At 61.4% G+C, this 57,671-nt stretch carries 48 protein-coding genes and 1 pseudogene (1 of these 49 running past the window's edge); 30 read left to right on the forward strand and 19 right to left on the reverse strand.

The window, feature by feature from the left end; all coding sequences use genetic code 11:
- The 4 genes from M9955_22210 to M9955_22225 all read right to left on the reverse strand — a co-directional run.
- Window positions 1-760, reverse strand: a 760-nt coding sequence (locus M9955_22210) for an enoyl-CoA hydratase-related protein (GenBank protein ID MCO5084357.1), incomplete at its 3' end; no start/stop codon positions are given.
- 11 nt (window positions 761-771) lie between these two features.
- Window positions 772-1,545 (reverse strand): SDR family oxidoreductase, encoded by a 774-nt coding sequence (locus M9955_22215; GenBank protein ID MCO5084358.1) that lies wholly within the window; start codon window positions 1,543-1,545, stop codon window positions 772-774.
- A gap of 9 nt (window positions 1,546-1,554) precedes the next feature.
- Entirely contained in the window at window positions 1,555-2,334 is a 780-nt protein-coding gene (locus M9955_22220) for an enoyl-CoA hydratase/isomerase family protein (GenBank protein ID MCO5084359.1), read from the reverse strand.
- On the reverse strand, window positions 2,335-3,525 hold the full coding sequence (locus M9955_22225; protein MCO5084360.1) for a CoA transferase: 1,191 nt from the start codon (window positions 3,523-3,525) through the stop codon (window positions 2,335-2,337).
- A 315-nt stretch (window positions 3,526-3,840) separates the two neighbouring features.
- Here M9955_22225 and M9955_22230 point away from each other — a divergent pair, with 315 nt between their 5' ends.
- The 14 genes from M9955_22230 to M9955_22295 all read left to right on the forward strand — a co-directional run bounded on the left by M9955_22230 (window position 3,841) and on the right by M9955_22295 (window position 19,357).
- Window positions 3,841-5,274 carry an aldehyde dehydrogenase family protein gene (locus M9955_22230; GenBank protein ID MCO5084361.1) on the forward strand — a complete coding sequence of 478 codons (1,434 nt, stop codon included), beginning with the start codon at window positions 3,841-3,843 and terminating at the stop codon, window positions 5,272-5,274.
- Window positions 5,275-5,311: 37 nt separating this feature from the next.
- On the forward strand, window positions 5,312-6,070 hold the full coding sequence (locus M9955_22235; protein MCO5084362.1) for an SDR family oxidoreductase: 759 nt from the start codon (window positions 5,312-5,314) through the stop codon (window positions 6,068-6,070).
- 88 nt (window positions 6,071-6,158) lie between these two features.
- Window positions 6,159-7,013 (forward strand): ABC transporter ATP-binding protein, encoded by an 855-nt coding sequence (locus M9955_22240; GenBank protein ID MCO5084363.1) that lies wholly within the window; start codon window positions 6,159-6,161, stop codon window positions 7,011-7,013.
- Complete coding sequence (locus M9955_22245) at window positions 7,010-7,783, forward strand: ABC transporter ATP-binding protein (protein MCO5084364.1); 774 nt, start codon at window positions 7,010-7,012, stop codon at window positions 7,781-7,783. The genes M9955_22240 and M9955_22245 overlap by 4 nt, the downstream gene beginning before the upstream one ends.
- Window positions 7,780-9,654 (forward strand): AMP-binding protein, encoded by a 1,875-nt coding sequence (locus tag M9955_22250; protein MCO5084365.1) that lies wholly within the window; start codon window positions 7,780-7,782, stop codon window positions 9,652-9,654. Before M9955_22245 ends, M9955_22250 begins: the two co-directional genes overlap by 4 nt.
- Window positions 9,651-10,523 (forward strand): branched-chain amino acid ABC transporter permease, encoded by an 873-nt coding sequence (locus M9955_22255; GenBank protein ID MCO5084366.1) that lies wholly within the window; start codon window positions 9,651-9,653, stop codon window positions 10,521-10,523. Before M9955_22250 ends, M9955_22255 begins: the two co-directional genes overlap by 4 nt.
- Window positions 10,523-11,578, forward strand: a complete 1,056-nt coding sequence (locus tag M9955_22260; protein MCO5084367.1) for a branched-chain amino acid ABC transporter permease — start codon at window positions 10,523-10,525, stop codon at window positions 11,576-11,578. The genes M9955_22255 and M9955_22260 overlap by 1 nt, the downstream gene beginning before the upstream one ends.
- Window positions 11,579-11,661: 83 nt before the next feature.
- On the forward strand, window positions 11,662-12,780 hold the full coding sequence (locus tag M9955_22265; GenBank protein MCO5084368.1) for an ABC transporter substrate-binding protein: 1,119 nt from the start codon (window positions 11,662-11,664) through the stop codon (window positions 12,778-12,780).
- On the forward strand, window positions 12,737-13,966 hold the full coding sequence (locus tag M9955_22270; GenBank protein MCO5084369.1) for an ABC transporter substrate-binding protein: 1,230 nt from the start codon (window positions 12,737-12,739) through the stop codon (window positions 13,964-13,966). The genes M9955_22265 and M9955_22270 overlap by 44 nt, the downstream gene beginning before the upstream one ends.
- 206 nt (window positions 13,967-14,172) lie before the next feature.
- Entirely contained in the window at window positions 14,173-15,363 is a 1,191-nt protein-coding gene (locus M9955_22275) for a cytochrome P450 (GenBank protein MCO5084370.1), read from the forward strand.
- A gap of 65 nt (window positions 15,364-15,428) precedes the next feature.
- On the forward strand, window positions 15,429-16,388 hold the full coding sequence (locus tag M9955_22280; GenBank protein MCO5084371.1) for a PDR/VanB family oxidoreductase: 960 nt from the start codon (window positions 15,429-15,431) through the stop codon (window positions 16,386-16,388).
- On the forward strand, window positions 16,385-17,467 hold the full coding sequence (locus tag M9955_22285; protein ID MCO5084372.1) for an MBL fold metallo-hydrolase: 1,083 nt from the start codon (window positions 16,385-16,387) through the stop codon (window positions 17,465-17,467). The genes M9955_22280 and M9955_22285 overlap by 4 nt, the downstream gene beginning before the upstream one ends.
- Before the next feature lie 39 nt (window positions 17,468-17,506).
- On the forward strand, window positions 17,507-18,382 hold the full coding sequence (locus M9955_22290) for a hypothetical protein (GenBank protein ID MCO5084373.1): 876 nt from the start codon (window positions 17,507-17,509) through the stop codon (window positions 18,380-18,382).
- Between the two features lie 228 nt (window positions 18,383-18,610).
- Window positions 18,611-19,357: a GntR family transcriptional regulator gene (locus M9955_22295; GenBank protein ID MCO5084374.1), complete on the forward strand. Its 747-nt coding sequence runs from the start codon at window positions 18,611-18,613 to the stop codon at window positions 19,355-19,357.
- 7 nt (window positions 19,358-19,364) lie between these two features.
- Here M9955_22295 and M9955_22300 read toward each other — a convergent pair whose 3' ends face one another.
- Window positions 19,365-20,300: an MBL fold metallo-hydrolase gene (locus tag M9955_22300; GenBank protein MCO5084375.1), complete on the reverse strand. Its 936-nt coding sequence runs from the start codon at window positions 20,298-20,300 to the stop codon at window positions 19,365-19,367.
- Window positions 20,301-20,550: 250 nt separating this feature from the next.
- Here M9955_22300 and M9955_22305 point away from each other — a divergent pair, with 250 nt between their 5' ends.
- From M9955_22305 to M9955_22350, 10 genes are all read left to right on the forward strand, one after another.
- Window positions 20,551-21,726: a MaoC family dehydratase N-terminal domain-containing protein gene (locus tag M9955_22305; GenBank protein ID MCO5084376.1), complete on the forward strand. Its 1,176-nt coding sequence runs from the start codon at window positions 20,551-20,553 to the stop codon at window positions 21,724-21,726.
- The gene (locus M9955_22310) at window positions 21,723-22,946 is read left to right on the forward strand and encodes a CoA transferase (GenBank protein ID MCO5084377.1); all 1,224 of its coding nucleotides are present in this window, start codon (window positions 21,723-21,725) and stop codon (window positions 22,944-22,946) included. Before M9955_22305 ends, M9955_22310 begins: the two co-directional genes overlap by 4 nt.
- A 614-nt stretch (window positions 22,947-23,560) precedes the next feature.
- Window positions 23,561-24,481, forward strand: a complete 921-nt coding sequence (dctP, locus tag M9955_22315; GenBank protein MCO5084378.1) for a TRAP transporter substrate-binding protein DctP — start codon at window positions 23,561-23,563, stop codon at window positions 24,479-24,481.
- Window positions 24,482-24,546: 65 nt separating this feature from the next.
- Window positions 24,547-26,259: a dihydroxy-acid dehydratase gene (locus M9955_22320; protein MCO5084379.1), complete on the forward strand. Its 1,713-nt coding sequence runs from the start codon at window positions 24,547-24,549 to the stop codon at window positions 26,257-26,259.
- A 66-nt stretch (window positions 26,260-26,325) separates the two neighbouring features.
- Window positions 26,326-27,225 carry a 2-hydroxyacid dehydrogenase gene (locus M9955_22325; protein ID MCO5084380.1) on the forward strand — a complete coding sequence of 300 codons (900 nt, stop codon included), beginning with the start codon at window positions 26,326-26,328 and terminating at the stop codon, window positions 27,223-27,225.
- Window positions 27,226-27,294: 69 nt separating this feature from the next.
- Window positions 27,295-30,849: an indolepyruvate ferredoxin oxidoreductase family protein gene (locus M9955_22330; GenBank protein MCO5084381.1), complete on the forward strand. Its 3,555-nt coding sequence runs from the start codon at window positions 27,295-27,297 to the stop codon at window positions 30,847-30,849.
- A gap of 94 nt (window positions 30,850-30,943) precedes the next feature.
- Window positions 30,944-31,528, forward strand: a complete 585-nt coding sequence (locus M9955_22335) for a TRAP transporter small permease subunit (protein MCO5084382.1) — start codon at window positions 30,944-30,946, stop codon at window positions 31,526-31,528.
- The gene (locus tag M9955_22340) at window positions 31,525-33,159 is read left to right on the forward strand and encodes a TRAP transporter large permease subunit (protein ID MCO5084383.1); all 1,635 of its coding nucleotides are present in this window, start codon (window positions 31,525-31,527) and stop codon (window positions 33,157-33,159) included. Before M9955_22335 ends, M9955_22340 begins: the two co-directional genes overlap by 4 nt.
- A gap of 115 nt (window positions 33,160-33,274) precedes the next feature.
- Complete coding sequence (locus tag M9955_22345; protein ID MCO5084384.1) at window positions 33,275-35,359, forward strand: acetate--CoA ligase family protein; 2,085 nt, start codon at window positions 33,275-33,277, stop codon at window positions 35,357-35,359.
- Window positions 35,360-35,374: 15 nt separating this feature from the next.
- Window positions 35,375-36,754, forward strand: coding sequence for an MmgE/PrpD family protein (locus M9955_22350; GenBank protein MCO5084385.1), 1,380 nt, complete (start codon window positions 35,375-35,377; stop codon window positions 36,752-36,754).
- A gap of 11 nt (window positions 36,755-36,765) precedes the next feature.
- Here M9955_22350 and M9955_22355 read toward each other — a convergent pair whose 3' ends face one another.
- From M9955_22355 to M9955_22370, 4 genes are read right to left on the reverse strand one after another with little or no spacing between them, the layout of a single operon-like run.
- Window positions 36,766-37,662, reverse strand: coding sequence for a hydroxymethylglutaryl-CoA lyase (locus M9955_22355; protein MCO5084386.1), 897 nt, complete (start codon window positions 37,660-37,662; stop codon window positions 36,766-36,768).
- Window positions 37,659-39,656: an acetyl-CoA carboxylase biotin carboxylase subunit gene (locus tag M9955_22360; protein MCO5084387.1), complete on the reverse strand. Its 1,998-nt coding sequence runs from the start codon at window positions 39,654-39,656 to the stop codon at window positions 37,659-37,661. The genes M9955_22355 and M9955_22360 overlap by 4 nt, the downstream gene beginning before the upstream one ends.
- Window positions 39,656-40,447, reverse strand: a complete 792-nt coding sequence (locus tag M9955_22365; protein ID MCO5084388.1) for an enoyl-CoA hydratase-related protein — start codon at window positions 40,445-40,447, stop codon at window positions 39,656-39,658. The genes M9955_22360 and M9955_22365 overlap by 1 nt, the downstream gene beginning before the upstream one ends.
- A gap of 5 nt (window positions 40,448-40,452) precedes the next feature.
- Window positions 40,453-42,060: a methylcrotonoyl-CoA carboxylase gene (locus M9955_22370; protein MCO5084389.1), complete on the reverse strand. Its 1,608-nt coding sequence runs from the start codon at window positions 42,058-42,060 to the stop codon at window positions 40,453-40,455.
- A 161-nt stretch (window positions 42,061-42,221) separates the two neighbouring features.
- Here M9955_22370 and M9955_22375 point away from each other — a divergent pair, with 161 nt between their 5' ends.
- The 5 genes from M9955_22375 to M9955_22395 all read left to right on the forward strand — a co-directional run bounded on the left by M9955_22375 (window position 42,222) and on the right by M9955_22395 (window position 47,406).
- The gene (locus tag M9955_22375; GenBank protein MCO5084390.1) at window positions 42,222-42,818 is read left to right on the forward strand and encodes a TetR/AcrR family transcriptional regulator; all 597 of its coding nucleotides are present in this window, start codon (window positions 42,222-42,224) and stop codon (window positions 42,816-42,818) included.
- 378 nt (window positions 42,819-43,196) lie between these two features.
- The gene (locus M9955_22380; GenBank protein MCO5084391.1) at window positions 43,197-43,613 is read left to right on the forward strand and encodes a RidA family protein; all 417 of its coding nucleotides are present in this window, start codon (window positions 43,197-43,199) and stop codon (window positions 43,611-43,613) included.
- Window positions 43,614-43,619: 6 nt separating this feature from the next.
- A complete protein-coding gene (locus M9955_22385) occupies window positions 43,620-44,819 on the forward strand; it encodes an alpha-hydroxy-acid oxidizing protein (GenBank protein ID MCO5084392.1) in 1,200 nt (399 codons plus the stop codon).
- A 137-nt stretch (window positions 44,820-44,956) separates the two neighbouring features.
- Complete coding sequence (locus M9955_22390; GenBank protein ID MCO5084393.1) at window positions 44,957-45,796, forward strand: AraC family transcriptional regulator; 840 nt, start codon at window positions 44,957-44,959, stop codon at window positions 45,794-45,796.
- A 491-nt stretch (window positions 45,797-46,287) separates the two neighbouring features.
- On the forward strand, window positions 46,288-47,406 hold the full coding sequence (locus M9955_22395) for a branched-chain amino acid ABC transporter substrate-binding protein (GenBank protein MCO5084394.1): 1,119 nt from the start codon (window positions 46,288-46,290) through the stop codon (window positions 47,404-47,406).
- 448 nt (window positions 47,407-47,854) lie between these two features.
- Here the strand turns inward: M9955_22395 and M9955_22400 are convergent, their stop codons facing one another.
- Window positions 47,855-48,868 carry a hypothetical protein gene (locus M9955_22400; protein ID MCO5084395.1) on the reverse strand — a complete coding sequence of 338 codons (1,014 nt, stop codon included), beginning with the start codon at window positions 48,866-48,868 and terminating at the stop codon, window positions 47,855-47,857.
- Between the two features lie 127 nt (window positions 48,869-48,995).
- Here M9955_22400 and M9955_22405 point away from each other — a divergent pair, with 127 nt between their 5' ends.
- Window positions 48,996-49,355 carry a helix-turn-helix domain-containing protein gene (locus M9955_22405; protein ID MCO5084396.1) on the forward strand — a complete coding sequence of 120 codons (360 nt, stop codon included), beginning with the start codon at window positions 48,996-48,998 and terminating at the stop codon, window positions 49,353-49,355.
- 67 nt (window positions 49,356-49,422) lie between these two features.
- On the opposite strand, the gene terL is transcribed toward M9955_22405, so the two are convergent.
- The 9 genes and pseudogenes from terL to M9955_22450 all read right to left on the reverse strand — a co-directional run.
- On the reverse strand, window positions 49,423-51,735 hold the full coding sequence (terL, locus tag M9955_22410) for a phage terminase large subunit (protein ID MCO5084397.1): 2,313 nt from the start codon (window positions 51,733-51,735) through the stop codon (window positions 49,423-49,425).
- Window positions 51,736-52,682: 947 nt separating this feature from the next.
- Window positions 52,683-52,907 (reverse strand): annotated as a pseudogene (locus tag M9955_22415) (recombinase family protein).
- Complete coding sequence (locus M9955_22420; GenBank protein ID MCO5084398.1) at window positions 52,904-53,383, reverse strand: DUF2924 domain-containing protein; 480 nt, start codon at window positions 53,381-53,383, stop codon at window positions 52,904-52,906. Before M9955_22420 ends, M9955_22415 begins: the two are co-directional and overlap by 4 nt.
- A 5-nt stretch (window positions 53,384-53,388) precedes the next feature.
- A complete protein-coding gene (locus tag M9955_22425) occupies window positions 53,389-53,709 on the reverse strand; it encodes a DUF3489 domain-containing protein (protein MCO5084399.1) in 321 nt (106 codons plus the stop codon).
- Window positions 53,710-53,976: 267 nt separating this feature from the next.
- Window positions 53,977-54,231: a hypothetical protein gene (locus M9955_22430; GenBank protein ID MCO5084400.1), complete on the reverse strand. Its 255-nt coding sequence runs from the start codon at window positions 54,229-54,231 to the stop codon at window positions 53,977-53,979.
- Between the two features lie 506 nt (window positions 54,232-54,737).
- Window positions 54,738-55,268 carry a TetR/AcrR family transcriptional regulator gene (locus tag M9955_22435; GenBank protein ID MCO5084401.1) on the reverse strand — a complete coding sequence of 177 codons (531 nt, stop codon included), beginning with the start codon at window positions 55,266-55,268 and terminating at the stop codon, window positions 54,738-54,740.
- A gap of 24 nt (window positions 55,269-55,292) precedes the next feature.
- Window positions 55,293-56,348, reverse strand: coding sequence for a hypothetical protein (locus tag M9955_22440; GenBank protein MCO5084402.1), 1,056 nt, complete (start codon window positions 56,346-56,348; stop codon window positions 55,293-55,295).
- Window positions 56,345-57,016, reverse strand: coding sequence for a class I SAM-dependent methyltransferase (locus tag M9955_22445; protein ID MCO5084403.1), 672 nt, complete (start codon window positions 57,014-57,016; stop codon window positions 56,345-56,347). Before M9955_22445 ends, M9955_22440 begins: the two co-directional genes overlap by 4 nt.
- A protein-coding gene (locus M9955_22450; protein MCO5084404.1) for an MFS transporter crosses the window boundary here: on the reverse strand, window positions 57,013-57,671 show its 3' portion. Its footprint extends 532 nt past the window's final position; the window shows 659 of its 1,191 coding nt (coding positions 533-1,191); the start codon falls outside the window, past its right edge; it ends in the stop codon at window positions 57,013-57,015. Before M9955_22450 ends, M9955_22445 begins: the two co-directional genes overlap by 4 nt.

Raw genomic sequence — 57,671 nt, forward strand, 5'->3', positions numbered from 1 at the left:
TGGGGGAAATCAAATGAGCGTAGCGCCGCACATCACCCGCCATCTCATCGATCTCGAGGTCGAAGACCGCCTTCAGGATGCGCACGCAGGTCGGGCTGCCGTCCAGCACGTAGTCGCACCATTTGAGAACTTCCGCCTCATGCTGGTCGAGAGGAACGACGGCATTGACCAGGCCCCATTCAAGCGCCTGCTGGGCGCTGATCCGCCTGCGGGTAAGCCACATCTCTCTGGCGCGCTTGGCGCCAATAACGCGAACGAGATAGCGCACCATGTAGCCATCGGCCGGACTCCCGTGCCGTGACCCGATCTGTCCGAACACCGCGTTGTCGGCGGCGATCGTAAGGTCGCAGGTATAGGCGAGATGGTTGCCGCCGCCGATCGCGTAGCCGCGGACAGCCGCAATCACGGGCTTCGATGAAAAGCGGACGACATGGTTCGGGGGCACGTCGAAGAACCAGTCGGCGGTGGTCCGCTCGCCTTCCCACTTCACGTCGCCGCCGCTGCAGAACGCGCGATCGCCGCTTCCCTGAAGCACGACCACGCCGACGCTCGGATCACGGTTCGCGACGTCGACCGCGATCATCAACTCCTTCATGGTGAAAGAGGTAACCGCATTCAGCACCTGCGGACGATTGATCGAGATGCGCGCGACTGAACCACCGGTGGACCGGGTGCAGCGTTCGTAGAGAACTTCCTTCAGTTCGGGCAGGCCAGCCGGTACTTCCCAATCCGACCACGTCACTTTTGCAATTTCTGCCATTTGATTCTCTCCTAGACGGTCAGAAAGCCGCCGTTTACCGCCAGTGTCTGCCCCGTGATGAACTCAGCCTGATCGCTGCAGAGAAATGCGACCGCATGCGCTATGTCGCTTCCTTTTCCTACCCGGCCGACAGGGTAGGCGCGGACGATCTTCGCCATCATCTCCGGCGGGCGGTCGCGCGCATTCTGCATGCTTTCGGCGCCGATATCCTCAGGCGACTGCGGGACGATCATGGCCGGCGTGACGGAATTCACCGTGATGCCGTACTTGCCGACCTCCTGCGACAATGTGCGAGCAAAGCTCAGGACACCGCCCTTGGCGGCCGAATAGACCGCCTGGCCCCGCTGACCGCCACGCGCGGCGTCGGACGAGATGTAGACGATGCGCCCGTATTTGCGCTCGACCATGATAGGCAGCACTAGCCGCGTGAGCGCGATCGGCACGTGAAGATTGAGCTGGAGCTCAAACACCATTTCCGCAGGCTTTTTGTCCAGAAATGGCAGGGTGTTCACCCAACCCGCATTGCTGACCAGAAGGTCTATCCCTTTGCCTCGGGCCTTCAACTCGTCGACGGCTCGTGCCAGCGCGGCTTCGTCCATGAGATCGAAAGCAATATGGGACATCCGGTCGGGATGGATCGAGGCCGTCCGGCCTGCCTGTTCGCCATCGCGGTCGAGGATGACCACTTCGGCGCCGGCCTCCGCCAGCGTGATGGAGATGGAGCGCCCGATGTTCGACGCTCCGCCCGTCACGACGGCGGTCTTGCCGCTGAGATCGATGTTCATGGCGCGCTACTATGCCCGCTTCTCGGCGAACTGGGCGACGCCCTTGTCCATGGCGTCGGAGGCGTTGCGGTAGCGATACTGCGTCCACCGCTCGAGCCAGAGACCCTCGCGAAGCGGCAGCTCCAGCCCACGACGGACCAGTTCCTTGGTCATCGCAAGCGCCTTTGCGTCGGTTTTTGCCAGGGACCGGGCCAGTTCCAGGGCCTTTTCTTCTACCTGATCGGTAGGAACGGCGGCGCAGGCGAGCCCATATTCCGCCGCTTGGCGCCCAGTCATCCTCGCCCCGCTGAGGAGGTGATAAAGGCCTCGCGCCAGCCCGATCTTGCGCGGCAGCCGCTGCGAACCGCCGCCGCCGGCGATCAGGTTGCGGCGGATGTGCTCGTCGCCCATCTCGGCGCGCTCGGAGACCACCAGCATGTCGCAGGCGAGCGCCAGTTCGAGGCCGCCGGCCAGCGCAAAGCCCTGGATGGCGCCGACGGCCACCTGTGGAGCCGCCTCGAGCGAGTTGCACAGGTCGGCCAGATCATCCTGGAAAGCCAGATGGGCATGGTGGTCAGCGAGCGTCCCCTCGTTCAGCCACTTCAAATCCGCGCCGGCGCAGAAGGCTCGACCGGTGGCCTTGACCACGATGACCTTGATCGTTTCATCGGCAGAGGTCTTGCGGACGGTGTCAAGCAGCCGCCTGGTCAGCTCGCCATCGAGGGCATTGAGCCGATCCGGCCTGTTCAGCGTCAGACACCGCACGCCGGGCGAGCTGTCGTCTACGATAAGTATATCGGAATTTGACATTCACATCTCCTGTGGGACACGGCTCATCACCGCCCGAATCATGTCAGATGAACAGTTGTGCTCACGCAGCACTTCCTCGGTATGCTCACCAAGTCGCGGGGGCAACCGGCGGATCGAGGCCGGCGAGTCGGATAGGGTCAGGGGCAGGCCCGACATGCGCAGCACACCTTCGGTCGGGTGCTCATGCAGCGTCCAGAAATTGACGCTGTTGAGATGCGGGTCGTCGACGAGATCCTTGATCGAGTTGACGAATGCGATTGGGACGTCAAGCCCGCAAAGCAGATCGAGCCATTCCCTGCTCGTCCGCTTTATGAGTTCCTCCTTCACCATGTTCCAGATGACGTCGGCATTCTCCTGCCGTCCGCGGAAAGTCGCGAAGCGCCGGTCGGTCAGAAGATCGTTCCGGCCTATGGCTGTGAGGAACCGCTCCCAGTGCGGATCGGTATGAGGGAGGAATGCGAGATAACCATCCCTCGTCCTGAACGGGCGCCGCGTGGCGTTGGCGATGGTCGGATAACCGAACCCGCCCTCGACGGGCTCGAACGAACCGCCCCAGAGGTGTTCGATGGCGTTGAAGGACGCCATCGTTTCGAACATGGGAACGTCGACGCGCTGGCCACGGCCTGTCGCGAGCTTGTGATAGAGGGCGAGGGCGACAGCATAGGCCGCATGCACGCCCGTCAGCTTGTCGGCGATGATCGCCGGTATGTATCGGGGTTCGCCGCCGATGGCCGATTGCAGCGCAGCCAATCCTGACAGGCCCTGGATGATGTCGTCATAGGCCGGCTTTCCCGCGTAGGCACCTTCGTCGGAAAAACCCTTCACATGGCAATAGACGATGTTCTCGTTGATCTTCCTGACGGAGCCGTAGTCGAGCTGCGATTTCTGCGCCGCCCTGGTGCGGATCGAGTGAATGAAGACATCCGCCCCCTGGAGTAGCTTGACCAGAGCGGCATGTCCCTCCGGCTGGCGCAGATCAAGCACCACGCTTCGCTTGTTCCGGTTGCAGGACAGGAACAGGGCGGACATCTTGTCCGAACGCCGCGGGCCTTGCACGCGGGTGACGTCGCCTTCCGGGGCCTCGACCTTTATTACCTCGGCGCCCATGTCGCCGAGATACTGGCCTGCCAACGGCCCGAGAACGATCGATGCGATCTCGACGATTTTGATGCCGGCGAGCGGACCAGTCATTTCAGAAGGACTCTCCCTGTGCGATCGAATGCGAGTGCGCATTCATATATTAAATCCTAAATTGGATGCAAAAAGATTCTTTGTCAACTTGCAATTCGCTTTCGCATAACCCTTTGATTTCAATGGCTTAGATGCGATAAAAGTTGCGATATTATCGCCATAATCGCTGCTTTTGACTGATTTTACACGCGACAGATATTTACACAAGTGCATTGTCTATGTAGAGTAATATGCATATGAAATGCAGGCCATTCGTGGGCCGCGGGTTCAGGCGGTTGCGTCGCATCCCTTGTCGGGATGTGTGGGAGGTGGTTGATGGACGGTTTGTCGACCCTGCCCGGGTTCGGGGGCGCGCGCATGACGTTCGGAGGGCGGCCCGTCAACGCGCCGACGACTTTCGGCGTCGTCAATCCCGCCACCGGCATCGAGTTCACATCCGTGCCCGACTGTTCGCCGGAGCAGTTGGAGGAGTGCATCGGCACGGCGTCGTCAGGTTTTGCGATCTGGAGCCGTCGGCCCATCGCTGAACGGCGTCACGCGCTGAGGCGCATGGCGGACATACTTGGCGAGAACGCGGATTTTCTGGCTACCCTCGTCACCCTGGAGCAAGGCAAGCCACTACCGGCCTCGGCGCGCGAGATCGCGGACACGGCCGCAAGCCTCCGGGCAGCCGCGGAAATTGAGCTAGACGATGAAATCATCCAGGACGACGACCGTTATCGCGTGCGCGTGCAATATCGTCCGCTCGGTCCGGTTGCGATCATCACGCCCTGGAATTATCCGGTATTCCTGATGGGCATGCCTCTCGGCCCAGCCTTGCTGGCAGGCAACAGCGTGATCGTGAAGCCGTCTCCCTTCACGCCGGTCGCAACGCTGGAAGCATGCCGCCTGATGTCGGCGGCGCTGCCGGAAGGCGTGCTCAACGCCGTCTCGGGCGGCAACGAACTCGGTTCGCTGATGACCTCCCATCCCGGCATCCGCAAGATCAGCTTCACAGGCTCCGTCGCGACGGGGCGCAAGGTCGCGCAGTCCGCGGTCTCCGACTTCAAGCGCTTCACACTCGAACTGGGCGGCAACGACGCGGCTATCCTGCTCGACGACGTCGATCTTTCGCTGGTTGGGAAGGGCGTCTTCTGGGGCGCGTTCACCAATTGCGGCCAGATCTGCGCCGGCATCAAGCGGCTCTTCGTGCCCGACCAGATTCATGACGCGGTCGTTGACGAACTGGTCGCGCGCGCCGCGCGCGTGAAGGTTGGCGACGGCATGGTCGCGGGCATGCATCTGGGTCCGATCAACAACGAACCCCAGTTGCGGCGCGTAACGGAACTCGTGGACGACGCGATCGATCATGGAGCGAAGGTCGTCGCCGGCGCCGGCGCGAGGAAGGGACCGGGCTATTTTTATCCGCTGACAATCCTGACGGATTGCACTGACGATATGCGTGTCGTCCGGGAAGAGCAATTTGGCCCGGTGCTGCCGATCCTTCGCTATCAGTCCGTGGATGAAGCCATCAGCCGGGCGAATGCGACCGAATTCGGCCTCAGCGGCTCCGTGTGGAGCCGGGATATAGGGCGCGCGGAAAATGTTGCCGAGCAGCTCGATTGCGGCACCGCCTATGTCAACGCGCATCTCGCCCTCGAACCCCACATCCCCTTCGGTGGGCACAAGGCCAGCGGAATTGGCGTTTCCAACGGCCGTTGGGGCCTCAAGGAATTCACGAACCTCACGGTGAGGCAGACCGCGCGCTAGCCGAGGGCTGCATCTCCACCACAATCAAGGACTCTGCATGGACATCGACGGCAAGGTTATCCTGATAACGGGAGCGGCGCGCGGGATCGGCCAGGCGTGCGCGCAGATATTCGCCGCCGCGGGCGCGAAAGTGGTTGCGGCCGACCTCAACGACTGCGCGGATACCGTCGCGCTGGGAAGAGACGCGCCAGGCAGCATCGTCGCGGCACGGATCGATGTTACCGATGCCGAGTCCACATGCGAAGCGGTCGCCCAAGCAGTCTCCCACTTCGGCCGCCTCGATGCGCTCGTCAACAATGCGGCTCTCTACGGCGGCCTGAAGAGCAGCCGGTTCGAGGACCTCAGGGAAGGGGATTGGGATGCGGCGATGACGGTCAACGTCAAAGGCATCTGGAATTGCTGCAAGGCGGCCGTTCCGGAATTGCGCAAGGCCGGCGGCGGTAGCATCGTGAACATATCCTCGATGTCGGCGACCTACGGGACGCCGTTCATGCTGCATTATGTGACATCGAAGTCCGCAGTCCTCGGCTTGACGCGTGGACTCGCGCGCGAGTTGGGCCGCGACAAGATCCGTGTAAACGCGGTGGCGCCGACTGCCGTGACGACCGAAGGCACGAAGGAATTCTTCGGCGGCAAATCCGAGCGCGCGCTCGAGCAGGTCAAAACGATCCAGGCACTGCAAGGAAATCTCGATCCGAGCGACCTCGCCGGTACGATAGGCTGGCTCATAGGCGATGGCAGCAGGTTCGTCACCGGGCAGACGGTCTCGGTGGACGGCGGAGCCGTCATGATGTGACGGCAGGAGGAGGGAGGGTGATCATGCGAGAGATTTCAATCCGGTTGGCTGTACGTCCGAGCAGCCCGCGGTTCGGTGAGGCGGTTCCATGTTGAAGGTTGGCCCTTCTTCGAGAGGGCATGAGCGTGGCGCACCTGCCGCGGCGGCGAGATCGGGCCTCGAGGTGGCCAACGCGCAGATATTCTACGACAGTTTTGTCGAGGCGGTCCGAGACATCTCATTCGCGGTTCAGCCCGGACAGATCGTATGCCTCCTAGGCTCGAACGGCGCCGGAAAGTCCACGACGCTCAAAGCCATCTCGCGTATCCTGTTTCCCGAGAAGGGCGCGCTGGTAAGCGGTTCAATCACTTATGACGACCGTCGTATCGACCGGATGGAAGCGCACGACGTCGTGCGGGCCGGCGTAGTTCTGGTGCCGGAGGGCAGACGTCTTTTCATCAATCTAACGGTGGAGGAGAACCTGCTGGTCGGGGGCATATCCCGCAGCGCCGCTGACCGACGCGCTGATCTAGAGCGTGTGTACGAGCAGTTCCCCGAACTGACACAGCATCGCTACCGCATTTCCGGCTACCTGTCCGGCGGTCAGCAGCAGATGGTCGCCATCGGCAGGGCCCTGATGTCGAACCCCAGCCTCCTGATGCTCGACGAACCCTCTCTCGGTCTCGCGCCGAAGATCGTGGACTCGATCTTCGAGGCGATCGTGCGTCTTCGCAGCAATGACATGAGCGTCCTGCTCGTTGAGCAGAATGCTAATCTTGCGCTGAGTGTCGCCGACTTCGGCTATGTGATGGAGCGCGGCCGCATCGTTTTCGATGGTCCCGCGAAGAATCTGATGGAGAGCCCGGAAATACAGGAGTTCTACCTCGGAATGAACGCCTCCAAGCAGCGGAAGTCGCTTCGCCACGTGAAGCACTACAAGCGCCGCAAGAGGTGGTTGTCGTGAGCGCTCCGCTGCTCCGCGTGGCGGGCCTGACGAAACGGTTCGGCGGGCTCGTCGCCGTCGATCAAGCCTCCTTCGACGTCGCCCCTGGCGAAATCGTCAGCGTCATCGGGCCTAACGGCGCCGGCAAGACCACGCTCTTCAACCTGATCTGCCGTCTCTATTCGCCAGATGCAGGGTCCGTCGATTTCGACGGGAAGAATCTGCTCGCATATAGGGCGGACCAGTTGGCCGGAATCGGCGTTAGCCGCACGTTTCAGAACCTGGCGTTGTTCGAACACGGCACGGTGGTCGAGAACATGCTGGTCGGCATGCATTCGCGGTTGAAGTCGGGGGTGCTCGGCGGAGCCCTCTATTTCGGCTCCTGTCGCAACGAAGAGATCGAGGCCCGCAGGGAAGTCGAGCGCATCATCGAGTTTCTCGAGATCGAGGAAATCCGCTCGCAGCCCGTCTCGATGCTTTCCTATGGATTGCGCAAGCGCGTCGAGCTCGGTCGGGCGTTGGCGACGCAACCGCGGCTGCTCCTGGTCGATGAAATGGTCTCGGGCATGAACCAAGAGGAAACCGAAGACATCGCCCGATTCATCCTCGACCTGCGCGATGAATTCGGCATCGCCGTCCTGATGATCGAACATGACATGAACGTCGTCATGGACATCTCGGACAAGGTCTATGTGTTGAACTTCGGCGTTCCGATCGCGTCGGGAACACCCGCCGAAGTCTCCTCCAACCCGGCAGTCATAGACGCCTATCTTGGAAAATCGGCAGCATGAGTGCTGAAGTCAACATAGCAACTTTCGAGACCTCATTTCCGGCACGCCTGGCCCATTGGGCGCAGACCACGCCGGATCGCGTGGCGTTCCGGGAGAAAGATCAGGGCATCTGGAAGCCGACGACGTGGCGTGAATACGAACGACGGGTGCAGCGTTTCGCCAGGGGCCTCCAGGCGCTCGGACTGAAGAAGGGCGATCGTGTCGCGATCGCGAGCGAAGACACGCCGGAATGGCTGATCAGCGACCTCGCGACCGAGGCGATAGGAGGCGTCGTCGTCGGCATATATCCGACCAATCCATCCTATGAGCTCGGCTACATCGTGCGGCATTCGGAATGCCGTCTGATCGTTTGCGGCGACCAGGAACAGGTCGACAAGGTCCTGGATCTGCCCAACGGGCCGGATGGCGTGCCGACAATCGAACATATCGTATGCGTCGATATGAAGGGGATGCGCCAGGCCACGGACCCGCGCATTATTTCTTTCGATGCCGTCTGCGAGATGGCGGACGCAGTCCCCCTGGAGGAGATGACCGCGTGGTGGCGTCGCTGCCTGAGCGAGATCTCGCCCTTCGACGTGAACGTCATTGTCTACACGTCGGGGACCACCGGCCCTCCCAAGGGAGCGCAAGGGACGCATCGCGGCGCGCTCTACACGGCCGACGTCGCCGTCGGGAAGCTCGGCCTCAACCAGAGCAACTACACCGTGCTCTGCTATCTGCCGCTTTGCCATCTGGCGGAACGGATCTTCTCCATCGCCATGCATCTCAGAACCGGCGGCGTCGTGAACTTCGCCGAGTCGATCGACACCGTCCACATTGACATTCGCGAGATCGGGCCGAGCGTTTTCCTCGGCGTGCCGAGAATCTGGGAGAAGATGCAGCAGTCGGTACTGGTCAAGTCGCAGCTTTCGCCGCCGTTGGTCCGGTGGTGCTTCGACCAGATGTTCGCCCGTGCCTATGCTCGGCTCGAGAAGCGCTATGCGCGACCGCAGGCCTCGGGTGCACCGGGCAAGATGGGGTTCTTCGAGAAGCTCGAATACTTCGCGATGTGGCTGACGTTCTTCAGGCCCGTCGCTCGCTATCTCGGCATAAGCCACACCCAGGTCAGGATGTGCGGCGCAGCACCCGTGTCCCCCGAGACGCTCAAATTCTTCCAGATCCTCGGCCTGCCGGTCCGGCAGGTCTATGGTCTGACCGAAAGCGGCGGGCTGACGTTCATGCAGGACGACAGCGCCTGCATGAACGGATGCGTCGGCATTCCGCTGCCGGGCTTTTCATTCAAGCTCGCCGAGGACGGAGAAGTATTGATCAAAGGGCCGTCCGTGTTCGCCGGGTACCTGAAGGACCCCGAGGCGACAGAACGGACCTTCGATACCGAGCAATGGCTGAGAAGCGGCGACATCGCCGAATTTGCTACCGAGAAGGAAATCCGCATCATCGACCGCAAGAAGGAAATCATCATCACGAGCGGCGGCAAGAACATCGCCCCCTCCGAGATCGAGAATGCGCTCCGCGAGTCGATCTATGTCAAGGAGGCAATCATCGTCGGCGATGGCCGGAAGTTCCTGTCGGCACTGATCGTCCTCGACATCGATACGGTCGGACACTGGGCACAGCAGAACCAGATTCCGTACACCACCTACAGGTCGCTGGCCGTCCATCCGGAAATACGCAAGCTGATCGCCAAGGACGTGGATCGCGCGAACAAACGTTTCGCGCGTGTCGAGAATATCCGCAAGTTCGAGATTCTTCAGAAGGAGCTCGATCATGACGACGGCGAACTGACCGCCACTCAAAAGGTCAAGCGGACGATCATCGAGAAGAAATTCGCCGAGGAAATCGCGCGCATATATGACGGGATCCCAGCATGAGCTACTTTTGGACTTTGCTCATCTACGGCGTGTTGGTCGGGGCGCTCTACGGGCTGGTGGCGATCGCCTTCGCCCTGATCTACAAGGTAAGCCGAGTCATCAACTTCGCCCAGGGCGAGATGATGATGCTAGTGGCCTATATCGCCTATTCGGTGGCGCTGGTCACCGACGGCAGCATATACATTCAGATCGTTACGATTGTCGCCGCGTCGATCGTGACAGGGGCTCTCATCGAGAGGGTCATCGTCAGGCCGATGCTGGGACGATCGACCTTCTCGATCGTCATGCTCACAATCGCACTTGCTGTTTTTGTGCGCGCCTTCGTAGGCTTGTTCTGGGACACGGACTCGCATCGATATCCGATTGCGGTCGGCGGAGAGATGATATCGATCTTCGGCATCACCTTCTTAGTCTCCCAACTCGTGCTGCTCGCGATCTTCTTTGCGACCTGCATCGGGCTGTGGGCATTCCTCAAATACACGATTGCCGGCATCGCCTTGCGCGCCACCGCTTCCGATCCCGCCGTCACCATGCTGATGGGCATCTCGGTCAAGCGCCTCTACTCCATCGCTTGGGTGATCTCAGCGGTCATCTCCGGCATGGCCGGCGTTCTTTATGCGGATATCTATCACCTCGGTCCGAGTATCGGATCGATCGGGACGAGGGCGTTTCCCGCAGCCATCCTCGGCGGGCTGGACTCCGTGCTCGGCGCAGGAATCGGGGGCATCATCATCGGGGTCGTAGAGAATTTGGCCGGGGGTTACATCGGCTCGGGCTACAAGGAGATCGCCGGCTTTGTCGTCGTCCTGATCGTCCTGATGTTCCGACCCTACGGTCTTTTTGGCGAACGCCAGATCGAGCGGGTGTGATGCGTACCAGAACCTTCAAGCAAACCTATGGCGAACTGACTCGCCTGCTGCCCTATTCCAGCAGTTGGACCTGGTATGCCGGATTGCTGGCCGCACTGATTGCGCTGCCCTTGGTCGGGCCGGCCTATGTCAGCACTTTCGTGCTACTGATCCTCTCTGCATCCGTAGGCGCGATCGGGCTCAATATCGTCACCGGCAGCGCCGGGCTGATCTCGCTCGGCCATGCGGGGTTCCTCGCAATCGGCGCCTATACAACGGCAATCCTCACGACCGACTACGGCCTCGACCTCGTCCCGACTCTCGTCATCGCGGGGTTGGTCTCCGCAGCTTCGAGCCTGTTGGTGGGGATCCCGTCGCTGCGGCTGAAAGGGCTCTATCTGGCGATCACCACGCTGGCGTTCTCGATCATCGTCACCCAGCTCATCGTTGAGGCGGAATGGCTGACCGGCGGTTCAATCGGCAAGGCAGTCACGCGAACCACCGTGTTCGGCTATCCGGTGCGATCCACGGTCTCGATCTACTATTTGGCGCTTGGCGTGCTGGTGCTGACTATATTCGGCGCGCTCAATCTCCTGCGCAGCAGGGTTGGCCGCGCATGGAAGGCAATCCGCGACTATGATACGGCAGCGCGGATGATGGGCATCAACCTCGTCCACTACAAGCTTTCCGCATTCGCGGTCAGCGCGTTCCTGACCGGCGTCGCCGGAGGCCTTTCTGGACTCTATGTCCGCTACATCAACATCGATGGCTTCACGCTCTTCGTCAGCGTGGAGGCTGTAGCGATGATCTTGGTCGGCGGGCTCGGGAGCGTCAGGGGCGCGATCCTTGGCGCCATTATCATAACGATTCTTCCGGATGTCAGCCGGTGGCTGATGAACACGATGTTCCGGTCGGTATTCGTGCTGCCGGCCGCGAACTCGCAGGAGATCAAAGGCATAATATACGCTGTTATGATCATCCTGTTCCTGCGCTACGAGCCGGACGGTCTCGCGGCCCGATGGGCAGTGGTCAAACGGTTCTGGTCCGAATGGCCTCTTGGCAAGGCAAGAGGTTAGCCGCGAGATAACATAATACAAATGGAGGAGAAGTCATGAATCGAATTGCATGTAAAATTGCACTATGTGTTGCATCTTCCTGGATGTTGGTTCTGTCAGCCGCGGCGGCTGATCCTGGCATCAAGGATGACGAGATTGTGGTCGGCGCCATCATGCCCTTCACCGGGCCAGCAGGCGCGCTGGGCTACGGCGCCTTCTTGGGCGAGCGCATAGCCATAGAGGAGGCGAATGCCGCAGGCGGAATCAACGGTCGCAAGATCACGGTGATCGCGGAAGACGACGAGTATGTCCCGGCCCGGACGGTGCAAGCCTTCAACAAACTGATGGAGGTCGACCAGATCTTCGCGCTGATCGCTGGTTCCGGCAGTTCGCACTGGCTGGCCATCATGCCTACCCTGGAGGGAGACGGCATTCCGAACATCAATCCGCTGCTGGCCAGCATGAAGCCGTTCGAAGCCGGGCCGTCGACCCATTTCGGCATCGGCACCAGCTACCGGGACGGGGCCAGGGAAGTCATGACGATCATGGCGAAGCGCAATTCGGATCTCAAATGGGTTTCCATCGTCCAGGAGGATGAATCGGGAATCGACCGCGAGGTCGGTTTCAACGAGGCGGCGAAGAATCTCGGCCTCGATGTCGTTGCGCAGATGCGCGTAAACCGGACACAGACCGATTTTTCGGCCGAAGTCCTGCGCATGCAGCAGGCTGGCGCGACAGGTGTCTTTATCGGCGGCTTGCCGACGGTCGATGCGGGCGTCCTGAAGGAGATCCGCAAGCTCGACATGAAGGCCAAGGTCGCGACCCTGTGGCTCAGCCACAATGAGCCAACGCTGAACCTTCTGCGCGAAGACGCGGGAGACCTCGTCCTCTACGATTTCGTGCCGTCCATGACTGATCCGAAGCTGGACAATTTCCACGCTCTCGCCAAGGCGCATCTCTCGGCGGAAGATCAGGGACGTATCAACCGCTATTCCGTGACCGGCTATGCCACGATGAAGGCATTCATCGAGGCGATGAACCGTTGCGGACGTGATCTGAGCCGTGTCTGTGCGCTCGCGGAACTCAACAAGCTGACGGACTTTGACACGGGTGTGATGGGCAAGATCACCTGGAAACCCGATGCACATCTGGCCCCGGTCGCGGGCGCGCCATTAGTAATTGACGCCAAGGCCGGGCAGTTCGTGCCGCTTGCCGCCGACTGATCGACGTCCATCTGTTCTGGAGGAATTGTCAATGAACATTACACGAGCAATCGCAGTCACAACCCTGTTGGTCGCGCTCGGCCTGCCATCCGCGTCCTTGGCCGAATCCGGGGTCACCGACACCGAGGTCGTCCTCGGCGCAAGCCTGGCGTTCACCGGCGGGCCGGGCGCGCTCGCCTATGCCGGATTGCTCGGCGAGCGTATCGCCGTAGCGGAAGCCAATGCCGCCGGCGGCATTGACGGACGGCAGATCCGCATCATCGCCGAGGACGATGAATATGTACCGGCCCGGACCGTCCAGGCGGTCAACAAGCTGATCGAGCAGGATGACGTCTTCGCAATCACGGAGGCGTCGAGCAGTTCCAATTGGCTTGCCATCCTTCCCATGCTCGAGGAGCAGGGCATACCGTCGATCAATCCGCTCATGGCCAGTCTCGAGCCTATCAAGGCCGGACCAAGGACTCATTTCTCGATTGGCATGGGTTATCGCGACGGCGCGCACGACCTCATGAAGGCCTTGATAGCGAAGTATCCCGACAGGAAATGGGCATCGATCACCCGAGAGGATGAAACGGGCATCGATCATGAGCGCGGGTTCCTGTCGGCGCTCGAAGAAGCCGGGCAAGCGCCGGTGCTCACCCAGCGTTTCCGCTCCGGCCAGACCGATTTCTCGGTGGAGGTGCTCAAGGCGAGGGAAGCGGGCGCGACAGCTCTCTTCGTGGGAGTGCTTCCGTCCGACGTGGCGACGATGATGTCAGAGGCAGACAAACTAGGCATGGACGCCATATTCGCGACACTCTGGATCAGCCACTTGAAGCCGATGCTGGGCCTCGTCGGCGCCAATGGCGACCGGCTTCATCTCTATGATTACGTGCCGTCACTGGAGGACGATTCGCTCGCGGACTTCCGGGCACTTGCCGCGAAGCATCTGCCGCAGGAAGACATTGCGAAGATGAATCGCTACTCCATCACCGGTTACGCGACGATGAAGGTGTTCATCGAAGCGATGCGTCAATGCGGCAAGGACCTCACTCGCGCGTGCGCGATCGAGAAGTTGGAAGTGATGAAAGGCTTCGAAACCGGCGTAACCGAGCCCGTCAGCTTCAGCCCGGACAATCATCTTGCGACCACCAAGGGCGCGCCGCTCATCATCCGCGACGGCAAATTCGTTCCCTTGCCAAACTAAGAGAGCACCCTCCCTGGCTGCCCGCCGGCCATTTCCGGCGGGCAGTTGCATTTTGTCTGCCTTGGGGCATGGCCTGCGAGAGTACGGAAGTCACTGAAGTCGCCCGACAAGCCGAAACCTGACTCTATATGCTACATTGTTATAGACAATGTTTTCATATTTGAGGTATGTATAGCGCAGATGCTTGATAACAAGGAAGCGGCGCAATGAGCGACAACGCCACTGAGAGCCTGGACGGGTACGACATTTTTTCAGAAGGCTATCGGAACAGACCGGCCGACTATTGGGGCGACCTTGCGCAAAGCCGCTGCCCGATCTCCCGCACTGAGAAATGGGGCGGCTCGTGGATGCTGGTCCGCTATCAAGACATCTATGACGTCATCCAGAATCCGGAGACATACTCCTCCCGCGCGGTGGAGGTAGCCGGAGAAATACCGGCGCCGGGTCGCGGCCTGATGATGCCGCCGATCACCTCTCCCGTGTCCGAGCATCCCGCGCACAGGGCGCTCATCGATCCTTTCCTTTCACCAGGAGCCGTGAAGGAACTGGAGCCTTTCATCCGTCAAACCGCGGTCCGTTTGGCGGCAAAGCTTGCCTCAAAGGGAGGAGGGGATGCCGCAAGCGAATTCGCCCGGCCGCTGGCGCTTTCTGTCTTGCACAAGATCATGAATCTGCCACCGGACATGGAGGACCAGTTTGCTGACTGGGCAACGCGCATCCTGCGCGTAGGGCCTACCGATCAGGTAGTTCGTCGCGATACTCTTCTAGAGATCATGGCATACCTAGACGAGATGATTGCCGCCCGTCGTGGGAAGGATGGCAGGGACGTCATCAGCGGAATGGCGAATGCCGTGATAGATGGCGTACCAATCGACCGCAAACATATGCTGGGAACTCTGCTCGAGTTTGTCATTGCCGGTGCTGACAGCACTTGGAGCACTATCGCCGCAAGCCTGCTTCACCTAGCATCCAATCCGCTGGATCGCGCCAAGCTTGTTGCCGATCCTGCGCTTATAAAGTCTGCGGTGGAAGAGTTTCTGCGGGTCTTTGCTCCCGTGACGGTCGCGCGCATAGCCACCACGGATGTGGAAGTTCATGGCCGGTGCGTCCACGCAAATGACCGCGTGATCCTGCCGCTTGCGGCCGCCAACCGCGATCCCGAGATATTTGACGAGCCTGACACGATCAAGATCGACAGGCGACGCAACCGTCATATCGCGTTCGGCACCGGAACCCACAGATGCGCCGGTGCGCATCTGGCTCGGGCCGAACTCAATATCGCGATCGAGGAATGGCTGAAGATCATGCCGGAATTCGAGCTCGTCGAGCCCGGCGTCGAATGGGCCCAAGGGCAGGTTCGGGGACCTGAAAGCGTTGTGTTCAAGGTTTCAGCATAGGTGCGCCGTGCAGCCAGGAAACGGAGATTCCTAGGCTTGCGTCCGGAAACGCGATTGGTGATGACATGACAGACCAGATCCGCACGAGATTGCACACGTTGGAAGACATAGCCGACGGGGTACGGCTTTTCGACCTCAGGCCCATGCCCGGCGCAACCCTGCCTGTATTTTCTCCAGGCTCACATATCGATGTCGTTCTTGGGCCGGATCTGGTGCGCAGCTACTCGCTGTGCAACCTCGACGAGAATGGAGGCCGTTATGTCATTGCCATCAGAAGGCAGGATGACGGCAAAGGCGGTTCGGTGACTGCGCATCGAACACTGCAAACCGGGGATGAGGTACAGATCCGCCCTCCGCGCAACAATTTCCAGTTGATCGAGGATGCCGACCACTCGGTGTTTGTCGCCGGAGGGATCGGAATCACGCCGATCTTCGCGATGATACAGCGACTCGAGAAGCTGAAGCGGTCGTGGGAGCTTCACTATTCTTCCCCAACGCGTCGGCGGGCAGCTTTCCTGGCGGAGCTTAAAGCATTGGAGGAGAAGGAAAGGGGACGCATCCATTTCCATTCCGACGATGAACATGACGGATTGATCATGGATCTTGGGCCTATCCTTGGCACGTATCGAGCCGGTTCTCATTATTACTGCTGTGGTCCTTCGGGCATGATCGAAGCATTCGAGTCTCTGACCGGAGGTTTTCCCGCCGACAGCGCGCATCTGGAGCGTTTTTCGAGCGATGCGCCGCTGTCGACCGCCGGCAGCTTCGAGGTGGAGTTCCGTCGCCTTGGAAAAACGGTCCAGGTGCATGAGGGCGAGACGATCCTGCAGGCGGCCATCGATGCCGGCGCCGATGTGGCGTTCTCCTGCGAAGAGGGGGTGTGCGGGTCTTGCGAGACAGTCGTGATCGAAGGCATTCCGGATCATCAGGATCTCGTGCTTTCGAGGCACGAACGGGACGCAAACAAAAAAATGATGATCTGCTGTTCCCGTTCCAAGACGCCGAAGCTGGTATTGGACCTTTGAGCAGGATAAGGCGCTACAGGGCGGGCCGGGACCTTGGCGAAATCGAGCCGCCCGCCAGCCTTGAACCTGTCGAAATCCTGCCCGGCATCCTGTGGTTGCGGGTCGATCAGCCATTCGCGCTGGACCACGTCAATTGCTATCTCGTTGAGGATTACGGGGGATGGACTCTCGTCGACACGGGCGTCGGCAGCGAGATCGGATCTCAGCAATGGCATGCATTGCTCAACGGACCGCTGCGTGGAACCAGGATCACCCGCATCCTGACGACCCACGCCCACCCTGACCATATTGGCGCTGCGGGCTGGCTCTCCAGGCGTTTCGACGCGGTTACCTACTCGAACGCGGGCGAGCTCAACAGGCTACGTCACATGTTGAGATCATTCGACCCGGCCGAGGCAAGCCGCAACGCCGCGTTCTATCGCTTGCATGGACTGGCGGGCGAGGCAGCAGATGCCTTGTCCATGCAGGACCACCGGTATGCCGGCTTTGTGGATGAATTGCCCGCAGACATCCGGCATTTGGCCTCGTCCGGGGTAGTCGACATAGGCGGGCGCCAGTTCGCCGTCATCATCGGACGCGGGCATTCGCCATGCGGCATGCTTTATCTCGCACTGGACGGGACAGTCTGCTTCAGCGGCGACCAAATTCTGAGCAGCATCACGCCGCTGATCGGCGTATGGGCGGAGAACGCCGACGAAAACCCGCTCGATGACTATCTGTCCTTCCTCGCGTCGGTTCCGGTTCAGATTTCGGACGCGACTCTGGTTCTGGGCGGACATCAGATGCCCTTCAAAGATGCTGCCGCGCGCGCCCTGTCGATCCGTCGGCATCACGAGGAAAGATGCACGGTCATAAAAAGCTTCTGCGGCGATGAAGGCAGAAGCGTCGGCGACATCATCCCGGTTCTTTTCCCTTGGGCGAAGGGCCAAATGTCCGTTGGATTTGCCTTTGGCGAGGTCCTCGCGCATATGCACTATCTGGCTGCACACGGGGAACTCGACACCAGACGCACAGGGGATAGTGCCATACAATTCGCGCGGACCAATTCCCTGAACCCAAGTGCCATTTCCATGCACTGACACAGGGCGGCGGCGCATTTCGGCTCGGGGAAGGTTTTGATGGCTGTTGCGGGAGAGATTCGGGAAGAGAGCGACGAAGAAGGGACCCCGGCCACGTCGGCCACGTCGGTCAGCGCGAAGGCATTGCTCTTCACGATTTTGGGCGAATATGTCTTTCCCGAACAGCGCCCGGTATGGACAGCGACAATCCTCGAGGCACTGACTGCCCTCGACGTATCCGAAAAAGCGGGGCGGCAGGCGATCAATCGCGCCAACGCTTCCGGCTGGATCGAGGGGCATCGCGAAGGCCGCCGCGTCGCCTGGCAGCTGACGGGGCGGATCCAACAATCCATGAACGAAGGATTGGAGCGCGTGAAGTCAATCGGGCAGGAACCTCAGCCTTGGGACGAGCGCTGGATGGTCTTGTATCTGAGCCTGCCCGAATCGCATCGCGGGGTGCGATCCAAGCTCTACAAGGCGCTGAGATGGGCAGGATTCGGAACACCGACGCCCGGTCTGTGGATCAACCCTCACTCGCGGCGCGTGGACGAGACGAGGCGGATACTCGAACGATTTGGAATCAGCGATCGCGCTTATGTTTTCTCCTCCCATTCGCTCAAGGCGGGCCAGGATCTGGAGACTATCGTACGATCCGCCTGGGATCACGACGAAATCCTCGCTATCTATGATCGCCTGCTGGAACGCTTCGGGAGAATAGATCCCGGCACCGACCGCGAAATGTTTGCCGCTCATTTCGCGCTTGTGCATGAATGGCAGCAAATTCCATTTATCGATCCAGCTCTGCCGAAGGAGCTTCTTTTCGATGATCGGCGGGCGCAGCAGGCCGCCCGCGAATTGGAAGCGCTAAAAGAAAGCAGTGGCAGGCAAGCGCGTCGATACTGGAGAAACCTGATGCTGACGGTCGAGTCCCGATAGAGGGCTATCTCAAAGGCATATGTCCGTCGGCGGCATCAGCCTCGATCGCTCGTCTGCGCTTCCTCCCTCCTCCAAACCCCTCGCGGTGCAGCGCGCAATCGCCCGTTATTCGTTGCGGAGGCGGCGATAGGCCAATGATTTTGGGGACTGTACGCGCATATTGGATTGCCTTTTTCATGCAGTTTGCACCAACTAGCACTGAACGCCTGCGAAGAATCGGAGCAGCACATGCCCAAGGGCGCCCGAAGATCAGTAAATGGACGTTCGCCGAAGGCGAGCAACCTGGCAGCGCCCTCGGTCTATGACCAACTCAAGGCTGAGATTCTGGACAGGCACTTGAAGCCTGGCGTCAAGCTAACTCACCAAGGGCTAGCTGAGATGCTGGGCGTGTCGCGCACGCCCGTCCGTGAGGCGCTAGAGCGATTGTTCCAGGAGGGGTACGTCGTCCGGATTCCCCGGCGCGGCTTCTTCGTCGCGGAAATCGGTCTGGATGAGGTGATACATCTGTATCAGACCCGCGAAGCACTTGAAGTCTACCAGATTGAGCACCTTGTCGAGAGGGGGTTGAGCAAGCGGGAACTCGCCGTGCTGAAAGCAACCAACGCACACTACGGCAAGCTCATCGATGCCAATCTGACGTATGAGCGGCTACGCGTCGATCGCGACTTCCATGTGCAGTTGGCATCGCTGACCGGCAACGCCTACCTAGTTGCATCGCTCGAAGCCATTTTCGAAAAAGTCATCCTCAAACGCCGTCTGGAAGGTGTCTCCGATCCGACGGGAAGGGGACCGTACGAGGATCATCTCACGCTGCTTGACGCCCTGGAGAAGGGCGACAAGGCCGCCGTCTCGATATTGCAGGCTCACATTCGCGGCGCCTGCGACAGGCTGATCCAGCACCTGCAAAGCTTCGAGATCTCGGGTGGACGCAGGGATGCCGGCCTGTCGCCGGGAAAGCGCGCCTCGGCGCGGTGACAAGAGGTCAAACGAGACGATAGAAACGCGGTCCCTCGGCTGCCGCCTCGTAGGTCGCCTCTCCAAGAGTGACGAGGTGGTTGAGATGGGCGAGGGTCTCGCCCAGCGCCAACCGCTCCTGTCCTTTGCCTCGCGCGGTCGGAAAAAGGAGGTTCGAGATTTCGAATGCCGTGGCCGGGACTCGCATCAACTCCAACGTCGCCGCGAGACGCCTCTGATGGTGCTCGACCATGGCATGGATTCGATGATGCAGCCCGTAAAACGGACTGCCATGCCCCGGAAGAACCAGCAGATCGTCGGGTAACGCCAGCAGATGCTGGAGCGACGCCAGGAAATCGCCCAACGGGTTTTCCTCCGGTGCCCAGTGGAACACTGAAACAAGAGGCGTGATACTCGGCAGCACCTGGTCGCCGGCTATGATAATCCGCCGCGCCTCATTGTAGAAGCAAGCATGCTCTTCGGCATGGCCCCGCGTCACGATCACCCGCCATTCCTCTCCGTCGAGAGTGATGCTCTGGCCGTCTCGAATGCGCCGGATCGCGCCCGGGAGGCGTCCCAGATAGCGCGCCACTCTTGTCCTCTCGGCCGCGAATGCTTCTTCCATTTCAGGGCCACAACCCCCGATGCGCAGGAATCGAGCGAGTTCGGCCGGACGCTCGTTGTGATTGCCGAGGCGAAGACAGGCCGATTGCCACTCGACGAGGGTGGAGGTGAAGCCCGCCTGGAAGGCGTCGCACAAGAAGCCCGCCGCGCCGACATGGTCCGTGTGACCGTGCGTGGCAATGATCTGATGAACCGGAGCGTTGCCGATCACCTCTTCCGCGATTCGGTTCCAGGATATTCTGGTTACGCTGTCGTTGATGCCGCAGTCGATGATGCTCCAGCCGCCGCTGTCGGCGATCAACCAGCAGTTCACGTGACTGAGGGCGAACGGCAGGGGCATCTGGACCCATCCGATTCCCTGCGCGACCTCCTGAACCTCGCCTGCCGAAGGTATTCCGGCGAACGCCGCTTGTAGTCGATTTATACTTGCACTCATCTCAATTCACACAGGCCGTCGAAGGGGCGCGACCGGCCGCCCGGTCAGTATTTTCGCTCGCGAAGGATGCGACATTAAAGCCGGGAGTGCAAGGACTTGTGTTGTGCAAATTTGCATGCAATATTGGATTGAAATCGTACATGCAGGGACCGATATGACCCATTTGCCCGCGACTCTTCTCGACAGTTCCAAGCAGGCGCCCGGCTTGTCGGACGAGCAGGTGGAAGCAGCGAGGCGGCTGATTGGAGTCTGGATGCGCCGCGATGTGCATACGCCAGCTATCTACGAGCCAATCTCCCTGCATGACATCCGGCGCTGGGCGCACTACAGCGTAGGCGACGACAATCCTCTGTTCTCCAGCGCGGACTACGCAAAGCGAACGCGGTGGGGCACGAACGTCGCGCCGCCGACTTTCCTCTACTCGATCGATTCGGGCATCGTGGCGCCGGGACTTCCGGGCGTGCAGTGGATTTTCGCCGGTGGAACCTGGGAAAACTACAAGCCCGTCAAGGTCAACGACATCATTTCGGCGCGAGCGCGCCTGGTCGACGTGAAGGAAAAATCCGGCCGCGCGGTGTCGCGTTTCGTCAGCCAGGTGGGCGAAGTCCTGTATACGAACCAGGCTGGCGAACTGGTGTCGAAGTACAATGGGGAGATATTCAGAATTCCCCGGGCGCGAAGCGGGTCAGGCTTGCGCTATACGGCGGAAAAGAACTCGACCGAGGTGCCGAGATATTCCGTCGAGCAGCTCGAGGAGATCGCGCACGCCTATCGGACGGAGTTCCGCCGCGGCAGCGACGTCCTATATTTTGAGGATGTCACAGTCGGAGAGCGGCTCCCCGTTCTGTATAAGGGGCCGCTGACGCTGGTGGACATCGTCGGATTCTATTCCGGGCGAAGGACGGTCTACAGCGTGCTCAAGCTTGCATTCGAAGAGCGCGACCGGCATCCGAACAACGTCTACTACCACCCCCAGACCAATGTTCCATGTCATCCGGCGGCGGGCCATTTCGACATCGACATAGCCCGCGAAGTGGGCATGCCGGGCGCCTACGACCAAGGCTGGCAACGGATGAACTGGGCGGGGCACCTGTTGACGAATTGGGCGGGCGACGCCGGGTTTGTCAGCCGCCTGGAAGGCCGCGTTACCAAGCCGAACCTTGTTGGCGACCTTACCAAATTGACGGGCGAAGTGACCGACCGCGAGATCGTCGGCGACGTTGCAGTGGTCAAGATCAAGTGGTGGGGAGAAAACCAAAAAGGGATTCAGAACTGCAGTGGAACGGCTGAGGTTCAGGTTCCCTCCCGCAATGTCAAGGTAACATCATGAGCTCTTCTGCATTCGGCCCTCTTGCCGGCCTCAAGGTTTTGGATTTCACCCATGGAGTCGCCGGCCCATATTGCACGATGGTGCTGGCCGACCTCGGCTGCGAGGTCATCAAGATCGAAAAACCCGACCGCGGCGATCCAACGCGCTACATGAACGTGTCGGACCGGTTCGACACGGAAATCCCGAAGGTGGGCGGCGACTATTTTCTCTCCATCAACCGGAACAAGAAAAGCGTCGGCATCGATATGAAGTCGCCGGCGGGCGTGGAGCTTTGCAAGGAGCTCGCGCAATGGGCCGATGTCGCGGTGCAGAACTTCAGGCCGGGCGTGATGAAGCGTCTCGGGCTGGGCTTCGAGCAGCTTTCCAAGATCAACCCGCGCCTGATCTACGCAAACATCTCTGCCTACAGCGACGGCCCCCTCAGCGAGAAGCCCGGTATGGATGTGGCGGTGCAGGCGCGCTCGGGCGTCATGACGATTACCGGGCAGACTGGTTCGACGGACCCATTGCGTCCGGGCGTATCCCTGGCGGATTTCGGTGGCGGCATCTACCTGGCCACTGCCGTCCTCGCGGCGCTCTACGAGCGTGAACGCTCCGGAAAGGGGCAGGAAGTATCCGTGTCGCTGCTGGACGCCACCATGAGCATGCTGGTGAACTATTCGGTCGCGGTCATGGATGGCGGAGCCGAGTTGGGGCCAATGGGATCGGGGCATCCGCAACTCGTTCCCTACCAGGCTTTTCCGACCTCGGACGGCCATGTCGTCATCAGCGCCGGCACGAACAAGATTTACCGCGAACTGTGTGCGGCCCTCGAACGTCCCGAATTGAGCGAAGATGAGCGGTTCGCCACCAATCAGTCCCGCGTGAAGAACCGCTCGACCCTGGTTCCGGAGATTTCCGCCGTCACATTCAAGAAGTCCACAGCAGAATGGATCGAGATTTTCGAGCGAGGCGGCGTGCCTTGCGCGCCGGTCAACAGTCTCGCCAGTGCCTTTGCCGAGCTTGATCGCGGCCCCGGTGGCATGGTGCAGGAAATGGTGCATCCAGGCGCGGGAAAGCTCCATCTGCTGGGTGTTCCGTTCCGCTTCAGCCGATCGCCCGGAAAGCTGGTGTCGCCGCCTCCGATGCTGGCGGAGCACACTACGGACGTGCTGCAGACAGTTCTCGGGCGGAGCGAAAGCGCCATTGACGACCTGCGGCGGCAGCGCGTCGTAGGCTAGGTTTCTCGACAATCGGATCTCGCATGCCGGTCCCGAGAAAGCAAAAGCGCCGGCCCGATCATCGCAACACACTCCAGTGTGGCTGGGGACGACGCCCTCGCAGCAGTTGCTGGCGCATGGCTGGAGATATGTTTGAAATCATGGGTCCGATCCCTGAGCCAGAATCTGCAATGCATCTCGCGAGAAATTCAGTGGGTCGTTCATCGGCCCTGCGCCAGCTCTTTGGAGCTCGCTTGCGGGGCGATCACGGTCAATCAATTCTGCTGGATCAGGCAATAAAATACCTCATATGAATTGATGATGGTGTTGATTTCGTCAAACATTAGTGCAATCGTGAAAGCCGGTTCAACCTGAGAGTCCTGCCGGCGAGGAGCTGATGTGTGTATCGCGCACAACTGCGGCGGGACAAATAAGTGGGAGGATAATCTGTGAAGATTGGGAGAGACCAAGTAACGCGCCGCGCGGCTCTGACTTCGATCGGATTGGCGGCGACGGCGGGTCTTGCCGCGCCTGCGATCGCGCAGGGCGCTCCTGCCGTGAGTTGGCGGCTTGTCGCCGCCTTTCCGAGGACACTGAAGGCGCCATTTGCCGGCGCCGACACATTTGTGTCGCGGGTGGCGGAAATCACCGACGGGCAGTTCCGGATTCAGCTTTTCGCGCCGGGAGAGATCGTCGGCGCGTTTCAGTCGCTGGATGCCGCGCAGGCCGGCACGGTAGAGGCGGCATACAGCCCGTCATTCTTCTTCGTCGGCAAGGATCCGACATTCGCAATAGGCTCCGCACTTCCTTTCGGGCTCAATGTACGTCAGCACAATGCGTGGGTGCATGAGGCGGGCGGTCTGGAACTGCTGAACGCGTTCTATGATACTTACAATGTGCACCACATTCCCTTCGGGCATACCTGCGCGCAGATGGCGGGATGGTACCGCAAGGAGATAACGCAACCCGAAGACTTCCAGGGGCTTCGGATCAGAATTTCCGGCATTGCCGGGCAGGTGCTTCAACGTCTTGGCGCGGTGCCGCAGCAAACAGCCGTGTCGGACATCTACCCGTCACTGGAACGCGGCACCATCGACGCTGCGGAGTTGTCAGGGCCGATGGACGACGAGGCTGCCGGCTTGGCCAAGGTTGCGCCCTATTACTACTATCCAGGTTGGCAGGAGCCGACTGCCGCTACTGGACTCTTCATCAATCGCCAAGCCTGGGAGTCGCTGCCGAAGACCTATCAGGCGGCGCTGCAAGCGGCGGCGGCGGAGGGCGAGCGCAGGATGATCGCCGGCTATGACGTCGGCAACGCGGCGGCGCTTGAACGCGTCGTGGCCGCGGGCGCGCAATTCAAGGCCTTTCCCAGTCCTGTCCTGAAAGCATTGTTTGAGGCGTCTGAAAACCTGATGGCCGAGATCGCCGCGTCGAACGAGAATTTCGGAAGGATATACGGCCCATGGCGTGAATACCGGACAAGCATCGCCCGATGGTTCAGTATTGCAGAGACGCCGACGGATCTCACTACCCAGAGTTTCCTGCGGCAGAAGTAGGTTCTGATTTCACCCAGTGTCGGTCCGCCTCCTAACGTGGCGGATCACAACACCAGGAAACGAACGTGCCCAAGAAAATCGATGCCCGGAGCGCGGATTGGCTTCAGGGTGACTACTTCTTTCGCGTAGCCCGAAGGGCGTTCCTTGAGCAGGGCGGCACCCCACCGCATTTGCTTGATGGTCGGCCAATTATCGGGATCTGCAACAGCGGGTCCGACCTGGTTCCCTGCAATTCGCACTTCAGGCATTTGGTCGAGCATATCAAGAGAGGCGTCTTCGAAGCGGGTGGGCTGCCGCTGGAGTTTGCGACGATGCCGCTCGGTGAGCAGTTTCTGCGGCCATCAAGCTTCCTGTACCGCAATCTCGTGAGCATGCAGGTTGAGGAAACGCTGCGCGCCAACCCGATCGACGGCGTCGTCCTGATGACCGGTTGTGACAAGACCACGCCGGCATTGCTCATGGGTGCGGCGAGCTGCGACCTTCCCACCCTCGTTTTTCCCGGCGGCCCAATGCTGAACGGGAAGTTCGACGGGCGTAACCTCGGCTGCGGAACCAGCCTTTTCGAGTATCGCGAAAAATTGAGCGCCGGAGAAATCTCGCAGCGGGAATTCGAAGAGTCGGTGACCTCGACGTTCCGGTCCGCCGGGCACTGCAACATTATGGGGACCGCATCGACGATGGCGTGCCTGGTGGAAACGCTGGGCCTGACCCTGCCCGGCGCGGCGGCTATTCCGGCGGTGGATTCGCGGCGCGCCGCCTGTGCGCATCAGACGGGGAATGCCGTCGTCGACCTCGTCAAGCGCGATGTGCGGCTATCGCAGATCGTCACGCGCGAGGCCATGATCGACGCAATCCGCGCCAACGCGGCGATCGGCGGATCCACCAATGCCGTGATCCACATGCAAGCGATTGCCGGACGGCTCGGCGTCGATTGCACGCTCGACGATTGGGACACCCACGGAAGCGACGTTCCCTGTATCGTCGATCTGATGCCGGCGGGGCGGCGGCTGATGGAGGAATTCTACTATGCCGGCGGCATGCCCGTCGTCCTCAAGGCGATGGAGGCGATGCTGCACAGGGATCGGCCGACAGTCACCGGCGAAACGGTCGGAGATCGGCTGGAGAAAGTAGTCCATGCCGATCAGACGGTGATCCGGCCTCTGGACCGTCCGATCAAGAAGAGGGCGGGCATTGCGGTTCTTCGAGGCAATCTGTGCAGCGAGGGCGCGATCATCAAGCCGGTGTCGGCGACGCGTCGCCTGCTGAAGCATAAAGGGCCCGCGATCACCTTCGAGACGATCGAGGCCTATCGCACCAGGCTCGATACAGTCGACGTCACGCCCGACCATGTGCTCGTGGTGAAGAATGCCGGCCCTCGCGGCTATCCCGGCATGCCGGAGATCGCGAACCTTCCGCTGCCCAGGAAACTGCTCGCCGCCGGCGTTACCGACATGGTCCGCATTTCCGACGCCAGGATGAGCGGGTCGGCCAGCGGCACCGTCATTCTGCATGTGTCCCCGGAGGCCGCCACCGGTGGCACGCTTGCCCTGGTAGAGGACGGAGACATGATCGAACTGGACGTCACCAGGCGTCGCCTCTCGCTGGACGTTCCCTATGACGAGTTGGACCGCCGCAGACGCCGCTGGCGATCCCCCGCTCCTGAGGAACGCGGCTTTGTCAAACACTACCTCCAGCATGTCACCAGCGCGTCCACCGGCGCCGATTTTGACTATCTGGTCGGGGGGAGCGGCAGCGGCGTGCCGCGTGAATCCCATTAGATGACGATCGTGAACCAGCAACTGAAGGACATAAATGTCCTAATGACGGCGCCATTCGATACGACCGTGGAGAACGGGCTCGCCGATCGGTTCGCTCTCATCCGTTTTTGGGAGGATGAACGGCGGCGTCCTCTCGGCGACACTCATTGGCCGGGTGTACGGGCGCTTTCCTTGTGCATCGAAACGCGGGTCGACGATTCTCTCCTGGCGCGCTTTCCGGATTTGGAGATCATTTCCACCTTTGGAGCAGGATACGACCATATCGATCTGGGCGCCACCTCAAGGTGCGGGCTGGTCGTGACCAACACGCCCGGCCTCCTCGATGAGGATGTCGCGGATCTGGCGCTCGGCCTCATGATCGCCACGGTGCGGCAGATACCCCAGGCGGAGCGTTTTCTGAGGTCGGGGCAATGGCGGCAGGCGCAGTATCCGCTGACGCCGACCTTGCGCGGTAGAAAAGTCGGAATCGCCGGGCTGGGCCGAATCGGCAGTGCGATCGCACGGCGGTTGGCGCCTTTCGTCGACGAGGTCTCTTATTGCGGCCGGAGCAGGCAGCAGGCCGTTCCCTATCCATTCTTCTCCACGATCCGCGCGCTTGCCCAATGGAGCGACGTACTCGTCTGCGCGCTTCCGGGCGGTTCGTCGACGTCCCGGATGGTTGACGCCGCTGTCCTGAAGGCGCTCGGACCGGACGGAATATTCATCAATGTCGGTCGGGGATCCGTGGTCGACCAGCCGGCGCTGATCAGCGCCCTGAAGACGGGCGAAATACTGGCGGCGGGCCTCGACGTGTACGAGGAGGAGCGGGCCGTTCCGGCAGATCTGCTGGACTGCGAGCGCGCAGTGCTCCTTCCTCATGTGGGGTCGAGCACGCACCGGGCGCGCCAGGCGATGGGCGATCTGCTGGTTCGCAATTTGTCGAACTGGTTTACCCATGGGGCGGCGCTAACACCCGTCACAACATGAAAAGCGCATCTTGCTGCATACAATATTGCATGCAATAGATCGAACGCTTGCTGAGGCTTGGAGTTTCAGATGAACGTCCCGCTACGCAACCTCGCACTCTCCTCCGTGACGTTGGAGGACAAATACGCGCAGGATACCGGAAGCTGGTACATGACGGGCAGTCAGGTGCTGGTAAAGATCCCTTTGCTGCAGAGGGCGCTGGATGTTCGCAACGGCCTCAACACGGGCGGCTTCATCAGCGGTTATCGGGGATCTCCTCTCAGCGGATATGATCAACAGCTCTGGCGTGCCGGCAAGCATCTGGCCGCGCGCAATATCCAGTTCGTACCAGGCGTGAACGAGGAACTCGCCGCGACGGCGGTCTGGGGGTCGCAGCAGGTAAACCTCCATTCCGGCGCCAAGGTCGATGGCGTTTTCGGCATCTACTACGCCAAAAAGATGGGCATCGACCGTTCCGGTGATGCCCTGCATCACGCCAACGCGAGCGGGACCAGCCCGCTGGGCGGGGTGCTCGCGTTGAGCGGCGACGACCATGCGGCGCGTTCGGCCTCTCTCGCCTGCCAGAGCGAACTGGTGTTTAGCGCCGCAATGATCCCGACGCTGAACCCGGCGACGTTGCAGGACTATCTCGAGTTTGGACTGCACGGTATAGCCATGTCCAGGTATTCCGGCGTGTGGTCGGCGATGGCTGTGCTCGCCGAGACCGTCGACGGTTCCGCGTCCGTCAATTTCGATTTCGACACGTTTTCCATCGCAACGCCGGACGACTATGAGCCACCCTCGGGCGGCCTGCACATCCGCTGGCCCGATCCCGTACTGATGCAGGAAGACCGGCTCATGCGTCACCGCATGTTCGCGGTTCAGGCCTATGCCCGGGCGAACAACCTGAACAAAGTGATCCTCGATCCTCCCAACGCCCGCTTCGGCATCGTGACGACCGGCAAATCCCATCTGGATGTCCGCAAAGCGTTGTCGCAACTCAATATCGATGAACGCGTCGCCGCCCGCATCGGGTTGCGGCTCATGAAGGTCGGCCTGATCTGGCCGCTCGAGCCGCAGGCGATGCTGCGCTTTTCCTCGGGCCTCGATGAAGTTCTCGTCGTGGAGGAGAAGCGCCCGACCATCGAGACGCAGCTCAAGGAACTCCTGTTCAACGAGACGATCCGCCCGCGCGTGATCGGAAAGACCGCGAAAGGCTCGGTCTGGTCCACCTCCGCCGACGACTGGCTGCTGCCGCCGACGTTCGAGCTCAGTGCAGATCTTATCGCCAGGACGATTGCGAACCGGTTGCTTGCGTTCGGCGTCGACGAAGAAGTCGAAGCCTTGCTGCGGAACTATCTTCGCCGCGATGAGGCCGACACGGCCGCACAGGCCGAGATCGTCGCGCTCTCTATCGACCCGGGCCGTTCGGCTTCGGACAACAAGAACGCCATTGTCACGCCGGGCGCCCGCTCGCCCTTTTACTGTTCGGGCTGCCCGCACAACACCTCTACGCGCGTGCCCGAGGGTTCCCGCGCTATTGCCGGCATCGGCTGCCATTTCATGGCCATGTGGATCTATCCCGAGCAGACCGCGACCTTCGCCCAGATGGGCGGCGAGGGAGCCACCTGGGTGGGCCAATCGGCGTTCACGGACACCAAACACGTGTTCGTCAACCTCGGCGACGGCACGTACTACCATTCGGGGTTGCTGGCCATCCGGCAGGCCATCAGCGCCAAGGTCAACATCACCTACAAGATTCTCTACAACAATGCCGTCGCGATGACCGGCGGCCAGCCGGTCGAAGGCGGATTGACCGTCGAGCAGATCGTCGGCGAATTGCTGATGGAGGGCGTCGCCAAGCTGGTGGTGGTCTCCGACGATCCCGAAAAATACAACCGCGCCATGCTGCGGGACATCGAGATATTTCATCGCGATGACCTCGACGCGGTTCAAAGGGACATACGCGACGTCGAAGGCTGCACGGTCATCGTCTACGACCAGACCTGCGCGGCCGAGAAGCGGCGCCGCCGCAAACGCAACGAATATCCCGATCCGGCAAAAAGACTGGTCATCAATCAGTCGGTCTGTGAAGGCTGCGGCGATTGCAGCGTGCAATCCAACTGTATCTCGATCGTTCCCGTCGAGACCGATCTCGGCGTGAAACGCGCCATTGACCAGAGCAGCTGCAACAAGGACTATTCCTGCGCCAAGGGCTTCTGCCCCAGCTTCGTGACCGTCACCGGCGGCGGTTTGCGAAAACGGACCGGCGTAGTCAACACGGACGACGTCAATCTTCCCGCGCCGCAATTGCCTTCCCTTGATAGTCCGCGCCGCATCCTCGTCGCGGGCATCGGCGGTACCGGCGTGATCACTATAGGGGCTCTGGTCGGTATGGCCGCGCAGATCGACGGCTCCTTCGCCTCGATCCTCGACATGACGGGGCTTGCGCAAAAGGGCGGCGCCGTCTTCTGTCACATCCAGATCGCGAAGACGCAGGACGAGGTCCATGGTGCACGGCTCAAGATAGCCGATACGCTGGTCGTGTGCGAGGTGACCACTGCGCTCGAGCCCACCGCCCTCGGCGTCCTCAGGCGGGGCGTGACCCGCGCCTTCGTCAATCCGGAGGTCGTGCAGGCCGTGGCCGCGAAGGACCAGGCTGGAGGACGTTCGGATAGCAACGCAATCGCGGAACGCCTGAAGCGCATGCTTGGAGGCGAAAGGGTCGAGCAGGTCGATGCCAGCTGGCTCGCGGTTCAGTTGCTCGGCGATACCATCTTCGCCAACTCGATCATGCTCGGCTACGTGTGGCAGCGCGGTGAGCTTCCCTTGTCACTGGAGGCGATCCTTCGCGCCATGGAACTGAATGGCGTCGCCATCGAGAAGAGCAAGGCGGCATTCGGCTGGGGACGGCGCGCCGCCCTGGACATCGAAGGGGTGATCGCCCGCGCGGAGGAGATCGGCGGGCCGCGCATCGACCGAACGCCCCCGACGACCGAAGCGAAGCTCGAGAGCTACCGCGACCATATGAGGAAGTATGGCGGCTCCCGGTTCGAGAAGCGCTTCAACCGGCTGGCCGAGCGCATCATCGCGGCAGACCTGCGCGTCAACGGCGAGATGGGGCCATTTTCGGAAGCCGGGTTCCTGGCGGCCGTGCGCTCGCTGGCGATCAAGGACGAGTTCGAAGTTGCCCGCCTGCTGACCGAACCGGCTTTCCTCAACAAGATACGCCGTGATTTCGAAGGCGACATCAAGCTGACGTTCAACCTCGCCCCGCCCGCCTTCGCGGGTGTAGATCCGAAGAGCGGCGAAGCGCGCAAGAAGGAATATTCGGAACGTATCATGCTCCCGGCGTTGCGTGCCCTTTCGGCGGCGAGACGGGTACGGGGGACGTGGCTTGATCCTTTCAGGTGGACCACGGACCGTGCCGAGCAGGTCGAGGAAGCCAACCGTTTCGAAGCCCATCTGGCCATCCTGACCGAGGGACTGTCTGGAGCGACCTATGACGACGCCGTCCGCTACCTCAAGCTGGCGGATCGGATACGCGGCTACGGGCATGTGCGGAAGCGCAACGCCGAGTCGGTTCGGCAGGAGCAGGACGCGCTGGTCAGCAAGGTCGCGAACCACAAACAGGCCGTGGCGTGAAAGCGGGCTAGGGGCGGGCGCGCCGGCGCCTCTTTCCACGAGAGGCGGACGCCGGCTGAACCGTGGCGCGGCACAGAGGACGGGAGGAGACGACGTGAAGGGATTGTTGACGCTGTCGCGGACGATCGACGCCATCAATGAATTCGTAGGCAAATGGATCGGATGGGCGATCCTGGCCTCCGTCCTTGTCAGCGCCGGCAACGCGGTCATGCGCAAGACCTTAAACATGTCGTCCAATGCCTGGCTCGAGCTCCAATGGTATCTGTTCGGCGCGGCCTTCCTGCTGGCCGCCGCCTACACGCTGAAGCAGAACGAGCATATCCGGATCGACATCGTGTACGGGCTTTGGTCCCGCCGGGCGCAGCATTGGATTGACCTGCTGGGGCACCTGTTCCTGTTGATGCCGTTCGCATTGGTGCTGCTTTACTATTTTGTGCCTTATTTCCTGCTTTCGTTCCGGGGCGGCGAGGTTTCCGCAAACCCCGGAGGCTTAATGATCTGGCCGGCCAAGCTGCTGCTTCTGGTCGGTTTCTTCCTGCTCACCATTCAGGGCGTGTCGGAGATCATCAAGAAGATCGCGGTCATCCGTGGCGACATCGAGGACCCCAACCCATTCGTCACAGCACACCAGGCGGCGGAGCTCGAAGGCAAGGCGCTGGTCGAGGAGTTCAAGCGGTGATCGAGTTCCTGGCCCAGAACATGGCACCAATCATGTTCGTTTCGATGATCATTTTCCTGCTCATCGGCTATCCGGTCGCATTCTCGCTTGCGGCAAACGGCCTGCTTTTCTTTGTCATTGGCGTCGAACTGGCGCCGCTGTCCGACGGTTCGATCACGCTCTCCTGGCCGCTGCTTTATGCCTTACCCGAGCGGTTCTGGGCCACGATGTCCAACGAGACGCTGCTGGCCATCCCCTTCTTCACCTTCATGGGCCTGGTGCTCGAACGTTCCGGCATGGCGGAGGACCTGCTCGACACGGTCGGCCAGCTCTTCGGGCCGATCCGCGGCGGCCTCGCCTATGCGGTGATCCTCGTCGGCGCCCTGCTCGCCGCCACGACGGGCGTGGTCGCAGCGTCGGTGATCGCCATGGGTCTGATCTCGCTCCCCATCATGCTGCGCTATGGTTATGACCGGCGGATCGCGACCGGAACCATCGCCGCGTCTGGAACGCTGGCGCAGATCATCCCGCCGTCGCTGGTGCTGATCGTGCTGGCGGACCAGCTTGGCCGCTCCGTCGGCGACATGTATGCGGGCGCCCTGGTCCCGGGCCTCGTGCTGACCGGCCTCTATATGCTCTTAATCTTGCTGGTGTCGATCTTCCGCCCCGGCTACGTTCCGGCGCTCCCCATGGAGGCGCGGACGCTGAACGGTGGCCTCACGTCCCTGATTGTGGCGCTCGTCGCCATAGGCGTCGCCGGCTACCTCGCGCACACCTTGCTGTATCCAACGCAGGGCGCCAACGCCGACATTCTCGGCGCAACCGTAGGTGTGCTCCTAGTCTATTTCTATGCGATGCTCGACCGGTCGATGGGCATCAATAGCATGTCGAACCTGGCGCAGAAGGTCGTCATTGTGATGATCCCGCCGCTCGCGCTGGTGTTCCTGGTGCTCGGTACGATTTATCTGGGCATAGCCACGCCCACCGAAGGCGGCGCCATGGGTGCCGTTGGCGCGCTCTTCATGGCGGCCGTCAAGGGCCGGCTCAACCTCGATGTCGTCAAGATGGCGTTGGCCACCACCACCCGCCTGTCTTCCTTCGTGATGTTCATCCTGCTCGGCGCGCGCGTCTTCTCTCTCACCTTCTATGGCGTCAACGGCCATCTGTGGGTCGAACATCTGCTGGTCTCGCTGCCGGGCGGCGAGACGGGTTTCCTGATTGCCGTGAACCTGCTGATCTTCTTCCTGGCATTCTTCCTCGACTTCTTCGAACTTGCCTTTATCGTCGTGCCGCTTCTGGCACCGGCGGCCGACCGACTCGGCATCGACCTCATCTGGTTTGGCGTATTGCTTGCCATAAACATGCAGACGAGCTTCATGCACCCGCCGTTCGGCTTCGCGCTGTTTTATCTGCGTTCCGTGGCGGCACGGGTGCCCTATCTCGATCGGATAACTGGCAAGCAGATCGCACCGGTAACGAGCGGCCAGATCTACTGGGGCGCCGTGCCATTTGTCTGCATACAGCTGATCATGGTGGTGCTGACCATCTCGTTTCCGCAGATGGTGATGCACTACAAAAGCGAGGCGACAAACCCCGGCGCTATTGAACTGATCGTCCCGGACCTGCCGGAGTTCGAAATCGAGCTGAAGTGACAGGCGCCCAGGCAAGCCAGTGCAATGTGCCCCGCCAGTCCTTAGCGGACAACCCCTATGAGTACAGATGTTGAAGAGTTCCGGCCTTACAACGAACTGGTCCGCCGAACCACATGTGTTGGATCGCCTTTTCCGCGCCCGCTCGGTCGCCCTTGTGGGCGTCTCGGCCGATCCGGCGAAACTCACGGGGGCGCCGCTACGCAACCTTTTGAAGACGGGCTATCAGGGGGCGATTTATCCCATCAATCCGCGGTACGAACGTATCGGCGACCTGCGCTGCTTCGGAAGCATCCAGGATTTGCCCGAGGCGCCAGACGCGGCGCTCATCATGCTTGGGGCCGAGCATGTTCCTCAAGCGATCGAGGACTGCGGGCGGAAGGGCACGCAGGGGGCGATTGTGCTGAGCTCCGGGTTCGAGGAGGCGACGGACGGTGCGGCTCTCGCGCGACAACTCGCGACAGCGGCTGTCAAGAATCGCGTCGCTGTCATCGGTCCCAATTGCGAAGGCATCTGGTCGGTGCGCAACCGCATGGTGTTGACGTTCGGATCGGCTGCCGACCGAGAGCACTTGCACCACGCGCCGCTTGCCGTAGTCTCGCAAAGCGGCGCCATAGCGGGGGCCATCAGCCGGCATGTGCAGGATTCCGGATTCGGCTGTTCCTATGTCGCGAGCGTGGGGAACGAGACCTGTCTCGATGCGGTGGATGTCATCGAATGGTTGCTCCGGCAGGATGACGTCAAAGTCATCGCGCTCTTTCTCGAAGGGTTGAAGCGGGGTCACAGGCTGGTCGAGGCAGCGAACCAGGCCAGGCGCCTCGGCGTGCAGATCGTGGCCCTGAAATCCGGCAACACGGCGCTGGGCAGGATCGCCGCCAGCTCGCATACCGGCAAGATCGCCTCGGCCGAGGCGATCTATCGTGACGTGTTCAGGCAGTGCGGCATCATTCAGGTCGAAGGGTTCAACGAACTTCTCGAAGCCTCGGAGATATTGACAAGCCTGCGTCGGCCTCGCTGCGCGTCAGGCGCGACTCCCGGGGTGGCCGTTTTCAGCATTCCGGGCGGCACTCGCGCACTGACCGTCGATCTTTGCGAGAAGCACAACGTGCCGCTGGCGACCTTCGATGCTGCTACGGAGAAAGGCATAGCGGACCTCCTCCCAAGCTTTTCGCAGGCCGCCAATCCGACCGACCTCACCGGCCAGGTGCTAACCCACCCAGATCTGTTCAGGAATACGCTGGCTATGGTCGCAAAAGATCCGAATTGCGAGGCTCTGCTGGTGCAGTTCGCCAATCGAGGCCTGGGAGACTTTAGCGAGAATTTCGACCGGATGGCGACCTTGGCCGCGGAGCTTCAGATACCTGTCGTGGCGTCCTTCCTGGGCGACCTGCCGCCGGCGCACGAACGTCGATCCGCCATGGACAAAGGTGTCCTGCCTGTGCGCGAGCCGGCCGACGCTATCCGTCAACTGGGATGGCTCTACGAATCGAGGCGCATCGCCGGAGCAGTTTGTCCCACGGTGACGAGAAAAGCTAAGCCGGGCCTGCCGGCGGGGTTAGCATCGCCATCCTGGCCAGCCCTGCTCAGCCTGCTCGAGGCAGCGGAAATCGACGTTCCGCGAACCGTCCTGCTCACCGGCGACGTCGAGCCCCTGGCCGTAGCGGGCCTCGTCTTTCCGCTGGTGGTCAAGGTCTTGCCCGAACACGCTGAACACAAGACCGAACTCGGCCTCGTGGAAGTCGGGTTGCATTCCTTCGAAGCGGTCGAAGAAGCGGTGAACCGAATGCGCAAGACGCTTGGAAATCCCGACGCTCCGCTCTTCATCCAGGAGATGGTAAGAGGTGTGGAAGTCGTGCTCTCGGCGATTGCCGATCCCGATTTTGGACCGGTGCTAGCGGTAGGAACCGGCGGCACCGGCGTCGAACTGTGGGGCGATGTCGCCTATCTGCCGCTGCCGACAGACGAGGCGGCCGTGATGAGTTGCCTGGAGCGCCTGAAGCTCGGCAGGCTTCTCAAGGGTTTCAGAGGCCGCCCACCGGCAGACGTCCAGGCTCTGGCAGAAGCGTCCGTCCGGCTTGGCGACCTGATGCTGTCGCTAGACGGCACGATCGCGGAGATCGAAATCAATCCGCTTTTCGCGCTGCCCGCGGGGAACGGCGTCGTCGCCGCGGATATTCTGGTTCGCCATCGTCAGCCGGACTGAGAAGAGGTGGAGGCGATGGCAAAAGCCGTCATGGACGAATTTGCGACGTTCGCTGCATCAGCCGACGACCATACGTTTCCTCTGCTTGCCCGCAGCCGTGCGATAGACGCGATCATCGACTGCATCGGCTGCATGCTGGCCGGCGTGGATGAACCGTGCGCGAAAAATCTGCGCGAGATCATGGCGTTCGGCAAGCGCGCCGCCACCTTGTCCTTCGTGCCCGGCGCTGGCTATACGGCGGCGCCGGAGGCGGCACTGTGCAACGGAACCGCCGCGCATGCTCTCGACTATGACGATACCAATCATCCGGCCTATGCGCATCCAAGCGCAGTGCTCGTTCCGGCATTGCTGGCGATATCGCCCCTGGCGGATGCCCGCGGGACCGACATCGTCTCGTCCTACATCGTTGGCTTCGACCTGATCGGAAAGCTCGGTCGTGTCTTGAATACGGGCCACTACGCCAAGGGCTGGCACAGCACGAACACCTTCGGTGCTGTCGCAGCCGCTCTCGCCTGTGCGCGCCTGCTTTGCCTGCCGGCCGAGAAGATCAGCATCGCCATGGGGATCGCGGCCTCCGGGGCCAGCGGCGTTCGCGCCAATTTCGGCACCATGGTCAAACCCCTTCACGCCGGCCTGGCCGCGCAGACGGGCGTACGTGCGGCGCTGCTGGCGCGCGCCGGCTATGATGCAGCGGAAGATGCGTTCATGGGAAAGGCGGGCTATCTGGCCGCCTTCCGCGGCGAAGGGGAGCCTCAGCCAGGCTTTCTGTCGACGCCGGGCGAACCGCTCGAAATCCTGACCGACTATGGCCTGGCACTCAAACCCTATCCGAGTTGCGGCGCAACTCACCCCGGTATCGAAGCCGGGATCCTGCTCAACCAGCAGCTTTTTCCTCGCGGCAATGCATCCGGAGACTTGAGGCGGGTGCGGATCGGCGTCGCGCGCATGGCGCTGAATCCGCTCATCCATCACGTAGCGAGAACGCCCCTGCAAGGCAAGTTCTGCCTGGAGTACTGCGTGGCCGCTGCCCTGGTGGAAGGCAGGGTCGACCTGTCGACCTTCAGTCCGGAGAAGATCACTGATCAGGCGATACAGGCTGTGGCCGGCAATACGACGATGGTCGTGGACGAGCGCGTCGCCGAAAGTCCTGAATTTTCCACGGTCGTTCTTGTGGAAACCAATGCCGGCCGTGTCGAGGAAATCCTAGTGCCGCTGGCGAAGGGAAAACCCGAGCGCTGGATGAGCAGAGCCGAGCGGCTGGAGAAATTTCAAGACTGCATCGCATATGCCCGTGGAACCACTCCGAAGGATCTTTTTGAGCAGTTTGAAACGATGGATTCAGATATTCAGGTTGAAGCGCTGATCTCGACTTTGCGTGATCATCTCACTCCTTGACCGAATAAAGCTCACGATGAAAGGCGGCTCGCCTTGTAGACATTCGAGTCTGCCGGCCGCCCGAGTTCGTCGGAGATGAAGGCAACTGCGTCCAGCAATTTCGGAAGGTTCACGTCGGTCCGCATTCCCAGACCCTCGAGCATATAGACGACGGCCTCTGTTGCGACGTTGCCGCTTGCGCCCTTTGCGTAGGGACAGCCTCCAAGACCGCCTGCCGCCGCGTCGATCGTCCGGACGCCGTCCTCGACGACGGCAAAAAGGTTGGCGAGCGCTTGGCCGTAGGTGTCGTGAAAGTGGGCGGCGATGCGCTCGATGGGCAGGAAGCCCGACACCGCGCGTACAAGATCGCGGGCCTTGTTCGGTGTCCCTGTCCCGATCGTGTCACCAAGTGAAATCTCGTAGCAGCCGAGTTCACCCAGCGCTGCCGCGACCTTCACCACCTCCTGGGGAGGCACCTGGCCCTGGTAGGGGCAGCCGAGGACGCAGGATACATAGCCTCGCATCCTTATGCCGGCGGCATGCGCTCGATCCGCGACCGGACGGAAACGGTCTATGGATTCGGCGATCGAACAGTTGATGTTTTTTCGCGAGAAGGCTTCGGAGGCCGAAGCGAAGATCGCGATCTCGCGCGTGCCGGCGGCAAGGGCGGCATCAAAACCCTTCTCGTTCGGCACGAGGACAGGGAAATTGACGCCATCGCGGATGCCGAGTGTCGTCAGCACGACGTCCGTGCCTGCCATCTGCGGCACCCATTTGGGCGATACGAAGCTGCCGACCTCGATCGTTTTCAGTCCGGCGGCGAGCAACTTCTCGACGAAGGCGATGCGGACCTGCGGCGAGACCAGAATCGCTTCATTCTGAAGTCCGTCGCGCGGCCCGACCTCGACGATCCTGACCGCTCCTGTCACAGCACGTTTCCATCGATCTCGAACTCCACGAGTTCCGCGCCTTCCTGCACGAAGTCTCCCGTGCCGCAATGCAGGGCAATCAGCGTGCCATCGGCGGGCGCATGCAATGTGTGCTCCATCTTCATCGCCTCCATGATAAGCAGCGGCTCTCCGCGCTTGAGCCGGTCGCCGGGGGCGGCCAGGATCTGGCGGACCGAGCCCGGCATGGGCGCGCGCAGATGCCCCGCATCCGCAACGACCTTGCTTTCGCCGGCGAAGGGGTCAGCGAACCCGAACCTGCGGCTCCCCCGCGCGTTGGAGATATCGACCTCGCGGCCGAACCAGACCTCGGAAACCACCTCCTTGCTGTCCCCGTAGAAGACATCCAACCGGCCATCGGGTCTCGCATTCACGTGGAACGGACGAGTTCCCGAAGCCGTCTCTAGGCTTAGGCCCGCGCGCTCGTACGTCAGCGTAACCTCGGCGTCGTCGAAGCGGAATTTGCGGCGACGGCGACCGACCATCATCCAGCCGTCCGAAATGTCCCAGGGCGACATGACGCGCCGACGTTCCGCAGCGAGTACGGCGGCCGCGGCCGCGGCCAGGTCGCGATCGTCGATCCCAGCCTCTCCATGGCCGAGAAGTCGTGGAAGCTCGCGCTCTATGAACCCGGTATCCATCTTGCCCGCGCGGACGTCCGAATGCGCGGCCAACGCCTTGAGGAAGCTGACATTGGTTTTGACGCCCGCGACCTGGAAGCCGGCGAGCGCGTCCTCCAGCCGGTCGAGCGCCTGAAGCCGGTTGGCGCCGCTGACGATAAGCTTCGCCAGCATCGGGTCGTAGTACGGGGTGACCGTATCGCCCTCGCGAAAGCCGCTGTCGATCCGGATTCCGTCGCCGACCGGCGGCTGGCGCCACCGTTCGATCCTGCCGATCGAAGGGAGGAAGCCGCTCTGCGGATCCTCGGCGTAGATTCGGACCTCGAATGCATGGCCGGACCGCTCGATCTCGTCCTGTCCCAGAGGCAATTCCTCACCGAAGGCGACGCGCAACTGCCACTCCACCAGATCAAGCCCGGTGATCGCCTCCGTCACCGGATGCTCCACTTGCAGGCGGGTGTTCATCTCGATGAAGTAGAACCCGTCTTCATTGGCGACGAACTCGACCGTCCCGGCGCCCGTATAGCCGACAGCCGCGCCGGCGGCGCGCGCCGCCGAGCAGACGCGCTCGCGCTCCTCTTCCGACAGCGACGAGGACGGCGCTTCCTCCACCACCTTCTGATGCCGACGCTGCAATGTGCACTCCCGCTCGAACAGGGACACGATGTTGCCGTGCGTATCGCCGAAGATCTGCACCTCGACGTGGCGAGGCCGTGCGATGAATTTCTCGATCAGAACATGGTCGTCGCCGAAGGCAGCCTTCGCCTCGCGCTTTGCGGCCGTGAGGGACGGTGCGAAACCGGCCGCATCTTCGGCGAGGCGCATGCCCTTGCCCCCACCGCCGGCGGAGGCCTTGACGAGCACCGGGAAGCCGATGCGCTCTGCCTCCGCGGCGAGCTTGTCCGTGTCCTGGTCCGCGCCGTGATAGCCGGGTACCAGCGGCACGCCCGATCCTTCCATCAAGACCTTGGCCGCCGACTTCGAGGCCATGGCGCGGATCGCCTCCACGGGCGGTCCGACGAAAATGATGCCCGCCTCGTGGCAGGCGACCGCAAAACTCTCGTTCTCGGAAAGGAAACCGTAGCCGGGATGGATCGCCTCGGCCCCGGTGCGCCGTGCGACTTCGATGATCCGATCGATCCTCAAGTAGCTTTCCGTCGCCGGCGCGGGACCGATCAGCACGGCCTCGTCAGCCATTGATACGTGCTGCGAATCCGCGTCGGCCTCGGAGAAGACGGCCACGGTGTGCAAGCCCATGCGTCTCGCCGTGCGAATGATGCGGCAGGCGATCTCGCCGCGGTTGGCAATCAGAAGCTTCGTGAAGCGCCGTTCGAGGCGTTGCTGTTTGGCCGGCATCACTTTTCGCCTCCGCAATCCCAGGATGCGCGGCGTCGCGAGAGGAAGGCATCCAGCCCCTCCTTCGCCTCTTCGCGCGCACGAACCGCGGAGATCCGTACCGCCGTCATCTCGATCATCGCGGCGTCGATCGGCCGGTGGCCGATATCGCTTACGAGCAGCTTGGCCTCGCGACGGGCGGCCGGCGCTCCTTTCCCGAGCGCCTCGACGATCTCCGCGACGCGGCGTTCGAGCGTGTCGGGTTCAACGGCCTCGTGAACGAGGCCGATCGCCTGTGCGGTACGTGCTCCAAAGATTTCGGCGGTCTGGAAATAGCGTCGTGCCTGTCTCGGACCGATCGCGGCGACGACATAGGGGCCTATCGCCGATGGGATCAGGCCGAACTTGACTTCGGACAGCGCGAACTTCGCCGCGGTTGAGGCGATGGCGATGTCGCAGCACGCGACGAGTCCGACACCGCCGCCGTAGGCAGGCCCCTGCACGACCGCTATCGTGGGCTTCGGGAATTCGTCGAGCGTGCGCATCAGTTCGGCCAGCTTGCGCGCGTCCTCGAGATTCTCATCCTCGCTGGCAGCGGCGGCGCGCTTCATCCATCCGAGCTCCGCTCCGGCACTGAAGCTTGGCCCTTCCGCGGCCAGGATCAGGATCTGCGCCGCCGGTTCGGCCTCAAGTTCCCGCAGTGAGGCCGTAAGATCCGCGATCAGCCGGTCGTCGAAAGCGTTGTGCTTCTCCGGACGGGTGAGCGTCACCCGCGCAACGCCCTTTTCGATGTCGATACGGAACTGGCCCATGGTGGCTACATCCTGAACAGGCCGAACCTTGTCGGCTCGATTGGAGCGTTGCGACCGGCACTGAGCGCCAGTGCGAGTATCCGCCGCGTATCGGCCGGGTCGATCACGCCGTCGTCCCAGAGCCGCGCCGTGGAGTAATAGGGGTGGCCCTGCCGTTCGTACTGGTCGCGGATTGGGGCGCGGAAAGCTTCCTCGTCCTCGGCGGTCCACACTCCACCCTTCGCCTCGATCGCTTCGCGCCGCAGCAGTGACAGCACACTGGCAGCCTGCTCTCCGCCCATGACAGAGATGCGGGCATTGGGCCACATCCAAAGGAAGCGCGGCGAATAGGCTCTGCCGCACATGCCGTAGTTGCCGGCGCCGTAGCTCCCCCCGACAACAACCGTATATTTCGGCACATTGGTGGTGGAGACGGCCGTCACCAGCTTGGCGCCGTCCTTGGCGATGCCGCCGGCCTCGTATTTCTTCCCGACCATGAAGCCGGTGATGTTCTGCAGAAAGACCAGGGGAAGCTCCCGCTGGCTGCACAGCTCGATGAAGTGGGCGCCCTTCTGCGCGCTTTCGCTGAACAGGATGCCGTTGTTAGCGACGATCCCGACCGGATAGCCCCAGATATGGGCGAAACCACACACCAGCGTCGTCCCGTAGAGCGCCTTGAACTCGTCGAACTCCGACGCGTCGACGATGCGGGCGATGATGTCACGGATATCGAAAGGCTTGCGCTGGTCCACGGGAACGATGCCGTAGAGCTCTTCCGCCGGGTACAAGGGCTCGCGCGCTGGAATGAGGCCGCGCGCCGACTTCTCCAGATGACTCACGCCCGCGACGACCCGGCGGGCGATGCCGATGGCATGAGCGTCGTCGGTCGCATAATGATCCGCGACACCCGACTGCCGCGTGTGGACATCCGCGCCGCCCAATTCCTCCGCGGTCACCACTTCGCCGGTCGCCGCTTTGACCAGGGGCGGGCCGCCCAGGAAGATCGTGCCCTGGTTGCGGACGATGATGCTCTCGTCGCACATCGCCGGCACGTAGGCCCCACCTGCCGTGCAGGAGCCCATAACGATGGCGATCTGCGGGATGCCGGCCGCCGACATCTGCGACTGGTTGTAGAAGATGCGGCCAAAATTCCGCTCGTCGGGAAAGATCTCGTCCTGCAACGGCAGGAATGCGCCCCCGGAATCCACCATGTAGATGCATGGTAACCGGTTCTGCATGGCGATATCCTGCGCCCGGAGATGCTTCTTCACCGTCAGCGGATAGTAGGAGCCACCTTTTACCGTCGCGTCGTTGGCGACGATCATGCATTCCCGGCCGCTGACCCGGCCGATGCCTGTGACGAGGCCGGCGCTCGGTACCTCGTCGCCGTAGAGGCCGAGGGCGGCCATGGCGCCTACCTCGAGGAAGGGCGAACCCGGATCGAGGAGGAGGTCGATGCGGTCGCGGGCGAGCAACTTGCCGCGCGATACGTGCTTGGTCCGGGCCTCCTCGCTGCCGCCGCGGCCGATTCCTTCGAGTCGCGAATGGAAATCCTCGACGAGCGTGCGCATTGACGCCGCGTTCGAAGAGAAGACGGGGAGGCGGGGATCCACCCCGTTCGCAAGCACTGCCATACCCATTCCTCCCGTCGGTGGCATCGCGTTCCGCCGATATCCTCGCAGCAGAAGAAGTTGCGGAGATAATGAAACGGTTGGCCGGTTCATTATCTATTGCGCGTTGAATGTCAAGCATGCAGGTCTTATGCACGAAGCGGTGAACGCTAGGAGAAGACCTGATGGTGCGACCCGTTGGTTCCGATGGAGCGCGGACGGAAGCCGCAATACGCGACGCTGCGATCCATCTGATCGCTGTCAAGGGGTTTGAGGCCGTCACCCTGCGCGGAATCGCGAAGCAGGTCGGCATCCAGGCAAGCTCGCTGTACCGCTACTACCCAAGCAAAAGCGAACTCCTCATGACGATCATCACCGCCCATATGGAGGAACTCCTCGACCAATGGGCTGAGGCGGCGCCGGTCGGCGACAGTGCTCTGGAACGTCTCGATGCCTTCATAGAATTCCATGTGCGCTATCATTCCTCAAAGCCGACGGAGGTCTTCATTGCCAATATGGAGATGCGCAGCCTTGCACCGGACGACCGGAAGACGGTCGTGGCGATGCGCAAGCGTTATGAGGACATCCTGCGCCAGATCCTGCTCGACGGCGTCGGGGAAGGGGTGTTTTCCGTGCCGGATGCGCGGGTCGCCACCTTTGCCATCCTCGCCATGCTGACTGGGCTCACCGCCTGGTATCAGGAGGGAGGGCGGCTATCGAAAGACGAATTGGTCGCCTGTTACTCCAAGCTCGTGACGACAGGCCTCAGCAGCGTCGCATAGCGCCGTCGTCGCTGCGCGGCAACGACGGACAGCAGAAAACTGGCGGCCTCTCCAGCCTCGGGGCAAGTCCCTTCTAGGCTGCGCGGTTCACAACAAGGACGCTGGCCTATCTAAAAGACGCCCCCCAATCGACCGCATCAGATAGTCGATCGAAACCCGCAGGGCTGCCGCCGCTGTCACGCATTCGAAGGGCGAACACTATGCCAGACCTGCATATTCCGGTGGATCGCTTCAGAACGATCGGCGATGCGCATACATCCGGGCGACACTTCTCGCCACAGCACACCCGTTCAAGACACTGTCGGGCCTCATGCTAGCTTCGGCGAGAACACTGTGAGAACTTTCAAGATGGCCATCGTTCGAACCGGATCAAGCCCCATGTTGAGCGAAACCGTCGCATATGGTGGAACTGTATGGGTGGCCGGCATGGTTGCACGGCCCGTCCTGGCGGAAGCCTCGATCCAACTTCAGACGGCCGATATTCTCCAGCAACTGGACGAGCGGCTTGCTGCGGTCCAAAGTGACCGAACGTGCTTGCTGTCTGTGAATGTCTGGCTGTCCGACATAGCGGATTGGGCTGAAATGAACACCGTTTGGACCGAATGGCTGAACGGCGCGCCGGCTCCTGCCCGTGCGACAGTCCAGGCCGCGATATTCCCACCCTATCGCGTGGAGATTGCCGCAGTCGCGGCCATGCCGCATGCCTCTTCCGTCGCGGTCGAATCGCCGCGCTTTTCAAGCTCTCAGCATCATGCCTCGGCTTCATCGTCGAACAGTTCGCATCAAACCGTCTAAGCCATCATGTCCCGATCGCTTGCAGACGCCATCAACATTGACGACTTGCGAACACTGGCCAAACGAAGGATGCCGAAAGCGCTTTTCGACTTCGTGGACGGCGGCGCGGAGGACGAAGTCAGCCTGCGGGAAAACAGGAGCCAGTTCGATCGATGGCGCCTCATCGCGCGCCATCCAGTCAGCGTGACGACCCGAGACCTTTCCGTGGAGATTTTCGGCGAGCGTATCGCCGCGCCCTTCATAATTTCGCCGACGGGCCTCGCGGCCCTGACAAGGGGACGGGCGGAAGTAGCTCTAGCACGCGGAGCCCAGAACGTCGGTATCCCCATGACGCTCAGCACGGCGGCCAGCATCTCGATTGAGGATCTTGCCCGCGATGCCGCGGGTGCGACGCGCTGGTTTCAACTCTATATCTTCAAGGATCGGGAATTTACTCGAAGCCTGATCGAGAGGGCAAAAAAGGCGGGATACACGGCGCTGGTCGTGTCAGTGGACTGCCCTGTGCTCGGTCAAAGAGAGCGGGATTTTCGCAATCGCATGACGATTCCACTGCGTCCTACGGTGGCAAATGTCATTGACGTCCTGCGCCGACCGAGGTGGCTGTTCGATTTTCTAGCACACGGCGTGCCAAAGCCCGAGAACTTTGCGGGACTGAGATCGAACAACGCTCAGTCGCTGATCATGCAGATGCAGGAGCAGTTCGATCCCTCCATAAGTTGGACGGATATCGCATGGGTTCGGAGCCAGTGGCAGGGACCATTGATCATCAAAGGCCTGGTCTCGGCCATCGACGCTCGTCTGGCGATCGAGCGAGGCGTTGACGGTATCGTGGTCTCCAACCAAGGGGGGCGGCAACTTGATCACGCCGTGCCCACGCTCGAGGCGCTACCCTACATAGTCGACGCCGTCGGTCAAAGAGCCACTGTATTCTGCGATGGCGGCTTTCGCCGAGGTACGGACGTCGTCAAGGCACTTGCATTGGGCGCGAAGGCTGTATTTCTTGGCCGAGCCACCCTGTTCGGCGCCGCCGCGGGAGGCGAGCCAGGCGTGGTGCGCGCGCTTAGGATTCTCTGCGACGAACTTGACCGGGCAATGGCATTGATGGGTTGCGCGAGTTTGGATCAAATCGACCACGCAACAATCTGGGACCGCTTTCACGATAGGTTCCGGCAATACCCGCGACAAACTCGCGAAGTCGATGCGTAATGCAAATGGTACGACGCAATGGGCTCTTCCCAGGGATGGCAGCGAGTACATTGCGATGGTCGCAAGATCGCTTCGAAAAAACCGAAGCCCGGAAATGAGATCGCTGACAAGTCTTTCCGGATAGGGTAAAGGCAACGATGATACCCGCCTCTTCCATGCTGCTACACGGCGAAGTTCGTGCTTGCTGGTACGAGGATACGGGTGTCTACCGAATTCTGAGCGGCAGCTCGCTCATGACGAAATGCTCGCCTCACATTCATGAAACATATACGGTGGCTTTTCTGAAGCGCGGCCCGGCGACCATCAGTATTGGCGGCAATGATCTGTTCTGGATGCCGTACACCGCCCTGCTGATCAACCCGTATGAGATCATGTCGTGCTCGCACGACAGCTGGTTCGAATATGACGTATGTTACCCTCCCAAGCAATTTATGGATGAGGTCGCGCGCCGTCTCCATTCAGACATGCCGCTGAAGTTTGCAGCCCCGCTCGTCTCCGGACCTGTTGGCAAAAAGATCGGCGATATCCTTGCAAGTTTAATTGGAGGACCGAGGGGCGCTAAATCTCTGGTGTCGGCCGAGCAGGAGTTGATGCAACTGATCATCCGCAATGCCGGCTTGCTTCTGTCGCGTGACAAAGCTCGCGCCAGCCAAGGATGCGTGGGTCAGGCTCGTGATCTGATAGAGAAACTGCTTCAGGAGGAAATTTCCGTGTCCGAACTGAGCAAATTGGTCAACCAAAGCCGATCCCATTTCACGCGCCGATTTCGCCGGGCTACAGGATTGCCGCCGAGCGACTACATCCGACAGATCCGGCTGGCCAGGGGGCTTAGTCAGATACAGAGGGGCGCGGGCCTTGCCGACACTGCCTTAGTCATGGGATTTGCCGACCAGGCCCATTTCACCCGTGAGTTCAAAAAGGTCTACGGCACGACGCCGGGCAAGCTGGTTCGCGACATAGCCAGACCGTATGGGTGAGTTTGACTGATGCGAGTTGTCTGTCCCCATTTTCCGGAGTCATGAGTTGCGATGCCTCGCCGGCAGACAAAGGGCGGACGGAACTCCGGGCTGTATGCCGTATAAGCCTCGCATGCCATCGGCGATGGGGGCTATGAAAGCGCCCAGTTCCGCGGGAAGCGCGAAGCCACGCCATTGAGCCTGCGTTCCGCCAAGCCCTGGCCGCAGATGCCCTGCGGCCAGGATCAGGCGCTCCACCGTAGAGGTGGGAACCTCTTATAATGCGGGGCCGGAGGCGCATCGCAAGCCGTTATCACGGAAGCACGCGCGCCTACTTCGCGGCAATCCGCACCGCGGTGGCCATCTTCCTCCCGCTCTAATCAATGAGTCCTGGGGCTGGTCGCCGATATCGCAGGCATGCGGTTCAAACCGAAAATGGCACAAGCGTTCAAGACGGTCGGCGTGGTCGAGTATTTATTACTTGAAAGCTCACAGAAAAATTGGGGACGTCAATGAAAAGGTCAATATTTTGCGCCGTAGCGATGTCTGGGTTGCTCGCCTTCGGCAGCGATGCCAACGCTGATGTTCTCGTTGCGGTAGGAGGGCCAATCACTGGTCCGCTTGCGGCCTTTGGAGCTCAGCTGCAAACGGGGGTCGAGCAGGCGGCGGCTGATATCAATGCCGCTGGCGGCATCAATGGCGAGCAGATCAGGATATTGGTCGGTGATGATTTCGGTGACCCGAAACAGGGCGTGTCGGTTGCCAATAAGTTTGTCGCCGACCGCGCGAATTTCGTCATTGGGCACATTAATTCGGGGATATCGATACCCGCGTCGGAAATCTATGCGGAAAACGGCATCCTGCAGATTTCCCCTGCAACGACAAATCCTGCTTACACGGAGCGTGGGCTTTGGAACACGTTCCGGATCTGCGGTCGCGACGACCAGCAGGGAAAGATCGCCGGCGAATATATCGTGGCCAATCTCAAAGGGGCGAAAGTGGCAATCATCCACGATAAGTCGCCCTATGGCCAAGGCCTGGCCGACGAGACAAAGAAGGCGCTGAATGCCGGAGGTGTTACAGAAGTTCTGTATGAAGGGATCAATCTTGGTGAAAAGGACTTCTCGGCTCTTATCGCGAAGTTGAAGGCCGCCGGCACCACGATTGTTTATTGGGGTGGGCTGCATACAGAAGCCGGGCTATTGATCCGGCAGATGGGCGATCAGGGACTAGATGCGACACTCATGGGCGGTGATGGCCTGGTGTCGAACGAATTCGCTGCGATTGCCGGAGACAGCATCGAAGGCACGCTCATGACCTTCGCCCCTGACCCGCGTAAGAATCCGGCAGCCCGGGATCTGGTCGAAAAGTTCCGTGCGAAAGGGTTCGAACCGGAGGCGTACACGCTGTATTCCTATGCTGCGCTCCAGATTATCGCTGCGGCCGCCAACAAGGTCGGTTCTTCGGATGACAGCATGAAGATCGCTGAAACGATTAAGCGGAACGGTCCGTGGAGCACCCCAATCGGCGACATAGGTTTCGATGCGAAGGGTGATATCACCCGCCCGGAGTATGTTGTCTATGTCTGGCAAAAGCAGAGCGACGGAACCGTCACCTACGTCGAACGGTGACTGCCAGCATCACTTCTTCACAGGGGCCGTGATGCTAATATCCTCAGCGGCGCGCTTGGCCCAGGTGCTTCTCGGCAACGCGGCGTCGCAAGGTGCGGTGCCCACAGCTCGAATGTGGTAGAGTTCCAACCGGGTCTTCGCACGCAACCGGTCTTCATGAGGGAGGCGGCATCGGGGTCCAAGAGATCCGAATCTCAAGGGCTGGCGTGCGAAGTCTAAAGACGTCAACGGGGCGGCTGTTGAGCTCGTCATTGGCAGAGCGGTGATGAACAGTATGCCCAAATCCCAAATCTTCAGCATCGGCGAAGGCGACGTCCGGATCGAGGATGGCAAAGTGCTGGCTCTGGCGAAGTGTCACCAGATCGAAGGCGCCGATTTCGGGCGGCCTATTGGGGCTGTCGGCTCCGACAACGTTGATGGCGAGACCGGCAGACGATTTTGCTTAGGCCTATTCCGACACGAAGCCGAACCCGTCCTTGCCGAACTTGGGCAGGAGCTCTTCCTCGCAGAACGACTGATCGCCTGCTTTGAGAACTCCCTCGGCGAGACCAAGATAGGAGGTGATTTCGGCCCTAAAATCCGCCTGATCGATGCCGTTCGCCTGAAGATGGTCGACCAGTGCGACGGCATCGAGTTTGTAGCCGCAGATTTTGGCTCCGACCATGACCAGGGCCGCATCGAGGTAGAGAGCGTCCTTGCTCTGTGGTTCGCCGTCCGCAGGCTCCGCGGCCTCTTTCGCAGCCCTCGTGATCTCGTCGAGATCTTTCTGGCCGCAGAGTTCGAGCCCGACCCGTATTGCTTGGTTCAATAGACGCGCGTTCTTCTCCAGATCGGGTTCGAGGACCGGCTGGAGTGTGCCGTCCTTCAGTACGATGCCATCTCCATCGGCATGATCGACAAACTGCCGGGCTTTGCCGTTGGCCGCAACGATGGCACCGTTCATCGCCAGGAAGACGGCGTTGTTGCCATCGGCAAAACAGATCACGTCGGCATGGTCCGCGTTGATCGTCCAGTCGTCCTTAGAGAACTCGGAGCGCTCGATGCGTGCGGTTCGCGGATCGCGGTAGGTGACGCGCTTGCCCATAGCTTTGTTATGGTGGGTGAGGGCGGAGATGGCAAAATCCTGCCGTTCGGTGTTTGCCGCTTGCTCTTCGGCTGTCGCGACGATCTCCTGCTTTGATCCGTCCTGTTCGTCGGTTGCCGCCGCCACGGATGGCGCTTCTGCGTTTGCGCCATCCGACACGACGCTCTCCGAAGTCCCGGTCGGTTCGGTCGCGAGTTGGTTCGTCTTCGTGGTCAGCCCTGCGATCACCATCATCACCAGGATGGCGAAGACCCCTCCGGGAATACCGAGCAGAAGGACGTGCAGGCGTTTTCGGAACGGGGGCAGGGGACGGATGAGCGAGACGAGCAGGTAGAGCAGGACCGCCAGGATGAAGAGAGCGAGGAAGGCCGGATGCATGAAGTGACTCCCAGGGAACGATAGGTTCGAATAGGAGCACTAGGGCGTAGTTTGGATACGAACATCAAGTTCTTTTCGTAAAGGACCTCGGTTCATCCGATCTTGATCCGACTTCAAACTACGGATCATGAACCTCAAGCAGGCGCTCGGCCGACGCATCAAAACATTGCGGGAACTGCGCAGGATGGACCAGAGCGATCTCGCTGCGGCCATCGATCGCAGTCTCGACGCCGTCTCCATGATCGAGCGCGGCGTCAACTGGCCATCATTCGTAACAATCGAGCGGCTGTGCCGGGCGCTCGACATCACATGGTCCGATCTCTTCGACGATCTTGGCCACGGAGAAAGATCGGCGCCGAACGATCCCGTTACCCTGGCTCGTCATCTTGTCGGCGAACTGGGAAAACGCGAGCTTGACGTTGCCGTGGCGACGCTCGAGGCGCTGGTCAGACAGTCTCCCCGCAGGCCGAAGGCGGCGGACGGGTAGAGGGCCATATGCGGAGGAAAGCGAGGTCGAACCTCCAATGCCGTCCGGACCAAAGGGCACGTTGGGCTCAATCACCCGTGTTCGAGGCAGGGGCCGTTCGGGGGCGCAACCGAGTGCGTTGCATTTTTCGGCGCCCCGTCTCGGGGTCCCTTTGCGGAAAGTTCTGCCGCATCCGGACAAAGCCAAGGAACTGCGTCAGGCTGTCGACCTGATCGTCGTATCTGGTCGAGGGGAAGCCGGCGATCTCCCTGATAAACGCATCTCGCCAGAGGGCCTCGGCTGGGATGAGCACACGTCCATCCTCGATCATGGCGGACACACCGGACACTCGACTTTCCTTGTCGCCCTTTGGCGAGAGACTTGGAAAGTTGGGCCTTTCTCGTCGCGCCCGGAGTGCCATAAGTAGTTCCTGTCTCAACGCTATGCCGTGGCCGGCCTGCTCGATCAGGACGATGCCCGGCCGATAGCGTTGAATGAGGTCGAGGGCGGCTTTCTTCAATTGCGGGAACTCGACGCGTCGGCGGAACACGTCGAGCAGATAATAATGCCGTCCGAAGACTGCCCATGTCGTACAGACCGAATAGTCGTTCTGCTCCTTGGCGTTCATCGCCGTGTCCCAACTTTGGACGATGGCATCCGCGGTGCCAAGAGCCGGCATCTGCGAATAGCTTACCAGCCATTCGCGCTTGATCAAATTGCCTTGAGGCGGCAGCGGGTTCTGCTGGTACTGAGCCGCAAACTGTGCCGATCCGAGGTCGCGGCGCAATTGCTCGAGATTTTCCCGGCTTTCCCGCGTCGGGTCGATCACCTCGCCCTCTTTGCGATGATAGTATTTCCGGCCCCGCAGATTGCTGACCCTGTAGCTGCGATCCTCCGGCGCGATGGCAGGGATGTCCAGCACGGTCCAGCCATGATCATCGGCGTCCGTGAGATGGCCGACGAGATCATCTTCATGCAGTCGCTGCATGACGATGACGATGGCGCCATCGCGTTTGCTGTCCAGTCTGGAAAGCAGCGTGTCGCGGAACCAGTTGTTGACAGAATTGCGCTCGGCTTCCGACATGACATCGCCGGCTTTGATCGGGTCGTCGACGAGGATCAGGTCGCCGCCACGACCGGTGAGCGTTCCCCCGACCGACGTTGCGTAGCGCAAGCCACCGGCAGTCGTCGATTGCTCTGTCTCGGTATTCTTGCCGCCAAGGCGGGCATTCGGAAACAAAGCACGATATCGGTCGGACTGCATGATGTTGCGAAGACCGGTGCCGAGCCTGGAGGCATCCCGCAGAATATCGGCGATCAACACCACTGGCTTCACGGTCGGATGAAGCGCCAGCAATTCCTTGCGATCCCGCGAAAAACTGTTGAGACCGGGGACCGACCAGACATTCGTTCGATTGCGTCCGTATCGCCCAAGCTGGATGTTGTTGGTGTGGGTCGCACCCGGCTTCTTGAACACCACGCAAAGCTCGTGCTGGCTCCTGTAGAGACTTCCCATGCCGCCGGCCGATTTTTGCCAGACGCACACGTTGACGATTTCCAGCCCGAGTTCTTCGCCGGCGAGCATTAAGCGATGCACGGATCTCCAGTCCATGAAGAGATAGAGCAGGGCACTCTCCTTGGCGCTTGCCGCCATCGCGGTGATGCAGGTGGTCAGGAATTCGGAAAATTGCGCGGGGGACATTTCGCCGGAGGCTTCGACGAATTCTCCGTGTTTGACTTTTCCGAGCCCGCTGACGTTATTCGAAATTTTCGTGTTGAACGGCGGGTCGGATGCGATGATGTCCGCCGCTTCGCCCTGCAGCAGGCGCTCATAAGAGACGGGGTCTTTGGCGTCTCCGCAGAAGAGCAGATGATCTCCGATGCGCCAAAGATCGCCAGGGCGGCTCACGGGGTCGGACGGTGGCTTGGTGCCGTCTTCATCCGCCACATCCCGTTCCGGCTCGCCGTCTAGGATGAGATCGATCTCAGCCGTCTCGAAACCGGTGAGGTCGAGATTGTCCCCGGGGTCAATTTCTAAGAGTTCCGAAAACTCCAGCTTGAGTTCCGGCAGGTTCCATTTCGCATCTTCTGCCAGTCTGTTGTGTGCAATTCGGAACTTGCGGATCTGTGTCGGCGTGAGATGCGATGCCGCTATCGTCGGCACCCGAAGGAGGCCAAGCTGGCGGGCCGCGGCAACCGTCGCGACGCCCGCTATGATCTCTTTGCTCTCGCTGACGATGACCGAGCCGATGAAGCCGTACCGACGTATGGATGCGGCGATCTTGGTAATCTGATGCGGGCTGTGCTTGCGCAATTCCCGCGGTGGGATGCGCAGGTCATCGAGATCCGTCTCGACGATCTGCTGATACCTGACCATTGGTTGAGTGTTCGCTTGGCTCATGTCGATCTCCTCGGGCCGTTGTAGGCGATGCACGTGATCCGTGCCGACGAAGATAAAGCCGAGTTGGTCAAGCCTGGGTATGGGGGGTGCCGACTAAAAGGTCGGACCTCGAAGAAGCGGTGCGTTGGCGTTGGAAACAGCAGGCTTTGCGGCGGGCCGTGTATTTGGCGAAGGTGCACGCCGTCTGTCCCGCTGCCGCAAGAAATCAGACGTCCATCACCAGAGAAAGTCCGCTCATGAGCACTAGCTGGCGTGGCCTTGTCCAAGCGGTCAGGTCGCGCTCATGTCGGTAAAGTGCAACCACCGCTGAGGCTTCGGAACGGCGCAGCGTCCGGATAGAAAACGCTCTCGGCACAGGATCAGAAAGACAGGACCCACGACTGCTCGCGGTCAACTCGGTCCACACGCTGAGCAGCCAACGGGAATGACTTCCCTTTCAAGGGTTAGCATCGCCGCATCACCAAGCTGAATTCCCGGAACTCAGCCCAAAATTCCCTGTTATCCGCCATAGGGAATTCTGTTGCAAATATCTGATTTTACGCTGAGATTTGGCGCCTGCTGGCCGGATTTGTGTGGGGAAAGGCGAAAATTCCCTGTAATTTGGCCTCTATCAGGGAATTCTCACCAGAGACTGGTTCGCAGAAGACTGCCCACACCACCATTCAGTCTCCGCATTTCCCGCGCTCAATAGCAGTCTCCAAATAGCGTCGACTTATCCGTGGGTTAGCGGGGTTGCTCCGCGAACACTTGGTGAAGAGACGGCCGTATTCGCGCGTTTGGCCCGATTTGGCCGTGAGCGTCTCTGTTGGGCAGTTTTCGTTTCCAAGTGTTTGGGAAAGAGCATCGTGGCGATGGTCGCGGATCGGTGTCTCGATGCTCGCGCGAATCGCTGGGCCTTGTGATGTGAGACGCTCAACCTCCGCCCAATGCGCATGTGCCGCGGGCGTATCCTGCAGCAGACGCCTGAGGGCAGGGCGCTCCATGGTGCCGCCCGATATGCCGCCATCGTCATAACGATCGCCGACCAGTCTCCATCCCAGCCCGGCCTGAGATGCGACGTAGGCGGCACAGGCCTCGAATTGGGCATCGAGTGAGTTGAACTCCTGATCGAGACCTTCCTCGGTCGACTTGCGCGTATAGACGGCGCAGCGCAGGCGAGGGGAGGTACTCATAGCCCGAAGAACCTCGGGCCGGACCAGTGCACCCCGGTGATGCGTTTTGCGATGGCTGTCAGCGACCGATAGGTCTTGCCGTCGAAGACAAAGCCCCTGTCCGTCACATCGACCAGATGCATTCTGCCATTCCACTCCCGCATCAGGCGCGTGCCAGACGAAGGCGAGGGTTTGGGAACAAATGCGTCTTTCCCAGGAGCTTCCCTGCCTGCCGCGCCGACCGTTCCCGCCCGGCGTCGCAGCGGCGCCCCGTCTTTCTTCGTGATCGAGGCTCGCAGTATCTGCTTTGTGAACCGCGACCATCCACCAAAACGCTTCGCCTGCAGATGCCAGGCTGCCGATCGTTCCAGCAGACCGCGTTTGACGCCCTTCGGCGGTGGCCAGCCGTGCGCGGCCTCCCAGCGTTCGACGAGCTCGTCGCGGGTGAGGTCGCAGAGCGCTGCGACCTCCTGTTCGATCTTCACTTCGATACGCATCACCGTCAGCCCGCCGCGCCGCTTTCGACAATCCGGTAGCGCCGCACTCCATCCTTGCCGACCTCGCTGGTCACGGTCAGCGCGAGCTTCTTCTTGACCACACCGGAGAAGAAGCCGCGCACCGAGTGCGACTGCCAGCCAGTCGCCGCCATGAACGCATCGACCGTCGCACCCTTCGATGTCCGCAAGAGTTTCAACACTGCCGCCGCCTTGGTCACGGGCTGCGCCGCACCCGTCTTGGCGGGCTTTAAACGTTTCGTTTGAGATTTGCTGGTGACCTCCGCCACCTGAGATTCGACGGTGAGCGCATTACCATCCGAGGCCACTTCGATTTGCGCGCCTTCCTTGCCGAAGGCATGGCAACTGCCGCATCAGCGATCTGTGTGATGGTGGCTGCCTCAGTCTGCGTGTCGAGATTGGTCATCTGTCGTCTCCATCAGTTCAGCCCGCTGGCCAATCCGGCGGCTATACTGGCTGAAGCCCGCAGTTGCGGGCTGGATAAGATCGGCTGGGTCGCTGGCCGCCTGCTTTGTGGTGATGACCAGTGCTTGCTTTGCAGGACAAGTCCAGTCCGGTTCGATAGAAACGCATGGTCAGTCAGCAGAATGGTCGAGAACCCCTTGACCTGAGCGCGCTGCTTCCCATGCGGCGTAGACACGATCGAGCGCCTCCTCGCCGAACCGCGCCAGCACATGCAGCCCCTCGGGATGGATCTCGTCCTGGCAGACGCTGATCATGGTCAGCGCCTTCAGCGTGCCGCGCAGGATGCGCAGATCATCCTCTAGGTCAGGCACAGCTGAACCCGGTGATGGCAGGGATTGCTCCACGTGGCCAGAGGATTTTGGCATGACAGGCTCCATCGGTTGTCCACTACCGACAGAAGCCGTCACCGGGTCAGCTCACCAATGCGTACAAGGAGCGCGAAGTCCAGTCGGAATCGAGTGGCGTGTCGCGGTGATGGAATTGCAAGAAGGGGCCGGAAGCTGACAGTCCGGTCAGGAGTTCCAGCCAGACGAAAGCGACCCTTCAGGTTACGACCCTAATCCCAGTCACTGATCGTTATAAATGACGCCCCTTAAAGCGGAAGCTAAGATGGCTGAAGCTGTTGCATGTTTTGGGATATTTGCGACAAGTCGCCATCCGCAGCTTTAACCCGCCTGCATTAACTATTCTGCGCCGTGATAGGAGGCCATTGGCAGCACGCAGGGTAGCGGATGAAAAGTAGTTGAAGACCGCCAAAGCACGTTCCGCATGCGCATGCACTTGGCTGGCACTGCTCGCCCAAGAGCATGCTGGCGAAGGCCCTAGATCCGGACCCGGCCGTCTGAGCGGCTTCGCCTTTCCGGCCCGCCGGTCATGCCGACAAGGTCAGCCCGTGTCTTTCCGCAACGGAGCGCAGCAGAGCGAGCCGGTCGCCCATGGAATCCTGACCCATCAGCGCGCGCAATCCCAACCCGCGCAACTCGTCCACGAACGAAAGCACATGCGGATCGCCGGGTTCCCGTCCGATTCTCGCGGCGATTTCAACGCAGAGCCCCCGCGCATGGTCGCGCAGGACCGAACCAAGCTCGGGATCGTCGCCGACCTCCAGCATGATCGACAGGAAGAAGCACATGCGCTCGGGTTCGAAGAACAACGACGCCAGCATCTCCTCCAGCGGAATCTCCGCCTTGCCCGCCTTCTGCTCCGCTCGTCGGTGGGAAGCGTCGAGAAGCGCGACATAGAGATCGGCCTTGCGTGGGAAATAGTAAGTGAGATGGGATTGGCGCAGCCTGCAAGCCTTCGCGATCCGCGGCTGCGTGAGGGCCTTCATGCCTTCGCTCTCGACGATGTCGAGCGCGGTATCGAGAATGCGCTGGCGGACGTTCTTCTGCTGGCTTGTCAAAGTCGCGCTCCTGTTCGTCTCCTTCTAGCGCACTCCGTCGTCCAATACAGGACGCCTCGGCAGTTCGATGCGTACGCCGTGTTCCCGTAACGCGGGAGCCAGAGCCTCGATGGACAGGACTTGCTCGATATGGCGGACCCCGGGCGCGAGTCCTGCATGCTGGGCATGCTTCACGACAAGCGCGGCGACGAGCGCAGTGATCTCCGCCTCTTTTCGCCCTTCGAGGACCGCGCTGGCGGTGGCGGGGCGACCGCCATGGTATCCGCTCACTGTCACCGTCAGCGCGGCGCGATCCGATCCGAAGCGCAGCCAGCGCATGGACTTTCGCACGACTGACGAAAGCATGGGGCTTGCCGCAATACGAGGCAGGACGGCAAGCAGGAGCCGGCCGAGCGCTGCGGAATCGAAGGTCAGCAGCGTCCGCGCCTCCGCCAGTCCCAGCGTACGCCGCACGACGTACTGATCGGCGAAGTCGAAGACCATTGCGGGGTGGTCCCGGGGCGGCGCGCCGAAGGCGATCGTCTCGATCCGCTCGCGCATGCGTCCAGCGGAGCGAAAGCCGGCGAGCGTCCAGTCGATCGCGGCGGCTCCGTGCTCGTCGCCGAGCCCGAGCATGATGCCGATTTGCGCGCTTTCGGCCCGATCCATCGTCTCGACGCAGGCCCTTACGAGCAGGTTCGTCAGACCGGGCGCAAGCCCTACGGAAAGGATCGCGCGGCCCCCTTTGTCGCGTGCAAGACTGTCGAGTTTCTCCACCTGCCGGAAGAAGCCGTCGCTCGCCGTCACGTCCACATAGGTGAGGCTCTTTGTGAGCACATGGGCCGCGAACCCCGCATCCTGCGGGTCGACACAGCCGATGACGGCGTCGACGCCGGCGAGCGCCCCATCCCAGCTCTGTGGCTCTGCGAGATCGATATACCGGGCCTCACAGCCGAGGCTTTCCGCCGCTTCCCGCGCCTTGCCCACGTCGCGCCCCGACAGCAGGACCGGCCCAAGGCCCAGACGCAGAAGATTTGCGGCGATGCGGCCGCCGACATGGCCGTATCCGCCCACGATCAGGATGCCTCCCGCGCCGTTCATCCGGCGCTCCTGCGCTCGGCGTGAACGCCCAAAAAGCCGAACGCCTGAAAGAACGGCCTGCCCGCCGTGAAGCCGGCCTCCGCCAGCAGTTCGTCGACGCGCTCCCGCGTCGCGCGCCGCCATTGCGTTTTCATGCGCGTCAGCACCGCCTGAACCGCTTCGGCAGAATGGCCTTGCCGCGCCAGCCACAGGGCAAGCCCCTCGTCGGCGCCTTCCGAAACCGTCGCGTCGAAAAGCAGGAGAGGCGCGCCGAGCGAAAGATGGCGGCCGACGCCTTCGAGAAACGTCGCCTTGCTTCCGTCGTCGGGCAGGAAATGCAGCACCAGCGACACGGTGGCGGCGTCGTGCGGCTCTTCCGGCAGATCGTCGAGCATGCCGTGCACGAATGCGGTGCGTTCAGCTGACCCGGTCGCTGCGAGCTTGGACCGTGCGGCGTCCAGCATGCCGGCGGAGGGGTCGAGCGCCGTGAAGCGCGCATGCGGCAATTGCCTCGCCAGCACGGCGATCTCCGAGCCGGTTCCGCAGCCCGGAGCCAGGATGCGGGAGGGCGCGCTTGCCCGCGTCGCCAGAATGCAGCCCATCAGATCGAGCGCCAGCGCATAGCCCGGCACCAGCCGGACGATCCGCTCGTCGTAGTCGAGCGCCGCCTGGTCGGGAAAAACGGTCATGACGCACCTTTCTTGCGGATGATCAGCACGGCGAGTACGGCTGCCGTCATGGCTGCGGCCGCCATGATCGGGGGAGCAACCGGCGACAGACGGTGCAGGGCGGCACCCGCAATCGGACCTGCCGCCATGCCCAGCCCCTGTGCGACCGCATTCACTCCGGCGACCCGTCCCTGAGCCTGCGGCCCGGCGATCAGGCTGAGAACGGCGAGGTTGCCGGGCAGAAGCAGGCCCAGCGCCGCGCCCATGACGAAGAGCGCGGCGATCAGCACGGATATGTTTCCGGCCACGGCTACGCCCATCATGGCGATTGCCGCCGCGCTTGCGCCGACAAGCATCAGCCTGGCCGGTTCAAGCTTCAGGAGCCGCAGGCCGAACGTCTGCACCAGCGCCATGACGACCGCCGCGCCCATCAGCGCGCCGCCCGCCTGCGAGATGGCCTGCGCGCGCGGCAGGGCGAGGCCGTCCTCCAGCCGCAAGGCGGTCACATGCTGCATGATCCCGTAGATGGTGACGCCGAGGAACGTCACGATCAGGCTTGGACAGATCGCAGGCAACGGAAGAGCGACGGAAACGCTCCGGCCGGCGTTCTCCCTTCGGTCGCCGATCAGCAGCCGCACAAGGACGAACCCGATGCCGACGCCTGCCGCCAACCCCA

It is taken from the genome of Rhizobiaceae bacterium, assembly GCA_023953845.1.
GTDB lineage: Bacteria > Pseudomonadota > Alphaproteobacteria > Rhizobiales > Rhizobiaceae > Arvimicrobium.

Bases quoted from the DNA above. Each gene is read 5' to 3' on its own strand.
- M9955_22430 (MCO5084400.1), bottom strand. From the start codon at position 54,231: ATGCCAAAATCCTCTGGCCACGTGGAGCAATCCCTGCCATCACCGGGT.
- M9955_22330 (MCO5084381.1), top strand. From the start codon at position 27,295: ATGAACGTCCCGCTACGCAACCTCGCACTCTCCTCCGTGACGTTGGAG.
- M9955_22220 (MCO5084359.1), bottom strand. From the start codon at position 2,334: ATGTCAAATTCCGATATACTTATCGTAGACGACAGCTCGCCCGGCGTG.
- M9955_22300 (MCO5084375.1), bottom strand. From the start codon at position 20,300: ATGCCCCTGCCGTTCGCCCTCAGTCACGTGAACTGCTGGTTGATCGCC.
- M9955_22275 (MCO5084370.1), top strand. From the start codon at position 14,173: ATGAGCGACAACGCCACTGAGAGCCTGGACGGGTACGACATTTTTTCA.
- M9955_22240 (MCO5084363.1), top strand. From the start codon at position 6,159: ATGTTGAAGGTTGGCCCTTCTTCGAGAGGGCATGAGCGTGGCGCACCT.
- M9955_22365 (MCO5084388.1), bottom strand. From the start codon at position 40,447: ATGGGCCAGTTCCGTATCGACATCGAAAAGGGCGTTGCGCGGGTGACG.
- M9955_22295 (MCO5084374.1), top strand. From the start codon at position 18,611: ATGCCCAAGGGCGCCCGAAGATCAGTAAATGGACGTTCGCCGAAGGCG.
- M9955_22215 (MCO5084358.1), bottom strand. From the start codon at position 1,545: ATGAACATCGATCTCAGCGGCAAGACCGCCGTCGTGACGGGCGGAGCG.
- M9955_22230 (MCO5084361.1), top strand. From the start codon at position 3,841: ATGGACGGTTTGTCGACCCTGCCCGGGTTCGGGGGCGCGCGCATGACG.
- M9955_22370 (MCO5084389.1), bottom strand. From the start codon at position 42,060: ATGGCAGTGCTTGCGAACGGGGTGGATCCCCGCCTCCCCGTCTTCTCT.
- M9955_22420 (MCO5084398.1), bottom strand. From the start codon at position 53,383: ATGCGTATCGAAGTGAAGATCGAACAGGAGGTCGCAGCGCTCTGCGAC.
- M9955_22280 (MCO5084371.1), top strand. From the start codon at position 15,429: ATGACAGACCAGATCCGCACGAGATTGCACACGTTGGAAGACATAGCC.
- M9955_22360 (MCO5084387.1), bottom strand. From the start codon at position 39,656: ATGCCGGCCAAACAGCAACGCCTCGAACGGCGCTTCACGAAGCTTCTG.
- M9955_22385 (MCO5084392.1), top strand. From the start codon at position 43,620: ATGTCCCGATCGCTTGCAGACGCCATCAACATTGACGACTTGCGAACA.
- M9955_22390 (MCO5084393.1), top strand. From the start codon at position 44,957: ATGATACCCGCCTCTTCCATGCTGCTACACGGCGAAGTTCGTGCTTGC.
- M9955_22305 (MCO5084376.1), top strand. From the start codon at position 20,551: ATGACCCATTTGCCCGCGACTCTTCTCGACAGTTCCAAGCAGGCGCCC.
- M9955_22395 (MCO5084394.1), top strand. From the start codon at position 46,288: ATGAAAAGGTCAATATTTTGCGCCGTAGCGATGTCTGGGTTGCTCGCC.
- M9955_22440 (MCO5084402.1), bottom strand. From the start codon at position 56,348: ATGAACGGCGCGGGAGGCATCCTGATCGTGGGCGGATACGGCCATGTC.
- M9955_22310 (MCO5084377.1), top strand. From the start codon at position 21,723: ATGAGCTCTTCTGCATTCGGCCCTCTTGCCGGCCTCAAGGTTTTGGAT.
- M9955_22260 (MCO5084367.1), top strand. From the start codon at position 10,523: ATGCGTACCAGAACCTTCAAGCAAACCTATGGCGAACTGACTCGCCTG.
- M9955_22375 (MCO5084390.1), top strand. From the start codon at position 42,222: ATGGTGCGACCCGTTGGTTCCGATGGAGCGCGGACGGAAGCCGCAATA.
- M9955_22235 (MCO5084362.1), top strand. From the start codon at position 5,312: ATGGACATCGACGGCAAGGTTATCCTGATAACGGGAGCGGCGCGCGGG.
- M9955_22225 (MCO5084360.1), bottom strand. From the start codon at position 3,525: ATGACTGGTCCGCTCGCCGGCATCAAAATCGTCGAGATCGCATCGATC.
- M9955_22380 (MCO5084391.1), top strand. From the start codon at position 43,197: ATGTTGAGCGAAACCGTCGCATATGGTGGAACTGTATGGGTGGCCGGC.
- M9955_22255 (MCO5084366.1), top strand. From the start codon at position 9,651: ATGAGCTACTTTTGGACTTTGCTCATCTACGGCGTGTTGGTCGGGGCG.
- M9955_22250 (MCO5084365.1), top strand. From the start codon at position 7,780: ATGAGTGCTGAAGTCAACATAGCAACTTTCGAGACCTCATTTCCGGCA.
- M9955_22400 (MCO5084395.1), bottom strand. From the start codon at position 48,868: ATGCATCCGGCCTTCCTCGCTCTCTTCATCCTGGCGGTCCTGCTCTAC.
- M9955_22405 (MCO5084396.1), top strand. From the start codon at position 48,996: ATGAACCTCAAGCAGGCGCTCGGCCGACGCATCAAAACATTGCGGGAA.
- M9955_22445 (MCO5084403.1), bottom strand. From the start codon at position 57,016: ATGACCGTTTTTCCCGACCAGGCGGCGCTCGACTACGACGAGCGGATC.
- terL (MCO5084397.1), bottom strand. From the start codon at position 51,735: ATGAGCCAAGCGAACACTCAACCAATGGTCAGGTATCAGCAGATCGTC.
- M9955_22265 (MCO5084368.1), top strand. From the start codon at position 11,662: ATGTTGGTTCTGTCAGCCGCGGCGGCTGATCCTGGCATCAAGGATGAC.
- M9955_22290 (MCO5084373.1), top strand. From the start codon at position 17,507: ATGGCTGTTGCGGGAGAGATTCGGGAAGAGAGCGACGAAGAAGGGACC.
- M9955_22350 (MCO5084385.1), top strand. From the start codon at position 35,375: ATGGCAAAAGCCGTCATGGACGAATTTGCGACGTTCGCTGCATCAGCC.